Genomic DNA, 47633 nt, shown 5'->3' on the forward strand with positions numbered 1-47633 from the left:
GAGTGCTATTAGAGAATATATTGACTGGTATAATAACAAGAGAATAAAGACAAAATTACACGGCCTGTCACCTGTTGAGTACAGGTTACAAGCCGTGTAGTAAACGCGGTTATTTTGTCCGGGTTTGTGGGTGCATGTCAAAGGGTGCTCTTTTACATAAAAACACCCTTCTTCCGTTTGATTGGAACAAGGGTGTTTGAAACTAATAAATTTAATTTTTAAATGCGTTTTCGTATGCGGCGCCGATAATACATCCGCCTATTATATTGCCGATTGTAACCGGGACAAACGAATTTAGAACAGTCGTTAATATCGGAACGCTTCCGCCCGAGAGATATCCGGTCGTAATATAAAACATATTTGCCACAACGTGCTCGTAGCCCAAAAGTACAAATGTAAAAACGGGAAATGCCGAAAGAAGAAACTTGCCCGGACCTTCGGACGACGCAAAGGACATCCAAACGCTTAAGCAAACTAAAATATTACAAAGAATGCCCGAAACCAACGCGTGGAAAAAACCGAGTGAAGTCTTCTTTACGAGAATATTTTGGAAAAATTCAATCTCTTTCGGGTCATTTTTTATAATGACATAAGTTAAGAGTGAGAAAAAAATCGCTCCGACAAAATTCCAAAACCAAACTCGAGCCCAATTTATAAGAAGCTGTTTTAAACTAATCCTCTTATTTAGAAAACCGACGGAAATCAAAATATTTCCCGTAAAAAGCTCCCCTCCGGCAATCAGAACCAAAATAATCCCAATTGTAAAAGAAAGAGCCACGGCAATCGACTTCAAAGGCGAGTCCGCCATCAAAATATTTATCTTTGAACTTGCGGCGCCGCCGATTGCGATAAACATGCCGGCAAAACTTGCAAGAATACGTGTTGTCGCCGGCCTATAAGTTGCCTTCTTTACACTTAAATCTGAAACAAAATCAGTTATCTCAGCAGGTGTTCTTAAATCTTTCATACCTTACCTCCTAAAACAATTATATTTTATTAAAACAAAAAAGTCAAAAAAGCAAAAAATGATTTTTTGGAGCAAATATTATATTTATATTACATTTGTATAAAGAATATCGTCTGTTAAAACTGAAATTAAAAAAACTTTTAATAAAAATAATATAAATTCTATTTAATTGTTGATTTCCTGATAAAAATAGGGTATAATATAAATAATAAATAAAAAACTAAATTAAAAATATATAATAACGTATTGCCGCGGATTATTTTAATTGACATATTACATTAAATAATAATTCTCGGCATTATAAATAAAAGGAGATCATTTTTATGGCAGTAATAGATTTTAATAAAAAACATTTGACACCACATCGAAGAAATATTATAACATCATTTGTAGATTGTGCAAGAAGAATAATAGATGAAGAAGGAATCGAAGCGGTAACGATTAAAAAACTCGGAGAATGTACCGACCTTAACCCTGCTACAATTTATAACTACTTCGACAACGTTGACCACCTTCTCTACTTTGCGAAACTAAACATCTTCGACGACTTCAACAACGACCTCGCAAACTGGGTAAAAGAAGGGGACGACCCTCTAATGGTATACAAAAAAGTTTGGAGAGCATTTGCAAAACACGCATTCGACAACGCTGCAAAATATAGAGAAGCGCTATTCTCGCCGATTGCAAAAGAACATCCGGACTACCTATATCAATATCGCAAAATATTCCCGATTGAAAACAACGGCTTCCCTGCATATCTCGAAAAAGTACTCTTGAGTAAAACCATGGAAGAAAAATTGAAAGTACTAATTGAAGTTGCGAAATACGTCGGATACTTTGACGAAAAATCCGTAAAACAAACAAATGCCATGTCACTCTACATCTTCGAAGGCCTCCTCGACCGAGTCGCCGACGAAAAAATTGACAAATATGAAGCATATGATGACTTTTGCGATTATTTGGAAATTATTGTGGAGTCATTAAAACTTAGATAGGATATTCAGGAACCGGCTTTCGCCGGTTCTTTTTTATTTGCGGTCCTTTTCGCGATAAACGCTTGATTCATATTTTAGTCGCTGCGACATATTTATCAATATGCCTCACTCCTAAAATATTTCATCGTAAGCGTTTCTCATCGAAAATTCCACGCAAATCACTTTTTTGCGTGTATTATATATGTAAAATATCTCAATGTGAAAATAAATTACTGTAAATGAATTATTGTTGTATGCGGTTACGTTGTTTGTAGCGTCGGGCTACGTCCCGACGCATGAGATATAGATAAACATACGCGTATAAGCAATAAGGTAATACAAATTTTACACGCCGTCTGTAACGGCGGGCACTGTGTGTCCCGCCGCCCATTTTTGTGTACATATAATATGTATTATTACCAACAACGCTGTCCCCATAAAACATCGAACCAAAACTCCGTAAATATCTGTTAAAAACATATCCCCAAATATTTCCAATCGCCTATAACTATACAACATATTGATGCAATATTGCCTAAAAACAAAGTTCTTATATACCAAAACCTATCGCAATGCCGCAATTTTTCCCATAATATACATAAAACACTCAAAATCTTTAATCATAATAAAAACAATTCTACAATTTTCAAATACCGGATTATTATTCTCATTATATTTTTATAAATTTTTTTAAAAGCTGAAAAACTTTTGTAATACAATTGAAATATATTTCATAATATGGTACAATATATATGATGTGACCAAGGTCACAATTATAAATAGGGAGGATCATATGAATAGAAAATTACTTTCAATTTTATTAGCGGTTTTCATGGTGTTTGGAATGATTCCATTCACGTCACAGGCAAGTGACAGCAAAGGTTATACCGAAGCTTATGAAACGCTTACAAAAGAAATGGACAATAAACTGGAGGATGGAAAAGAGTACGAATTTATCGTTGAAATCTTTGAAAACAATCGTCCGGTTTCAAGCCAAACAAGAGATTTGACAGCGCAAACATTCAGTTCAGCTGTCAGAAGAGGAAGAGAACTAAGCTTGATTGAAAAGAGAATAAATGACCAAAATGAAGTTTTGGCAGATATTTTCGGCGAAAGACAACTAAGAAGAAACTCTGATGAAATTTCATACTCAACAATGAGCAAAGCTTCATCATTCAGAGCAAGAAACAATTCTCGCCCTATTATCAAAGACATGGAACAACTAAAGACAATGCCACGTTATAAAGCATTGTTGAACGGTTTTGCATTGAAGATGACTTATGCAGAGGCAAAAGAAGTTGCAATGCTTCCTAATGTTAAGGCAGTTACAAAGGCTGTTGAATACAAGATGCCTGAAAAGCCAAGCATGGGAACAAGTAAAAATATTATAAATGCTAACGTTTCTACTAAGAGAGGATATGATGGTAAAGGCAGAATTGTTGCTATATTAGATACAGGGGCAGATGTTAATCATCCTGATTTTAGGCTTTCAGAAGAAGGATTAAAAGCTGCAAAATATACTAAGCAATCAATTAATGATAAGATTAATGAACTTCATTTATGGGGAGAATACAAAACAGAGAAAATTCCTTATGCATATAACTATGCAGATAGAAGTAATGATTTATTAGATAATGCTGATCATGGTCAACATATTGCTGGTACTATTGCAGGTAACGCTTTAGACCCAAACAATGGAGTTGTCGGAGTTGTTCCTGAAGCTCAGCTTATGGTTATGAGAGTTTTCTCTATCGGTCAACCAACAACAAATACAGCTATTTACGCTGAAGCTATTGATGACGCAGTATTACTAGGCGCAGACTCGATCAATATGAGTTTAGGAAGCTTTGCCGGTTCTGAAGATGCTGATAAAATTATGACTAAGGTTGTTAACAATGCTAATGAACATGGTACTATTGTTTGTATAGCTGGAGGTAATGATGGATATCAATTTAGCAACTTTAACTATCAACCATCAGATATACTTGATTTTGCAACAGTTGGAAGCCCTGCTACAATGAAAGAATCATTAGCTGTTGCTTCTTATAACAACAGTAAAATTTCTTATAAAAGAGGTTTATTTACTTTTGAAGGAAAAGAACTTAATACTGCCATAGGAGACTACACTAAAGCTCAGCCTAAAACAGGCTTAGAAGCTAAAGAATATGATTTAGTTTTTGTTGGCAAAGGCAACCTTGATACAGATTATGATGGTAAAGATGTAGAAGGTAAGATTGTTATAGCGGAACGTGGTGCTGTTGGAATGGAACCTGCTACATTTGGAGTTAAATCAGCGATGGCATATGCCCATGGCGCGGCTGCATGTATCATTGGTTATACAATTAATCATGATCAAAATTATGAACAATTATATTTTCTAACAGTTGAAAATGAGGCGCCAGTTGTTCCGACATATTCTGTTTCAAACAAAGATTATGATGAAATCAAGAAACAACTAGTTAACGAAGAAGGAAAAATAACATTCGTAAAACATGATATGAGCGGTTATGATTCTCCGGTAAAAAATACTATGAGTGTTTTCAATAGCTGGGGACCAACTCCAGGTCTTGGAATCAAGCCTGAAATTACTGCTCCTGGTGGAGATATATGGTCAACTGCTAATAACAATGGTTACCAATCAATGAGCGGTACATCTATGGCAACACCACACGTTGCGGCAGGAATTGCAGCAGTACGTGGAAAGCTTGCTGAAATGAAGAGTTTGGGATTAGAAGATGACCAAATTGCAATGTTCGTTAAGAAGGTTTTAATGAATACAGCAAATCCGGCTAAAACATTAACAGGAAATTCATATTTTTCTGTTAGAAGTCAGGGCGCCGGAATTATGGATTTAGACGATGCTACAAGTGGAAATTATGTTACAGTTGAAGATAACAGAGCTGGTGCAAGTTCGTTTGGAGAAGCTAAAGTTGAATTCAAGCAAATTGACGAAGCAAAATTAAATGTTAATTTGAAGCTTACAAGTTATTTAGAACAAGATGTTAAGTATGATGTTTCATATGTTTTACAAACTGATAAAGTTGAAGACGGCTCTGTTGTGTTGAACCCTGACAAATATGAAGCTATAACATTAGGAAGCGGCGATTTAGGGACGATTAATTTAAGTTCAAAAGGCAATTCGGAATTTGTCAATGAAATTACTTGGGAAGAAAACGAAACTTTAGCAAATGATTATCCAAAGGGATACTTCGTTGACGGATATATATTCTTTAAGCCTCAAATAGACGGAATACCTACATTATCAATTCCGATGCTCGCATTTAAGGGGGATTGGGATATTCTTCCTGTTATAGAAGATTTTATTCACGATTATGATTTGGATGCAGGGGAAAGACCGTTTTGGCTTGACGGTGCTGAAGTAGGAAAAATTTACAAAACTCCAGCTACAGGAATCGATGCCACAATGCTTATGTCAAACTTCTTCTATATAGACAATGGCGAATCGTTTAAAGATGCACTTGGTAGAACAGAAGATGGAAGATTTACGAACCATTTTGCAATAAGTCCCGGCGTTAAAGATAAATCTCAAGACTACTTGCAATTTAAAGGAGTATTTCTTAGAAACTGGGATGATTTTTATATGTTGGTTTCAAAGAATGGCGAAGAAATAAATAAAATTGAAAACCCATATAGAAAGAGCGGTAGAAAATCAGGTTTTACTGTAAATGGAACAGAAATATACTCTATATCAGAAGCGCCATGGATGTGGGACGGAACTGATGCTGATGGCAATCAACTTTCCGAAGGAGAGTATGATTTAACCATTCATGCAGAGATGCAAAATAATCCTAACGCTAAAGCAGATGAAAAGACGGTAAAAGTTATTGTAGATAATACAAAGCCGGAAATAGAGGAAGCTCCGCAATATGATGCGGATAATAAGACTATCACACTTAAAGCGAGCGACAGCTTGTCAGGAATAAAAGCAGTTTACTATATGTATGAAACAGATGATAAAGAAAATCCTATTAAAGTTGAGTGGACCGATAAAGAAACAGATGGATCTTACAAGATAGAAAACTGTGAAAAAGACGGAGGAATTGTTTTTGTATTAGACTGGGCCGGAAATCTTACTAAACTTGATTTAAGCGCAAAAGGTTCAAATGTTATCGAAATCGTTAGAGATTCTGAAGATTATGCAAATGTAGAAATAGCTGTATTTGACAAAGATCATAAGAAAATGACAAATCTTAATGCTCTAGAAGATGGAAAATATACAATTGAAGCTTTAAATGTTCCGGAAGGTGTTAATGTGGAAATAAATCCTACAGAAATAACTTTTGGAGAAGGTGGAGTTACATCGCCTGCGACTGTAAATGTTAAGTTTAGTGAAATTTCACAAGATGAAATTGATCAATACGGAACATTAAAAGTTAATGTAGTGGATAGCAACACAGTTTGGTCTGGCTTTACTATTTATGCCGTTGATGAAAATGGTAAAAAATATGAATTGTATACAAAATTTGACTGGGGCGCCGAAACATACGGAGCAAAAATGCCGGCTGGTGAATATACAATTTTAGTTTTGAATTCAAATGGTGAAGAAATAAATTATTCAGGAGATAAAACTGTTGTAGTAAATAAACAAGATACTACATGGTCTAAGATTAGATTCTTACGTTCTGGAGATTTAGAAGTAAGCATCTGGTCAGAAGCGTCTGAAGTAATTAATAGTATCAAAGATTTAGGTGTTGAAACCCCATCTGAAAATGAATATTCTTTTAATGCAAAGGAAATATTCAGGGTAGTTGACACCGAAACTGGTAAAGACTTATTTGAAGGTAAAGATTATTATGAAGCTTATTTTAAGCCTTGGGATAATGGAGAACAAATAGATTTCTGGATTCCTGCAGATGGCAATTACACAGTTGAATTTATTAATGATAACAGAGAGTATTTAGTTGAGCCTACAAGAGTTGATGCAAAGCTTTACACATATCAAAAAGACGAAGAGCATAAATGGGTTTATATAGATGTGTACTATCCAAAAACGGATACAGCTAATCTTACAATAAAAGAAGAACTAGTTTCCGGCGAAACTTCAACAGAAAAAATCAATGCTAAATATCACTTATATGATGATTATGGCAATGAAATACCTTCAACAACATCAACTACTTGGGAAGGTCTTCAAGCTAAATTCTACACATTAGTAGTTGAAAATCTAAGTGATAAGTTGATTCCTGAAAGAAAAACTTACAAGATAGATGCGTTTAATAACTTAAATGTTGAACAAGTTGTTAGATGGAAGGATGTTACTACTGATCCGGTTAAGAGATACACTTCATTAGTAGTTGGTATCTACGGAGAATATGATAGTACAAACAGAGACATTCAAGTTTTATTAAAGAATGTTTACACTCAAGAAGAGATTGTAATTAATGCTGAAGCGGGTAGTAAAGTTAGTGAAGAATTAGTACCTTTAGGAACTTATGAAGCAACATTGACACTACCTGATGGTATAATTATAGATGAAATCTTCTTGTCAGTAAATGAGTATGATGGGTCGAAAGACGAATTAGTTGCACTTGGAACTAAGTTTAAAGCAACATTTACTACTGCATTTAATGAAATCGAAATCAACTTGAAAAAACAAAAGAGAGATTTCGGTGAGGTAGACGTTATAGCTAATGGCTTACAAGGTGAAACAGTTAATTACAGATTAACCGGACAAGATATTCAAATTGAAGCAATAGACGGAATTTTCAAAAATCTTGAACCTGGTAAATACACATTAAGCTTTGATGTACCTGAAGGATACGAAGTAGATTCAAATGAAATTGAAGTTAATGTTGAAGAAGGAAAAGTAAATACGGTTTACGTTAACTTTAACAAGAAGCTTGATGATACTGTCGCAACCCACAAAGCAAGTATTAAAACTACTGAAGTAAATGAAAAAGGCGAAGTGCTACGTGATTTAGACTTAAAATTCGTTGCAATAGCTGAAGATGGATCACAATATAGCATCGATAAGATTCCTGCAGATACAAAAGTTAAACTTGTAGAAGTTGGTTTGCCGGATGGCTTCGAAAGAAAAGATGCAAGTGATGAATTTATTACTTTTGATGCAGATAAAGAATTTAGCTTTGAATATGTAAATAAAAAAGTTATACCGGCAAATGAAAATGATACAAAAGAAGGATATGTAAATATTACTTTTGACGCGGCTGACAATGGAGTTTTAAATGCTCCAGGATTTAACGATGTTAAAAAACTTTCTTATCTAGTTAAAGAAGCTTACCAAGTTAGTGACTTTAAATTCTATATACCGGAAGTAACACCGGATAAAGACTATGAATTTAAAGACTGGGACAAGCAATTACCTTCAAAGAGATTTGCAAAATCAGAAACATTAGTGGCTCAATACGAATATCATGAACCGATTGTTCCACCAACACCGGACGAACCGAGTGTTCCTGACTATCCGATTATCCCGGACTACCCGGTAATTCCACACAGACCACACAGACCGACGACACCTACAAAAGACATTGTAAAAGACACAACAAAACCGGTTGAAAAACCTGTCGAAGAAAAGAAAGACTACGGAATTGTTGAAACAATGCCTACAATTGCAGCAACATTCTCAGACCTACCTGAAAATGAAGCAGCAGGTTCGATCATGAACATGGTTGCACGCGGAATCCTCAAGGGAATGGACAACGGAAAATTTGAAGGAGAACTCCCGATTACAAGAGCAATGGTTGCAACAGTATTAAAGAGACTTTCAAAAGACCAAACAATCAACAACGTTTCGAACTTCAAAGACGTAAAAGATACAGACTGGTTTGCAGAAGCAGTTAAATGGGCACAATCACAAGGCCTCATCAAAGGCTACGAAGACGGCACATTTAAAGCAAACAACCTCGTAACACGTCAAGAACTCGCGGTTATTATTGAAAGATTCCTGAAAATCCATGGAATTACAATGGAAGAAATAAAAGAACTTTCATACAAAGACCTCGACACATTGCCTGCATGGAGCAAAGATGCTATCATCGCAATGGCAAAAATCGGACTTGTTGAAGGACAAACTGAAGAAATGTACAACCCTGCAAGCGAATTTACAAGAGAAGAACTCGCAGTAATGCTGGAAAAAATTATCATCTGGGTTGAAAAACATTAGAGAAAATATAAAAGACGCCTTTTTTGAGGCGTCTTTTTCTTATTTGCGGTCTATTTTGCGACCTGCTTGCAAACTTCAATTGTTTGATTGCTCGGAGTGCACTTAGCACACCTGCGCAATCAAAAATTGAGTTTACGGCGCATCTCATCAAAATATCCTCGCAAATAACGGCGGGGGTTGGCTGAAATTTGTCAAATGGTTCTTGTTTCGATATTTTATTTACACAGCGTTGTTGGTGGGGTTGTAAATTGTACGGGCGTTATATATGGCGCGAGGATTCAAAGAACCGTCGCGCTACGGCTGTGTTTGCTAATGTATATAATTCGAAAACGTCTCGGTGTGGGGAATATTTGCCGGTGATATTTTTGGTTCGATATTTTATTGGCACAGCGTTGTTGGTGGGGTTGTAAATTGTACGGGCGTTATATATGGCGTGAGGACATCGTTGTTCCTTACGTCACAACGTATGCCGTCCCGCTACGTTGTGTACAGATGCATATACAATTATAAAAATATAATAATTTTATGGATGTTAAGTTGAAAATTTATATATAAATACATAAACGCCGTCCGTAGCGGCGACCAGTTTTTTTATCCATCGAGCAGAAATTTTAATTTCGTCGCGAGATGAGATAAAAAGGTGTATCGCCGCCAAAAGGATGAATTTGGAATGTGCTAAAAAGTTTGGTTCGATATTTTATGGGCACAGCGTTTTCAATTTCTCACAATTTATACACGCTGTTATTTGCGAGGATATTTTGATGAGAAACGGCTCGATGGAGTGTTTTTGGAGTGAGGCATATTGATAAATATGTCGCAACGACTAAAACACGAGATCAGTCGTTTATCGCAAAATATCCCGCAAATAAAAAAGAACCCACAAAAAAACTCCATAATACATAAGTATTACAGAGCACAAATTATTTCTCATTTGTTTTCTTTTCAATTTTTGCGTTCACAAGACGGCAAAGGGGCATCGGGATGTCTTCGACCGTATAGCTTTCGAGTGTTCCGGTCACGACGATTTCGTCGCCGTCGTCGGGGTACTTTTCGTCGCTGTTACTCGAGATGAATTCGAGCCCTTGCGCGCAACACGCGAGCGCATCTTTTATGAGACAGTAGTGGGTCATGCTTTTTCCTTCGGTGGTCGGGAAGGTGTACGAGTTTCCGTAAATTTTAAAAGTTTTCCCGGCGTAACTCTCCGGGTCCTGCACAACCATAAAGACGGTCGCATAAATCATGTCGGAGTTCATTTCGGTCAAGTCGTAGTCGATGTCTTTTTTATTTTCTTCGCCTACATTTTCCGCTTTTTTATTTTCTTCATTTTTATCTTCATTTATTTCCTTAACATCTTCTTCGGTCGCCTGAAAATCATTTTTAAGTGCTTTTTCATTTTCGGCATTTTCCTTTTTCTCTTGTTCCTTTTTCATTTCTTCTTCAATCGTATCTTTCACACTTTTTGTCGTTGAAAACATCTGATTTTTGTTTTGTCTTTTTTTACCGCATCCGGCAATTGCAACAAAAATTATAAATATAATAAAGAATTTTATAAATCTATTTTTCATTTATTCACCTCGCACGATGTTAAAAATTTTACAAATTGCAAAGATTAAAACATTTGCACCGACGATTGTGGAGCCGACGGGAGTGCCGACAAGAATTGCAAAGACAATTCCCAAAACTGCACAAAACACCGAAAAGAGAACAGACAATATGCATACACTTTTAAATGAGTGAGTTATTTTCATTGCTGAAATTGTCGGAAAGACGATGAGTGCGGAAACGAGAAGCGAACCCACAAGTTTCATTGCAAGAGATATTACAATTGCAATGATTATTGATAACAAGAGATTTGTAAGTTCGATATTTACGCCGGTTGCCTTTGCGTATTCTCCGTCAAATGTTACGGCAAAGATGTTTTTATAGTTTGTGAGAAAAAATATTAAAACCAAAATCGAGAGCGCTATGCAGCTGTAAACGTCGGAGAGCTTCAGCGTCAAAATCGAGGTCGAGCCGAAAAGAGTTGTGCAGACGTCGACTGCGACGTTCGGTCCTGTTTTAAACACGTTCATGACGAGATATCCGAGCGCAAGAGCGGATACTGCAATCATTGCAATTGCCGCGTCGGATGTAAGGCTCATTTTCTTTCCCGAGTTTAAGAGAAGAATCGCCGTCAAAATTGTGACGGGAAGAATCAGGTACATTTTGTTTGTAAGGCCCACAACTGTCGCAACGCTCATAGAGCCGAATGCAACATTTGAGAGGCTGTTTCCGATGTAACTGTATCTTTTTAAAACGAGCACAACGCCCAAGATTGAAGAAGCGAGCGCAATCAAAACACCTGTGATGAGAGCATATCTCACAAAAGGGTATTCCATATACATAAAAAATTTATTAAAGAGTTCCATTTTCGTAGTCCTCCTTTTTCCCGAAATAAAAATTTGCTCCGAGTTTTAAAACATGGCTTGCGTATTTTAGCGCATCCGTCGTGTCGTGGCTGATCATGATTATGGTTGTGCCGGATTTATTTAAATCGTTTATGAGTTTATACATATTTTCGCGCGCGGAGTCGTCGAGTCCCGTGACCGGTTCGTCCAATATCAAAACTTTTTTATTGCTTACAAAAGCGCGGGCGAGCAAAACTTTCTCCTGTTGTCCTCCCGAAAGTTTCGAAAATGCTCTCTCTTTCAAATCGAGAATCCCGAAATTTTGAAGTGCCTCCAAACATTTTTTCTTTTCAGATTTGGTGTAGAAACATAAAAAGTTTGGGCGGTTTCCCGAGATTACAACTTCATAAACAGTTGCCGGAAAATCGGGAGCGAGCGAGAAAAGTTGTGGAAGATAGCCTATGTCCTCCTTTTTAAGACCATTAAGCACAACCTCGCCGCCAAGCGGTTTTAAAAGTCCCAAAAGCGTTTTTATGAGGGTGGATTTTCCGGTGCCGTTTTCACCCAAAACGAGAATATAATCGCCGGAGTGGATTTTTAAATTTAAAGAATCGGAAAGGATTTGACGCTTGTAGCCAAACGCCAAATCCTTAACATCAATTGAGTACATTAATTTAGACCCGCCTTAAGCGCGCTGAGATTTTCTTCCATAATTTCGAGATAGCTCGTGTTGTCGCTTGAAGAAACCGATTCGAGAGAATTTAAAACACGGATTTCCTGTGTTTTAGTTTTTGTATTTTCTTTAATCGTTTCGGCGATTTTATGGTCCGAGTCGGAAAGAGTGAAAATAGAATTTAAACCGAGCTCGTCGACTTTATTTGCCAAAAATACAATTGTTTCAAAACTTGCTTCGGATTCTTGCGAACATCCTACAAACGCAGCATAGTATTTCAAATTGTAGTCGTCGACCAAATATCTGAACGGGAATCTGTCGCCGAAAAGCACGGTGTCGAACTTTTGATTCGAAAGTTCTTCGGAGTATTTTTTGTCCAAAGCGTCCAACTTTTCAACATATGCTTTTAAATTTTCGTCGAACTTGTCAGCGTATTTCGGGCTTAACTTCTTTAGATTTTCGCAGATTTCATTACAAACGAGTTTTGCATTCTTTAAAGAAAGCCAAACATGTTCGTCCATTTCGACTTCGTCGTGGTGGTGATGATGATGCTCATCATGTTCGTCTTCATCGTGGTCGTCTTCATCATCATGTTCATCTTCATCTTCATCATGTTCATGTTCATCTTCATCGTGGTCATGGTCGTGGTCTTCGTCTTCCATTCCTTCGACAACTTCTTCCGGTTTGATATTGTCCTTTAAAACTTCCATCATATTTATCGCCGTCACATTCGGACTTTCCTTGATTGCGTCCGGCGCCCATTCGTCGGACTCTCCGCCGACATAAACAAAAAGATTTGCATTTTTTATGCTTGTAATATCTTCGGCGCTCGGCTCGAAATTGTGCAAATTGATTCCCTTGTCGGTCAAATTTTTCACAGTTACATTTGTGTCCTTTGCGATTTCTTTGACCCAGTCGTAGGACGGATAAATATTTGTGACGACGCTTATTTCATCGTCTTTGTTTTCGTCTTTTTCTACATTTTCTTCTACATTTTTTGTGTTTTCTTTTTCTTCTTTAACGGCGCCGTCTTTTTTTGCGCAGCCGCCGACAAATAGCACTGCTACGAGTGCAAAAATAATTAATTTAATTTTACCTTTCATATTAACCTCCAATAATTAGAATAAATTTTTGATGAGATTTTAAATCTAATCGTTTATTCTAACCTTGAGGTCAATCGGAGTTTCTTTTATTTTTATTTCAAAATTATAATTTTTGTAAATCGAAATAAATGCTCTAAAAAAGAGAGCGAAAAATAAAATAGAGACGGTGATTCTATTTCTTTCATTTACATTCACAGCTTCTATGTAGCTGCAGATGGAGCAATTGTGGTGTGTGCAAATATGGTTCGCACAAAAAAGCGCCGTGCATGTAAAGAGAATTGTGAGCACGAGAAATATAAGTGCAAAAGCAAAAACAATTTTTTTATTCATAGAATCACCTCCTCAATATGAAATCTATTATCATTTTCATTATAGGATTTTCGAATTCGGTTGTCAAATAAATGAAAATAATAAGAAAAATAAAAATTACAGTAACAACAAATTTACACAAATGTGTTTAAAACAGATTTAATGGGTATATATAAAAATGCACGATTATATGGGGAATATAAAATTTATTATGGAGGTATTAAAATGGAATTAAAAGGTTCAAAAACAGCAACAAACCTTATGACTGCATTTGCAGGCGAATGCCAAGCAGTTATGAGATACAAAATGTATGCAAGTCAAGCAAAGAAAGAAGGCTTGGAAGTAATTCAAGCGGTTTTCGAAGAAACTGCAGAAAATGAAAGAGCACACGCAAACAGACTCTACAAATACTTAAAAGAAGAATTGAACGATGAAGGCATCACAATCAATGCCGAATATCCTGTTCACTTGGGAGACACTCTCACAAACTTAAGAGCAGCTGCTGAAGGTGAAGAATACGAACATTCAGATATGTATCCTACATTTGCTGAAATTGCAAAAGAAGAAGGATTCAAAGCAATCGCTGCAACATTGAAAGAAATCGGTGAAGTTGAAGAACACCACGACAAGAGATACACTGAACTTGCAGACAGACTTGAAAAAGATACACTCTTCGAAAGAGAAGAAGAAGTTTATTGGATTTGTCTAAACTGCGGATATGTACACAAGGGCAAAAAAGCTCCTAAGAAATGTCCGGCATGTGATCACCCACAAGGATTCTTCAAAGTTTTACTCGAAGATTATTAAAAACTATGCCGTCACTTTTGTGGCGGCTTTTTTTATTGAGACAAAATTCAAAATGTGATATAATATAAGTGTAAAGTTTCGAGAGGAGAAAATATGGCAAATCCTATTACTTCAAAAGAATCGATTTTAAAAGTTGCAAGAGAAATTGTTTCAAAAGAGGGACTGAAAGCTTTAAACATAAGAAAAATAGCAAGAGAATGTGACATTGCAATCGGCTCTGTTTATTACTACTTTCCGTCGAAGGACGAACTGATGATTGAAGTCATCGAAAGTGTTTGGGAAGACATCTTCAGAATTGAGGAGATGGACTCTCAAGATATATCCTTTGTCGACTTTATTGAAAAAATCTTCAACCACACCGAAGAGGGCATTAAAAAATATCCGAACTTTTTCTCAATCCACTCGCTTACTTTCAAAGCGCAAAATATGAACAAAGCAAAAGACTCAATGACGAAATTTATCGATAAATTCAAAGAAAATCTTTTGATTTCAATCGAGAGGGATGAGTCTATAAATCAAAATGCATTCAATTCGGACTTTACAAAAGAACAACTTATAGAATTTATATTATCGGCTTTGATGTCGCTTGTGCTTCAGAAAAACTACGACACAAAGACACTCACTTATATGATAAAAAAGACAATATATTAAGAATCTCACCTCGGGTGGGATTTTATTAGAGCATTTATTGAACATTGTTCAAACACTCTAACAAAATTGGTTAAAATCATTTGCCGAAATGAGTGACAAATGCTTTTAAATAAAATCGAAAGGAGAAGCAAATGACAAAAAAATACGTAAACCTCTCATTTATCTACGCGATAATCGGACTTGTTGCCGGTGCGTTCTATCGTGAATTCACAAAATACATCGGCTACACGGCAAGGACGAGAATGGCGCTTGCGCACCCACACTTTTTATTTTTGGGCGCATTTATGTTTTTGATTATCGCGCTGTTTTCAATGAATTTGAAGCTCGAAAATGAGAAGACATTCAAAACATTCTTTTTAAGCTACAACATCGGAGTTGTAATCACAGCGGCGATGCTATTTCTTCGCGGACTCACGGAAGTGATGGATTGGGGTGACAATAAAGCACTCGACGCGTCGATTTCGGGTATCGCGGGCGTTGGGCACATCGTCCTTACGGTAGGATTTGTGTTTATGTATATCACGCTCAAAAGAGCGATTGATAATAGAGCGAGAAACTAGAGTTTCAAACCCGAGACAAGATTTTCTCTTTAAACGGAAATCATAACTCCTTGGAAATAAAGGACTGTAAGCGGTCCTTTATTTTTTTGGGATAAAATTATTTTTCCATTATTCAAGAAAGTGTGGTATAATGTAATTAGAAATTACAACAAAGAGGAGAGTTATATTTTGGAATTAATAGATCTTAAATCAAGCATAATAAACGATAATATTAATACATTATTAAAAGATAGAACTACAAACAAAAATATAATTTTCGCAACAAGTGATTATGAAGGTTTCTCTTTTAGTGATGAAATAACAAAAAATATAATAGAGAATGAAAAAGTTGATTTTAGACCTAGAGTACAAAAAAGTTTAGAAGAACAAAATATTCGGACAAAAAATAAGGCTGAAGTTTTTACTCCGAGCTGGATTTGTAATAAAATGAATAACTTTCTTGATGAAGAATGGTTTGGTAAAAAAAATGTATTTAACACAGAAAGTGAAGATAAGAAGTGGACTTCTACATATGATAAAAAAATAGAATTTGACAGTAAAGATGATTGGAAAAAATATGTTTTGTCAAAAAGGATGGAAATCACATGCGGAGAGGCACCTTTTCTTGTTTCGAGATATGACACTGCGACAGGCGGCATGATTTCTATTGAAGAAAGAATCGGTCTTTTAGACAGAAAACTTAGAATTGTAAGTGAAAATGTAGAAACGGAAAGAGAGTGGAACAAGTGGGCTTATAGAGCTTATGAAAGTACTTTCGGGTATGAGTTTCAAGGAGACAGTTTACTTATTGCAAGGATAAATCTGTTGGAGACTTTTTATGAATATTATGTTTATAAATGGAATAAAAAACCAAACAAAACATCCGTAAAAAGAATTGCAGACATTATAAGTCGAAATATTTGGCAGATGGATGGTATACACGAAGTTTTACCATATCCTGGTGGGTTTATAGAAGACGGATTTTCGGAAGATCCAAACCAAATTAACTTTTTTGATAAAATGGTCGATACTGAACAAACACAAAATGAGATCAAAGAAATAGAAACAGTAGATTGCAAGATATTTGATTGGAAAGAAAAAGAAGAAGTGTTATACAAACAAATAAAGGAGTGTGAAGATATGAAATTTGATTATATAGTTGGAAATCCACCATTTCAAGAAGATAATAGCGATAGAAATAGAGATGATTCAATATATCAATATTTTTACGATGCTTCTTTTGAGATGAGCAAAGTAACTTGTTTAATAACTATAGCAAGATTTTTATTCGAAATTGGCTCAACTAGTCAAGAATGGAATAATAAGATGCTTAGCGATGAACATTTATGTGTAAAATATTATACTCCTAAATCTGACGATATTTTTCAGGATAAAAAAATTAAAGGCGGAGTTACTATTACACTTAGAGATAGTGATAGAATATTAGGTCCAATTGGAGAATTTTACGCATATGAAGAATTAAGACAAATTTACGAAAAGGTTGCTAAAATTTCGAAAACAAATGTATTTGGAGATATGATGTACACTCAGTTAAAATTCAATCTCGAGACATTATTTGAAGATTTCCCTGAATACAAAAATAGAATGGGTAAAAATACACAAGAAAGAAGATTAACATCATCTATTTTCAATAAATTTCATGAAATATTTAAGGATAGAAAAGCTAAAGACGATATTGCTGTTCTTGGTCGAAAAGGACAGAAAAGAATTTATAAGTATATAGATAAGAAGTATATTGAAGACAATGGGAACCTATATGCATACAAGGTAATTCTGCCCGCAGCTAACGGCTCAGGGGCTATAGGAGAGGTTATACAGACACCCCTAATCGGGCATACGCAAACTTTTATTAGCATAGGAAACTTTGAAACTTTGTATCAAGCTGAAGCGTTATTAAAATACATCAAATCAAAATTTTTAAGAACGTTATTAGGAATAAAAAAAGTTACTCAAAATAATAAAACTCCAATTACCTGGTCAAAAATTCCACTTCAAAATTTCACGGAAGATTCTGACATTGATTGGACAAAATCAGTATCTGAAATCGACATGCAACTCTATAAAAAATATAATCTTTCTGAGGAAGAGATTGACTTTATTGAAAAAAATGTTAAGGAGATGGAGTAAATGGATAGACCCGACTTAAGCACTACTAAGAATGTTGTGCCTATGATTTATGCTTACACAACTCCTGAAATAAAAAGGCATGATGGATGGACAAAGATCGGATATACGGAACAGGAAGTTGAAAAGAGAATCAATCAGCAAACCCAAACTGCCGATGTTTTATACAATTTGGAGTGGAAAGGTAATGCCTCATATGACGATGGAACGGCAGAAATTTTTACAGACAAGGACTTTCATTCTTATTTAAGAAAAAAAGGTATAAACCAAGAACCCGGAAAAAACAATGAATGGTTTCATATTTCAGCCTCGGATTCAAATCGTGAATTTAATCTATTCAGACAAAACAGAGGAGTGATAGAAGATATGCCTAGCGTTCTTTCCTATACTCTTCGAGAAGAACAAGAAAGAGCGGTAAATCAAACTTTAGAATATTTTAACACACATAAAGAAGCAGAATTTTTATGGAATGCAAAACCACGTTTTGGAAAAACTCTTGCTGTTTATGATTTGATTAAAAGAATGAAAGCTACAAACGTTTTGGTAGTAACGAATAGACCTGCAATTGCAAATAGTTGGTACGATGATTATGTGAAGTTTTTGGGGCGTGAATCGGGATATCTTTTTGTAAGCTCAACAGATTCGTTAAAAGACAAAAAATATGTTCTTACAAGAGAACAGTATTTAAATGAGATAAATATGAATGATGATGAGGACTTCGGTAACTGTATAACATTTTTAAGTTTGCAAGATTTAAAAGGCTCAAAGTATTTTTCGAGTTCCGGGATAGATAAGCTAAAAGAGATAAGGGATATGCATTGGGATATTTTAGTTGTCGACGAGGCTCACGAAGGAGTAGACACTTTAAAGACTGATGTTACTTTTGAAAAGATCACTAGGGATGCTACTCTACATTTGTCCGGGACACCTTTTAAAGCTTTACAAAATGCAACATTTTCAGATGATGCTATTTTCAATTGGACTTATGCAGATGAGCAAAATGCCAAAAGAGATTGGTACAAGGAAAATGATTCACACAATCCATATGAGTCATTGCCGAAACTTAATATGTACACTTATCAAATGTCTGAGATTATAAAAGATGAAATTGAACAGGGACTGAAAATAGACGATGAAGTCGAAGAATATGCATTTGATTTAAATGAGTTTTTTAGTACGGTTAACGGTAAGTTTAAGTACGATAGCTCAGTTAATAAATTTTTGGATGCTCTTACTACACAAAAGAAATTCCCTTTTTCGACGGAAGAGTTAAGAGATGAAATTAAACACTCTTTTTGGATTCTAAACAGAGTTGAAAGCGCAAAGCTTCTTGCTAAAAAATTGGAAGAGCACCCTGTATTTCATAATTATAAGATAGTGCTTGCGGCAGGAGATGGAAAGCTGGACGACGATGATGAAATAAAAAAATCATTTGATAAGGTCACAGAAGCAATAAAAGAGAACGAAAAGACTATAACCATATCAGTTGGTCAACTTACCACGGGGGTTACGATTCCGGAATGGACAGCAGTTTTGATGCTTAGTAATATGAAAAGTCCGGCACTTTATATGCAGGCTGCATTTCGTGCGCAAAATCCATGGCTCAAAAGGGAATACAAAGACGGTAAAATGGTTTGGAAAAGAAAAGAAAATGCTTATGTTTTTGATTTCGATCCCGCAAGAACGTTGATTATTTATGAAGAATTTGCAAATGATTTATCAAAGAACACTTTTGGTGGACGAGGAAATACAGACGAAAGAAAGAAAAATATAAAGGAACTTTTAAATTTTTTCCCTGTAATAGGAGAGGATGAAGGTGGAGAACTTGTTGAATTGGATTCTGAAAAGGTTCTCTCAATTCCAAGAAGAATCCGTTCAGTCGAAGTTGTAAGAAAAGGGTTTATGAGCAATTTTCTATTCCAAAATATATCAAATATTTTCAGTGCGCCGAAACTCGTAAGAGATCTTTTAAATCAATTTGATCCCTATAAGGAGCCAAACACAAAGAAGGATATACCGACCGATGAATATGCGGAAGTGGATGAAAATGGAAATATTCTTGTTCCTACGGAAAAAATTATAGGAAAATATACAAATTTATTTGGAGAAAAGCTTTGTGTGGAAAATGAAGAAGTAGCAGAAGAACTTAATAAGCTTTCAAAAAGTGATGATGAAGATGATGATAAAAATTCGTATCAAAAAAGAATTAATGATGTTAAAGAAAAATGCAAAGAAAAGCTTTTAGATTCGATATTTAATGAGGCAACAACCGGTCCGGATAAGTACGAATTCAAAATTAGAGAAGAGAAGAATTTTAGAAAAATTTTAGAAAAGCAATTTGACAAGAAGTTTGATAAAAAGTTTGAATCGTATGTAATTGACAGAAAAGAGATTGAAGAGAAAAAGAAAGAGGAACTTCAAAACAGAAATAAAACAGGTGAAACGGTTGAAGAAATTGAAGAAAAATATAAAAAGATATTTAAAGAAGACGATGAAAAGAAATATAATGAAATTTTAGAAGATTTAAAAAATCACGAGAAGGAAGCCAAAGAAACTCTCATTATAGAAGCTGAAACTAAAAAAGGAGAAGAAAAGAATAAGAAGATAGAAGATACAATAAGAGAACATTTAAGAGGGTTTTCGAGAACGATTCCATCTTTTCTCATGGCATATGGAAATGATGATGTCACACTTGAAAATTTTGATCAAATTATTCCATCAGACGTTTTTAAGGAAGTTACAAGTATTTCAATTGAAGATTTTGTATTTTTAAGAGATGGAGGAACGAGAAAAAATCCGGAAACAGGCGAGGACGTACATTTCGAAGGCAAACTTTTTGAACCGGTAGTATTCAATGATTCTGTCAAGGAATTTATGAATTTAAGGGAAAAGCTTTCTAATTATTTTGAAGAGGATACGAAGGAAGATATTTTCGATTATATTCCACCACAAAAAACTAATCAGATTTTTACCCCGAAAAAAATTGTTGTAACGATGGTTGATATGTTGGAAGTAGAAAATCCTGGATGTTTTGATGATCCGACTAAAACATTTGCTGATTTATATATGAAGTCAGGTTTATATATTGCGGAAATTGTTAAGCGTCTTTACAAAAGTGAGGGGATGAAGAAAAGCTTTCCGGATGAGAAAGAAAGACTACGCCATATATTTGAAAAACAAGTGTATGGACTTGCACCAACTGAGATAATCTATAATATTGCAAAGAACTTCATTCTTGGATTTGATGATTCAGCGAATGACTTCAAACACAATTTAAAGATGCTTGATACGCTACCATTTGCAAAAGAAGGAACATTGAGTAGCAAACTTGATGAAATATACGACAACTAAATCTTTACCAAACAAAAAAGAAGCTACAATAAATAGCTTCTTTTAGTTTATGCCTCAACTTTTACAGTTTTATCGAAGACGACGTAGCCGATTATAAAGAGGATCACAAGCGCCATTATGCCGTAATTTTGTTTTCCGGTTATGTCGGTCACGACTGCAATAAGAAGTGTGCCGAACATGCTTGCGCCTTTTCCGAAGATGTCGAAAACTCCGAAATATTCGCCGCTTTTTTCAGGCGGAATGATTTTTGCAAAGTAGCTTCTTGAGAGCGCTTGTATTGCTCCTTGAAACATTCCGACGAGAATTGCGAGTATCCAAAATTGTGTGAGATTATTCAGGAATGTCGCATAGAGCGTGATGAGTCCGTATGCGACGATTGTAATTTTTAGAAGGGTTTCGGTTTTATATTTTTTTGAAATGCGACCGAAGTAGATTGCGCACGGGAATGCGACGATTTGTGTTGCGAGTAGTGCGAGGACAAGACCCGCCGAGTCGAGACCCAAGCTTTCTCCGTATGCCGTTGCCATGCCGATTATCGTGTAGACTCCGTCGATGTAGAAAAAGAATGAGAGCAGGAAGTATTTTATTTTTTTATTTTCCCAAATTTCTTTTATAGTTTTTAGAAGTCTTTTAAAAACAACTTTCGGAGTTGTGTTTTGGTTTTCGATGTAGTATTTTTGCTCGTATGTCTTCATCAGAGGCACTGAGAATAAGAGCCACCATGCGGCGTTTAGCGCACATATGATTATCATCGAGGTCGAAAGAGAAAGTCCGAAAAGGTCGCCGCCTTTTGTCGCAAGGATTATACTTATAATAAACGGAACACAGCTTCCGATGTAGCCCCATGCGTAGCCCAAAGAGCTTACTTCGTCCATTCTTTCGTTTGTCGTGACGTCGGGGAGCATGCTGTCGTAGAAGACGAGCGAGCCGTTAAATCCGATTTTTGTTATGATGAATATTATTAGAAATATAATCCAGTTCGTTGTGAGCGGTTGAACGACGAGTCCTGCGATTCCGAGAAAGAGAAATATTTGAAACATCGGTTTTCTTTTTCCGCGGCCGTCGCTTATTGCGCCGAGAATCGGACTTAAAACCGCAATCACAAGTGTCGAGATTGTCATTGCATAGCCCCAACTTGCGAGGTAGTCCGCACTCGAGAGCGAGTTTTCGCCGATCGATTTAAATAGTATCGGAATTATTGTGGTTGCAAGAAGTATATAGGCGCTGTTTCCAACGTCATATTTTATCCAGTTTTTTTCAAGTTGTGTTAATTTTATTTTAGACACCGTTAAAATCCTTTCTGTAATTTTCAAGTTCCTTGCCGTCTTCAAACATATACTCCAAAGTTTTGTCCAAAAATTCAGGCGCGGCTTTTAGAGTTTCGTCGTACATTTTGGACAGAATTTTGCTTGAATCTTCGGCATATGGAAACGGTTTATGAGTTATGAGTTGCCCGCCGAAAGTATATTTATGTCCTATAAGTCCAAGAGTTCCCAAAATAAATTTCTCTTTCAGCCTTGAGTCGTTGTGAAAAAAGTTTTTCACAAAAACCATATTTGAAATTGATTTTTCTACATTTTTCATGTCCACGCGTTCAAAATTTTTGTAAATCGGATAGATGTGTTTCGCATAAGCTTTGTCGGGAATGAGATTCGACTGTATAAATTTAAACTCGTTTTCGCCGTCGAGATTTAAATAGTACCTGTCGAGTTCGCTCTCGATATTTAAGTGGCCGTAGTCTTTTCTTTTGAGCGCTTCGACAGTCGGGTGAAGCGAGCTGTCCAAAAGAAAATGGAGCACAAGCCCCAAGAAATAGCTTCCCGTTTTTGTCTCGAGGTCTTCGGCGTCGAAATCTTTTTTTATAGTCGCGAGAACTTCCGAAAATTTTTTGTTGTGAATATCCGTGCCGGGATTCTTACCTTTGAGTGCATTTTTTATGTTGAAGAAAAAGAAATCCGGGCCCTGGTTTCCAAACAAAAAAAGTTCTTTGTCGAGATTTATAATTCTCTTTATTCGCTCGGGCGCAATCTTCATAAAGTCGCGACCGAAGTGATAGTGTGTGTAAAAACTTGGCATATTACTCCTTTCATTTCATTATTTTCTTATATTTATTATATAATAATTTAAATTTATATTCAATTTAAAAACATTTAGCGGGTGTAATAATTGTGCAAAAAATATGGAAGCTTTTTCAACTTTTTTAATAAAATTTAAACATATAAATAAATTCGATTATATATTTAAAATCTCGCAAAAAATGTGTATTTACTTTGACAAATGTGTTATTTTCGTGTTATAATATTCGTGAAAGAATAGTAGACATTTTTTCGGCTTACAGAGAGTATCCGGTCGGTGAAAGGATATGGCGGAAGATGTTGAACCGGTCTTTTTATTTTGTATTTATACACGGTTTGACGCGTTATAGTTTTTCGAGTATTAATTTTGAGTGGTACCGCGATTTATTCGCCTCAATTCGTTGGGGTGTTTTTTTATATTATTTTTTGGGAGGAAATTATGAGATTATCACAGCTTTATATGCCGACTCTAAGAGAAGCGCCGGCTGATGCGGAAATTATAAGTCACAAGCTCATGCTCCGTTCGGGCATGATTAGAAAGTCGTGTTCGGGGATTTATTCATATTTGCCGCTTGGTTTTAGAGTTTTAAGAAATATTGAAGAGATTGTAAGACGAAACATGGACGAGTTCGGTGGACAAGAAATCAGAATGAGCGTTGTTCAACCTGCAGAAATTTGGCAAGAGTCCGGTCGTTGGGAAAAATATGGTCCGGAAATGTTTAAGGTCAAGGACAGAAACGGACGTGATTTTTGTCTCGGACCTACGGCGGAAGAATATTTTACAAGTCTTGTTAAAGATGAACTCACAAGCTACAAGTCGCTGCCTTTAAATATTTATCAAATTCAAATCAAATATAGAGACGAAAAGAGACCGAGATTCGGTTTGAATCGTTCGCGTGAATTTTTAATGAAGGATGCATATTCATTCGACAGAGATCCGGAAGGAATGGCAAAGAGTTACCACAATATGGAAAATTGCTACGACAGCATTTTCACGGAACTCGGACTTGAGTATGTAAAGGTCGACTCCGACTCGGGACAAATGGGCGGAAATATGACAATTGAGTTCCAAGCTCTTTCGGAAACGGGGGAAGGTGAACTCTTCTACACCGAAAATTATAAATTCGCAGCAACGGATGAAAAGTGCGAAGTAAATTACGAAGTTAAGTCGAAAAACGACGCGGAACTTCCAAAGGAAAAGAAGGAAACGCCGGGCTCTAAAACAATTGAAGACGTCGCAAAGTATTTAAACAAAACGACGGATGAATGCGTAAAGGCGATTGCAATAAAAGTTAAGGACGAAAAGTTTTTCGTTTTCATTCCGGGCGACAGGGAGCTCAATATGACGAAGTTCCAAAATTTTGCAGGTGTAAATGACTATGACATCGAAATGATGTCCGACGAAGACATCGTTTCTGCGGGAAGTGTGCCGGGGTATATGGGACCGTTTAATCTAGACGGACGTGTAATTTTGGACAAGCGCATAAAGGAAATGAAGAATGTTGTCGTCGGTGCAAATGAAGAAGGTATGCATTTTGTCAATGTAAACTTCGGTCGCGACTTCGACGGAGAAGACGGCGGAGATCTTTTGATGGCAAGAGAGGGAGATATGGCTCCTGACGGAAGCGGAGAGCTCAAAGTTCGCCGCGGAATTGAAGTCGGACAAATTTTCGGACTCGGCACGAAATATTCCGAATCTTTGGGCGCAGGATTTTTGGATGAAGACGGCGTAAAGAAGCCTTTCTGGATGGGAAGCTACGGCGTCGGAATTTCAAGAACAATAACCGCAATCATCGAGCAAAATCACGACGATTTCGGAATCATTTGGCCGATAAATGTTGCGCCATATGAAGTTATCATAAGCGTCATGAATGTAAATGATGAAGAACAAGGGAAAGTTTCGGAAGAACTTTACAAAAATTTAAGCAAAAAATACACAGTTTTGATTGACGACAGAAGCGAAAGAGCAGGAGTTAAATTCAACGACCGCGACCTTATCGGGATTCCTTTAAGAATCACAGTCGGCAAGGGTGTCGCAGACGGAGTGGTTGAATTTTCAAAGAGAGTAACTCCGAAAGATAGAGTTGATGTAAAAATTGAAGATATAGAAAATGTTATTGAAGAAGAAAGGAGAAATTTATGTCGGTAAGATTACGTTTTGCGCCATCACCAACGGGTTGGCTTCACATAGGGGGACTAAGAACCGCGCTTTTCAACTATTTATACGCAAAGAAAATGGGCGGACAATTTATTTTGAGAATTGAGGACACGGACAGAACAAGATATGTCGAAGGGGCTGTCGAAAATCTTTTGGATGCATTGAATTGGAGCGGCATTGAAAATGACGAAGGTCCGAAATATGTAGACGGCGAACTCAAAGAAGTCGGAGAATATGGACCATATGTCCAATCAAACAGACTCCCGCTCTACAGAAAATATGTCGACGAACTCATCGACAAGGGCTACGCATATTACTGCTTCTGCGACAAGGAAAGACTCGACGCAATAAGAGCCGAAAGGGAAGCAAAGGGTTTGATTCCGAGATATGACGGTTTCTGTCGCTCAATTCCTATTGAAGAAGCAAAGAAACGCGTTGCAAACGGTGAACCTTATGTTGTTAGACTTAAATTAAACAAAAACGAAGACGTAACGTTTACGGATTTGGTTCGCGGAAAAATTACTATAAACACAGACGATATGGACGACCAAGTTCTTTTAAAGAGCGACGGTTTCCCGACATACCACATGGCGGTTGTCGTTGACGACCATTTGATGGGCGTGACGCACATTGTTCGCGGTGAAGAATGGCTTCCTTCAACTCCGAAACACGTTCTTCTTTATCGCGCACTCGGTTGGGAAGAACCGACTTACGTTCACCTTCCGACAGTTTTGAACAAATCGAGAAAGAAACTTTCGAAAAGGGAAGGAGATGTTGCAGTCGGCGACTTCAGAAAAGCGGGATATCTTCCGGATGCTTTGATAAACTTCCTCGCTCTTATCGGATGGAGTCCTGACACTGAAGACGAAATTATGTCGATGGATGAAATGATTGAGGAATTTTCATTCGAAAGAGTATCAAAGACGGGCGGAATTTTTGACGTCGACAAACTCAATTGGATGAATGCGCACTATATCAGAAACAAGGAAAATGCGGAACTGCTTGACCTTGCAGCACCTTTTATGGAAGAAGTTTTAGGAATTTCCGAAGAAGAAATCATGAACAATCGTGAATACTACGAAATTATGATGGAAGCTGTCAAGGAAGACTGCGACACGCTCAAAGTGGTCGCTGAAAAATGTAAGATGTTCACCGAAAGCGAAGTGCATTACGATGAAGACACGAAAGAATGGCTCGAAAGCGAAGACCTTCCTGTTTTAAAAGACGGCATCAGAAAACTTCTCGAAGACAAGGAAATGACTTTGGAATATGCTGAAGAATTTATGAAACTTCTAAAAAAAGAAACCGGAGTCAAGGGCAAAAATTTATTTATGCCGGTCAGATGTCTTCTCACCGGAAAGGCAAAGGGACCTGATTTCGTTCACGTGCTCTACCTTTTGGGCAAGGATAAAATTTTAGAGAGGATAGATAAATAATGAAAAAGGTTTTGCCTTTAATTCTTTTAATTCTCGCTCTCGTTTTCACGTCGTGCACGATGAAAAAGAGTGAGAAGCTTTATCCGGTTTTAAAATACACGGATAACGACGCGAGTTATGTTTTTATAAACAAAGACAACGAGCTCAAAATTGACAAACATTTCGAAGATGTTTTGAAAGCATTTGAAGATGACTATGCTGTTGTTATTGAAAACGGAAAGGTCGCAATAATAAATCGCGAAGGCGAAGATGTGCTTTCGGGCATCGAAAATGTCTATCAAATAAAAGACGGGCTGGTCACGGTTAAAAACAAGGACAAGACCGAGCTCGTTGATTTGGAAACAAAAGAAGTGCTTTTAAAGTATGACTACATTTTGATTGGCGAAAACAAAGTGCTCTCATATCTTGAAGGCGACAAGTGGGGATACAGAACTCTTGACGGCGAAAAGACTCTCGCCGCACAATTTGAGGAGGCATATCCTTTCGGAAAGAATTCGGGCGTTGCAGTTAAAGACGGAAAAGTTGTGATTGTCGACGGTGAGATGAATGTCAAGGAAACAAATTACACCGAAAGCTACAAGATTAACGACGAGACGATTCTTGCAAGAGAGGGCGACAAGCAACTCCTTCTCGATTTGAACGGTGACGTTGTAAATCCGGGAGTTAAGGGCGACTTGACAGAAGTTTACGGCGGCATGTATACAGTTTTCGACAGAAAGAACGGCGAACTCGTTAAAAAAGTCTACACTTTGAAGGGCGAGCCGGTTTCCGACGAGGTGTTCACAGACGTAAGACTTCTTGGAAACGGTTTCTTTGCAGCAAACAACGGCGAACTTTTTGCTCTTTACAGCGAAAAGGAAGGTCGAGTCACGGATTATAAATACGACTTTTTGAGCGCCGAATCTTTTGACGTTAACGGGGGATTTGTTACGGGCGTTTCGAAAGGCGTCGGAGAACTTCTCGACAAAAGCGGAAATATAAAGAAGACAATCGGAAAAAATATCGAATCGTTTATGAAGGATGAAAATCTTTTCATCACGTCCGACTACGGCAAGATAACATATTTTGACCTAGACGGAAATGCAATCGAGAAAAGTCCGAAGATAAATCCGCTTGGAACTGTAAAAGTTTTGATTGATGAAAAAGACGGGAAAAATTATTTATTCATTGTTTCGAAAGACACAAATGAAAAATTGAACGCATCTTTGAAATCAATCGCCGACAGAATTACAACAGAAAAGAATGTGACATATGACTACAGACTTGAAGGGGACATTTTGTATGCGACATTAAAGACGCACGACAAGAGTTATCCGTTCATGGTCGACATATACACCGGTGAAGTTGTGGATGCAAAGGACATCTTTATCGATGAAGCGGCAATAGAAACGCTTGTTAATCAAAAGAAGACGGAAGAAAATATGCAAGGCGATGTGGAACTTGTGTGCTTCTCTTTTGACAGCGATTTAAAAATGGTTTTAAGAAGCGACAAGGAATATTTTGTGGACATTCCGAGAGAAGAAATTGAGAACTATCTCGATTTGACGGGGGGAGAATTTTTCAAAAGCTTGCTCGCTCCAAAGATAAATAAGTAGGTGATTTTTTGGAAGGCGTAATTAAGGAACTTCAATTCAACAAAAAAGTTCTGATTGAGTCGGAAGGAAAAGTTTATGAATCAAAGGGCGGTTTCCCGGGGGAAACTGTCCTATTTAAAAATAAGCGAAGAAAAAAAGCGAATATTTTGGAAATTTTAAAATCGCCTTATGTAAAAAACACGAGCTGTGACGTTTCCGAAAGATGCGGCGGGTGCAGATTTCGAGAAATTTCTTATGAAGACGAGCTTAAAATAAAAAATGACGAAATGAAAAGACTTTTCTCACCGCTCGAAAAAAGAGACGGCACGGAAATTTTGGAAATTCATTCGCCGGAAAAAGTTTTGAGATATAGAAACAAAATGGAATACAGCTTCGGCAACGAAGAAAAGGACGGACCGTTGAAACTGGGACTTCACGAAAAGAGCATGTTCTACAATATTGTCGAAGGGGCGGATTGCTTGATTGTGCCTAAAGATATGGACACTATAAGACGCGAGGTGAAGGAGTTTTTTATCGAACGCGGTGAAACTTTTTACCACAAGATGACGAAAGACGGATTTTTGAGACACTTAATTGTGAGACACTCCGTTTTTTATGACGAATATATGGTAAATCTCGTGACGACAAGCGCTCATCCGCTTGACGGAGAGTTCAAGGAGTTTTTGCTTTCGCTAAATGATAATCTCGAGGGCAAAATCACAACGATTTATCACACCATAAACGATTCGCTGAGCGATGCGGTTGTGCCGGAAAAACTCATACTTTTATATGGACCGGGATTTTTAAGGGAAAGACTTTTTGATTTGGACTTTAATGTGGGTCCTTTTTCGTTTTTTCAAACAAATTCAACTGCAGCCGAAGAACTTTATTCGTATGTAAAGGAGCACCTGAAAAAGACCGGCGTGCTTTGGGATTTGTATGCGGGAAGCGCAGTCATCGGACAAGTTTTGAGCGATATGGCAAGCGAGGCCATAAGCGTTGAAATCAATCCGGAAAATGTGAAGGACGGCGAGGAGACGATCGAGGAAAACGGAATTAAAAACGTTAAGATGGTTCTTGCCGACTGCAAAGAATTCGTAAAAACTACAGAGACGAAGGCTGATACAATTATTATAGATCCGCCGAGAGCCGGCATCCACAAAGATGTGCTTCAGGCGATTGACGAAAGCGGAGTCGATCAAGTTATTTATGTGAGCTGCAATCCGGTGACACTAAAAAATGATTTGATGGAAATGAAAAATTATAAAGTTTTGAGTGTAAAAGGATTTAACAATTTTGCCGGCACTTTGAATATTGAGAGTGTCGCAATTTTAGAAAAAAGATAAAATTCAGAAAGGAGAAATTATGTCTGAAAATTATTATGTAACAACGCCTATATATTATCCGAGCGGAAATCTGCACATCGGTCACACATACACGACCATTGTCGCCGATGTTATAAAGAGATTTAAAAAGTTAGAGGGTAATGACGTTTTCTTTGTCACGGGCACGGACGAACACGGACAAAAGATTGCAGAAGCTGCAAAAAAAGCGGGTGTGACACCGCTTGAATTTACAGATGCAATTGTCGATACTTCAAAAAAACTTTGGGAATCTCTAAACATCGACTACGACGTTTTCGAAAGAACCACGTCGGAAAAGCACGAAGCGCTCGTGCAAAAAGTATTTAAAAAGCTATTTGACCAAGGCGACATCTACAAGGCGAACTACAGCGGACTATACTGTGTGCCTTGCGAAGCATATTTCACGGAAGCACAGGCAACCGACGGACACATTTGTCCGGACTGCGGAAGAGAGCTCACAAAGAGAGACGAAGAAAGCTATTTCTTCAGACTTTCGAAGTACAAGGACCAAGTTGCCGAATATATAAAAAATGCGGACATTGAGCCGGAATATATAAAGGATGAAATTTTAAACGGTTTTATGAAAGACGGACTCGAAGATTTGTCCGCTTCGAGAACCGCAATCGATTGGGGTGTAAAAGTTCCGTTTGACGAAAAACACGTCGTCTATGTTTGGGTTGACGCACTTCTTTGCTATCTTTCAGGAATCGGCTATATGGAAGATGACGAACTCTTTAACAAGTTCTGGCCGTGCGACTTGCACCTTGTGGGCCGTGAAATTGTAAGATTTCACATTGTAATTTGGCCAGCGATTTTGATGGCGCTCGGTCTTCCACTCCCGAAGAAAGTTTTCGCACACGGATGGATTTTGTTTGACAACGACAAGATGAGTAAATCAAAGGGCAATGTCTATTATCCGGAACCGATCATTGAAACACTCGGTGCGGACACATTGAGATATTTCATTTTGAGAGAATTCAGCTTCGGCAGCGACGGCAATTTTACAATTGACAAAATTGTTCAAAGATACAATTCGGACCTCGTAAACGACCTTGGAAATCTCGTTTCAAGAACTCTTGCGATGATTGAAAAATATTTTGACGGAGTAATTCCGGAGCCGGGAACAAAAGAAGAAATCGACGGAGAAATTTTCGAAGAAATCGAAAGAGCAAAGGACGCATTCTATAAAGAAATGAATGATTTGAAATTCAACTTTGCACTCGAAGACGTTTTCAAACTCATTCGCCGCGCAAACAGATATATCGACGAAACCGAGCCGTGGAAACTCGCAAAGGAAGACGTCGAAAGATTAAAGACAGTGCTCTATAATCTCTCCGTTTCAATTGTGGAAGCGGCAAAGATGCTCACGCCGATTATGCCTTCGACAACCGAAAAGATTTTTGAAAAATTCGGAATCGATGGAATCGAGGGCGAAATAAAAGCGGGTCTTAAAGTTACAAAGGGTGAAAACTTGTTCAACCGTGCCGACGATGACACCGCCGAAAATATCACAAAGAAAAATACGGAACTTTTTGATGAAAGACAGAAAAAAATCGGAAATAAAAAAGAACTTTCCGAAAAACTTGTGGAAAATAAAGCGGAAATCGAATTTGAAGATTTCGAAAAATGCGATTTGAGAGTCGGAAAAATCATCGACGTTAAGCCACATAAAAACGCAGACAGACTCTATGTTCTTACAGTTGACGTCGGAGGCGAAGAAAGAACTGTCGTTTCGGGAATAAAGGAACATTTTAAACCGGAAGAACTTTTAGGCAAGGAAGCTGTGTTCATTTTAAACATCAAACCTGTAAACTTGCGCGGAGTAAAGAGCGACGGCATGATTCTTGCTGCTGAAAAAGACGGCAAGCTCACACTCATGAAACCGTGGAGTGATGGATTTACGGGAGCGGGGCTCAGATAATGTATTCATTTATTGATGCGCACGCGCACTATGATGACGAAAAATATGACGAGGACAGAGACGAGATTATAAATTCGCAGTTTCAAAACGGCGTCATTGCAATTGTAAATGCGTCAAGCGATCTCGAAAGCTCGAAAGCGTCGTTTGAACTTGCCCAAAAATACGACAAAATTTATGCGGTTGTGGGTTGTCATCCACACGAAGCCGACGGATTTTCCGAAGACGACATTGAAGTTTATAAGGAAATGCTTAAAAATGACAAAGTTGTCGGAGTGGGCGAGTGCGGACTCGATTACTACTACGATTTGTCGGACAGAGATGTGCAAAAACGCGTTTTTCACAGAATGATTGAATTTGCCGACGAAAACAATGAACCGCTCGTCATCCACTCGAGAGATGCGGTCGAAGACACGCTCACAATGCTCCGCTCGCTGAGACACGGCGAGAAGACATTGATTCATTGTTTCACGGGGGCAAAAGAAGTTGCAAGGGAATATTTGAATCTCGGATATTTTCTCTCGATCGGCGGCGCCGTCACTTTTAAAAATGCGAGACATGTTGTCGAGTCGGTCGAATATGCGCCGCTCGACAGGCTCCTTCTTGAAACCGATGCGCCATATATGACTCCGGTTCCGTACAGGGGCAAGAGAAATCTTTCGATTTATATCGAAAATGTTGTGAAAAAAATCGCCGAAATAAAAAATGTGACGCCGGAAGAAGTCGCTGAAATAACTACAAAGAATGCAAGGTTCTTCTATGGAATCGAAGAGAATTAAAGAAGTTATAGTTGTCGAGGGCAAAGACGACATCACAAGAGTTTCGGAAGCGCTCGACGCAACTATAATCGCAACGGGCGGCATTCATATAAATCGAAAAAAACTCGATGAAATTGTAGAAATCACGAAGGATCGCGGCGCAATAATTTTGACCGACCCGGATCATGCGGGGAACATCATTCGAGAAAAGCTTGTGAAAAATTTGAAATGTCCGGTGAAAATTGCATATTTCAAACAAAGCCTCGCGATAAAAGACGGGGACATCGGGATTGAAAATGCAAAAAAAGAGGACATAATTGAAGCGATAAATAAAGCGAGACCGACATATGTTTCAAAGACGGAAAATTTCTCGGCGGAGTTTTTGTTTGAACAAAGGCTCACCGGTTTTGACGATTCAAAGAAAAGACGGGAATATTTGAGCGACAGATTAAATCTTGGAAACCCGAACGCAAAGACACTTTTAAAAAGGCTCAACAACTTCGGCATAGATAAAGAAGAAGTTATAAAAATTCTGGAGGAGTATAGTGAAGGGAAGAATCTATAATATAAAAAACACCAGAAAAATCATGGAGATGCACGACATTACGATGAAAAAAAGTCTCGGGCAAAATTTTTTGGTTGACGGAAATATACTCCGAAAAATTGTCGACAGCGCGGATTTGAAAGAAAATGACGTTGTGCTCGAAGTGGGACCGGGCATAGGCTCGCTCTCCGAGGAAATTCTCCTTCGAGGAAACAAACTCACGTCGATTGAAATTGACGACAGATTTATAGACATCCTTCACGAGAACTTTGAAGACATGGACAATTTTAAACTCGTGCACGGCGATGCGCTCGACGATGAAATTTGGAAAAGTGCAAATGAAAATCCGACTCCGAATGTTTTTATCGGGAATCTTCCTTATGTAATCACGACTCCGATTTTGGAAAAGATTTTTAAAAATGAAAATAAATTCGACAAAATTGTGGTCATGGTGCAAAAAGAAGTTGCGGAGAGAATGACTGCGAAACCGGGAAGCAAGACATACGGAAGTCTGTCCGTTTTCGTTTCGTATTTTTCAAATGCGAAAATTTTGTTTGACGTGAGCGAAGGCTCCTTTATTCCAAGACCGAAAGTTAAAAGTTCGGTGGTTCTTTTGGAAACTGTCCGGAGGGAAGAAAGACCCGACGAATTTATGGACTTTGTCCACAAGGCGTTCGGCATGAGAAGAAAAACTCTTTTAAACTCGCTCTCGATGGGACTTGACATGGACAAGGCGGAAGTTCAACAACGGATTGAAAATGCGGGAATCGATCCGAAAGTGAGAGCGGAAAATTTAACTCTTGAGGACTTTTTGAATTTATATTCAAGTTTCAACAAAAAATAACTTTTGTGGTTAAAATATATATTTAGTGGGTATAAAGAAATTAGTGATGAAAGCATGAAAAATGCAGATATTATAAATGGAGGGATATTATGACAGACAAAAATGATAAAAAATGTGAAGGCACAAAAGGCTATTGCGACACACAAAAGAAATACGAAGACACAATCGAAGAAAGAGATAACAAAAAAGACGCTCTTTCAGTAGAAGAACAAGCAAAAGTTAAGACAGGCGAAGATGATATGTGTCTTGGCGAAGGCGTCTACGGCGAAGAAGTAGAAGGAAAAGAAAAAGACTGTAAAAAAGACAAATAAAATTTTATTGATATAGTGATGGAGGGACTATAATGAAAGATGTAACAATTTATACAAGCGAGACTTGCCACTTTTGTCACTTGGCAAAGGAATATTTTGAAAAACACGACATTAAATACACAGAAAAGAACATAAGCAAAGACAAAGAAGCTATGATGGAACTTAGACAAAAAGGTTTCACAGGCGTACCACTCATCATCGTCGGCGATGAAACAATCTACGGCTTTGATCAAGAAAAATTAGAAAAGGCATTGGGACTCTAATGGAAGATATTAAAATCAACAAAGATATGTATCTCGGGGAACTCATGGAAATCAAACCTGAAGCTGCATATCTATTAATGAGCTACGGAATGGGATGCATCGGATGCCCGGCAAGCCAAATGGAAACAATCGAAGAAGCTTGCATGGTGCACGGAGTAAATCTCGATAAACTTATGAGTGATTTGGAAAGACTATAAAAAACACCCGGATTTTCCGGGGTACATATATCTCGCACACTCACTTAAAATAAATATATATATGTATAAGAACTCGTAACAAGTAGACTCAGGTTGATTTTAGCCCAATAGTGCAGTACCGAATGCGAACATATATTTGAAAATCTACAAATGGATTCCTTATCGACAATGATAGGGAATTTTTTGTAGGGATTTTTGTAAAGAGAGATTGGGATTTAGTCGATGATGGGAAACACTTGGATTGGGATAGTGACACCAAATAAATAAGTAGCGTTCAATCAGGAGTTAATCTCTGGGAAGGTCATCGTTCAGGAGTAATTAGACCTGACTCAATTTTCGTTGTACAGGATGTTTTTATTAGTGATTATTATGAAGTATCAACTACTATGGGTTACACAAGTTCTAATGGTACAATAAAATTCAATGATTATCATTTTGAAGACATGACATCTGTTCAGCGAATAAAAACTGCAACTCACGAATTGGGTCATGCACTCGGATTAGACCATACTAATGGTACAAATGATATTATGAAACAAGGAAAGTTAAGCATAACAAGCTTGTCATCAACTGATAAATCCTCGTATGACGAAGCTTATAACAACTATTAGAAAGGAGATGTAGAGGGATGAATAGAATATCAAAGAAATCCACGATTTGTGCAATTCTGTGCATTTTGTGCTGTGTTATCGTTTTTGCTGGATGTAGAAAGTCTAATGAGAACGCCAAAAATCAAGATTCAATTAGTTATTTACATGCCGACTTTGCTATAGATATGAATAATCCAAAGGAGGTCATCGGTTTTTCAGATCATTATTTTATAGCTCAGGTGATTAAAGAAGAAAAGGTTGAGTATAGAGATCCAGTAGTTGTGGAAACTAAAAGCGGAACTAAGGAAGTTAGTATTCCGTATACTCATTACACTATTCGTGTTATCAAAAATATAAAAGGAGAGTTGCCAACTGAGGAGAATATACTTTTAATAAAGTGTGGAGGAAGGTCAAAAGATGGGCAAATGATTCTTTACGAGAATGATCAACTCTTGGTTGAAAACTCGACATATATTTTTGCGGCATGTGTACAGCCGGATGGTTCTTTGTTGATTTCGGGACCGAATTTATCCGAAATAATTGATGAGTCTAAATTATCTTCAAAAGAAGTAAAAGAGGAGACCTTAGGCAAATATGTAGAAATGTACAAGCAAGAAGTAAAATATGACAGAGAACGATTTGAATATAAAAAGTAAGATTCTGTTTCTTCATTTTTACTTAAACTAAAATTTTGAGGCTCTATAATATCTATGAGGGAGTAACGAAACAGAATAACTAGAAAGTAGCATTTATGGAGAAAGAAAAAACAAATGGTATTGGAAATTGGCAGGACTTGTTATACAGTAAATTTAATATTAAAAGAAAGTGGTAAAAAAACTTATAAAGACAATGTGTTTCGGTTATTAGAACAAGATATTGAGAATAAGCAAGAGAAAAATTTTGAAGAAATTTGGATTATGACCTGGACAAATCTTCCCAAATGTGAACATATAGCAGTACCGAATGAGAACATATATTTGAAAAAATCTGCAAATGGATTCCTTATCGATAATGATAGGGGTGGGGATTTGGACTTCGAATACGGAAATAGAATTGAGGAGAAAACATGAAAAAAGAGAAGAAAAAAACGGGAATCTATAATTGGGTTTCTATAATAACCTCGCTCATTGTTCTTTTGATGAGCGTATATGCAATAGCTGTAAAATACTTGGACGAAAAATATCACTATGAATATTTTGCGGATAAAACTTTGATTGATTTTCCGCTCATATTAATTAGCATATATTTAATTGCGGCGATTTTACTTATTATATCGATTTTTCAAAATAAAGGCGCGTCGAAAACAACGCTCGCACTCAAAATCCTTGTTGTTGTATTTATAATTTTTTCAACGCCGACAGTTATTAAACATTCAAGTAGAGTTTATCATATAAAAGCTGGAATAAAACTCTTTGTCGACCCGGATTATCCTTTTGAAAGATGATGCAGTTAACTGAAAAAATTGAAATTTATTCAAATAAAAAGCCTAACGAACGATGTTAGACTTTTTTTATTGCATATTTATTTTAGCTCCGTATTAAACACGGTGAAACTTCGCGCCTTTTTTATGCCGACGCCATATTTTGATTTATAGATTTTGTAGACTTTTAAACTTTTTCCGTCTTTATCAAAAAATTCGAAGTCGCCGATTTTGTCGCCGATTTCAAGATCTTTATCTGATGTTTTATAACAGGAAAGAGATGAGAACGGCTTTTCAAATCTTTCGTTCGTCTCGCGATTTACGATGTATTCGGTTCTTCCTATTGTATTGATAACATTTCTCGCCGGAACGTCGTATGTATAACGCTTGTAGATTGAAATGCATGAAAAAAAGATGTATATATAAAATATGACTTTTTTAACGGTTTCTTTTTTTATGAGTTCGGGCTCTTCAATTTTGTAATTTTGTTCCATGGTTTTCTCCTTTGTTTTATAAGTGTGGTTTTTACTCTCGTCTATATATTATATACCCAATATGATAACCCAAGAAAACAAAAAAGTCTAACACTGCGCTAGACTTTTTATTTGAATTAAACCTATTTCAAAAACGAGAGATACCACTCGTCAAATTCGGCTCTTGATTTTGTATGATATAGTTGGTTTAGGATAAATAAAATCGAGTCGGTGTCGGAGCTTTCGTTTTCTTTAAGCTCGATGATTTTGATTTCGTTTTCGTAAACTCTGTAGAGTGTGAGAGCGGCGCTCGTGTGCTTGTTGGCTTCGATGCCTTGAAGTTCGTTGTACATTTCCTTGATGTCCGAAGTGTTGTCTTTTACGATGTAGACGAAATTTTGGTCGAACAGGAGTTTTGTTTTGTTGTCCTTTTTAAATCTGTCGATCGTGGTTTGGTCGAGAGATATGACATTGTATTTGCTGGAGTCAAATTTGCCGTTGTAGAAGTCGTTCGGTTGTATTGTGTCCGGCTCGAGTTCTTTAAAGGCATCTTTTTTCCCCGCCATATTCAGAACTTTGAGATTCAGATTTTTCAAAAGGCTTTTGTCTGTCGATTTTTGATCTGTGTTGTTTGAGCAGCCCACAGCAAAAATACATATTGTTATTAGGAAATATTTTAAAAATTTTTTCATTTTATTCCTCTTTTAAAATTAGAGTCGTAGCAAAAAGCTACGACTTTGTTGTTCTATAATCGCTCTTGACTAATCGCGAAATTTATAGATTGTTATTTAAGTGGTTTACGAAGTCCTGTATATTTGTGACCATCGTTTTTACTTCGAGAGTTCCTCTGTCCGAGAGTTTGTTTACGCTGAACTCTTGAAGGTCGATTGAGTAGATGAATACAGGTCTGATTTCTCCGTCAAATTCGTTGTATGAAGGAGTCATATTTCCGGATGCGATTGTGTGAAGAACGGTTGAAAGGCAAATAAGCATTCCCGTTTTTCTCGTGTGTTTACGCATTTTGTCCTGCGCTTCATAGACGTTGTCTACTGTGTCAGGAAGTGTGTACGGGTCTCTTATAGAGCCTGCGAGCACATAGTCTTTGTTTTCTTTTACGAGTGCGTGCATGATGCCGCCTTCTTTAACAATGCCTTGTTCAACAGCTTCTTTTATTGAGCCGGCTTCTCTGATTATTGAAATCAAATCGTATTTTTGCATGTCAAACGATCTTTCGCTTGTTTCGTCAAATGCGTCCATTGCCATATCGATTGATGCAAATGAATCACCTACCAAAATAGCGTCGACATATCCTTTTCTTACGAGACTTGCAAAAGCTCTTTTTGCTTCAGGGTCTGTAACAAGACTCGGCCCGATTACCCATGTGATTTTTTCGCCGACACTCTTTACATATTTCATTATTTCATAGAGTTCGTCGTAGTCTTTTGAGAAAGCTGTTTCACGTGAACGACCGGTTCTGAAAGCGAATGTGTCTCCGGATGCACCCGCTTGAGCAAATCCGTGTGTGTACATATAGATTCCTTCACTTGCATCTTCGGTTCTTCCGACAACAACTTTGTCGCCTTTCTTAAGATTTCTGAATTCTACAATTTCAACTTTTGTAGGAGATTTTATTACAGGAACTGTGTCCATTCTGCTTTCAACAGCAAGAACCCAATTTCCGTCTATTTTGAAGTATTCAGGATAAATTGAAAGAGCATGATAATTTCTTGGTGCAACTCCGTCAAGAGGAGCTTCTTCCCATTTACAATCCGGCGCATTTTTTAGAAAGTCTTGATTAAAATCCGGTTCGACGTATTTGTTTAGTGTGAAACTCATTATCTTGTCCTCCCTTCACCATCAAATTTTATTAAATTATTTCTTGCGTTTACGCAGAAGTCTTGAACATTTGTAACGATTGAATCCACGAGGAATCCTTGTCTTTCGTCAATGACCGAGTTTGTTGCATAGTCCGTGATGTCGATTGAGAAAACAGGTGTTCCGTAGATTTTTCCTTCTTTCACACGATAGCTTGGAGCAACTTGTGTTGCACTGACCGAGTGGAGAAGCGTTGCAAGTGTGATTATCAAATCGAAATCTTCGAGTGACTCTCTCATTTTGTGTAGCCCTTCGTGAACGTTGTGGAAAACTTCAGGAAGCGGTCCGTCGTCTCTGATTGAGCCGCAAAGCACTATTGGAATATCGTTTTCGATAAGATTTTTTATAAAGCCGTCTTTTACTTTGCCCGTTTCGACAAATTCTTTAAGGCTGCCGTAGTGTCTGGCTTCGTTTATAAGGTCCAAATGGTTGTAGTGACCGTTTGGAACACTTTCTTGTGTGTAGATGTTTTGACCGAGTGCGGTGTTTAAGAATCCGCCTTCAAGGTCGTGGGTTGTCATTGCATTTCCTGCGAGCAACAGTTGAACATATCCCGCATTAACCAAATCTGAAAGAGCAAGTCTTGTGTCGTAGTCGAAAACAACTGCAGGTCCGAGCACCCAAGCGATTTTTCCGCCTTTTTCTTTAACTTCACTCATAAGGCTGAACAATTTTTTGTATGTTTCAGCGGATGAAGCGTACATCGGATTTTTGTGTTTCAAATTAAAAGCATCAAAAATTTCCGTGTCTCTAAAAATTCCGTATTTTTGATCGCTCTTGTCGGCAATCAAAACTTGGTCGCCTTTTTTAATATAATTCGGATCTCTAACAATTAAATCGCCATCGCATTTAACAATGACACCTTTGATTTCGTGGTTTTTCGGTAATATCATTTTGCCGTCAACTTTAATATATTCAACAAACGGTGTTGAAAGATATGCACCGACAGGCATAATAGAATCTTCTTTAGCCTCAGCAAATTTTGCTTCATTGATATTTTTGATTTCATCTTCTGTGAATTCTCTTATGTCTGAAATAGGAAAATTATATTTCAATTCAATCCCTCCTTACTTTATATTGTACATTATTTTATCGAAAAAATCTACCCCAAAGCGGGGGACTTATATATAAAAAACAAATGTGATATAATATATTTATTAATTGTTTTGGAGGAAGTATGGACACAGCGCTTTTACTTATTTTAATTATAAATATATTCACTTTTGCGGTTTATGCATGGGACAAGTATGCAGCGATAAGGGGAATGTACAGAGTGAGTGAAAAAAATCTTTTGAGTCTTGCGTTTTTCTTCGGCGCTGCCGGGGCGCTCCTTTCGATGAAAATTTTTCACCACAAAACGCAAAAGCCGGTCTTTGTACTTCTCGTACCGATTGTGTTTGTATTTCAACTTGTTATTGTACTCGTTTATATGTACAAAGTTGGTTATGGATATTAAAAACTGATTTTATAGAGGGGGTTCTATGGGAAAGAACAACTACGAAAATGCTAAATATTGGGCGATGCTCGTGAGCGTTTTTCTGATGATTTCAAAAGTGATGGGATTTTTCAGAGATGTTTTGACGGCGCGTTCTTTCGGTGCGGGTCATGAATCCGACGCATATTTCACGGCGATGAGCGGAATCATCATTGTCATCGGCGCACTCGGCGCGGGTCTTCAAACCACACTTGTGCCGATTTTTTCGGATATAAAGAAAAACCACGGTCGCGAAGGAAAAAATAAATATTTCAGCACTATTTTAAGCGTCACACTTCTTGTGATGACGATAATAACTGTCTTGATGTTTGCACTTGCGGGACCGTTTGCAAGGATTCTTGCAATCGGCTACGAAGGCGAGATGCACGATTTGATTGTGTTTTTAATAAGGCAGGGTCTCCCGATAGGGATTTTTTTGGGCATCACATATGTTTCAAATGCATATCTTCAAAGCGACGAGGTCTACGGACCGCACGCTTTGATGGGGATACCGTACAATCTTATTTTTATAACCTATCTTTTGGTTGCAAAAAAACCGACGGTTATCGGACTTATGAATGTGACGATGCTCGCATCGGCATCGCAATTTTTGATACAGCTTCCGGCGCTTCGAAGCAGAAAACTGCGCTTTAAATTCGAATTAAATTTTCGCGATGAATATTTAAAACGCACATTGATTTTGGTTGTGCCTATAATTATTTCAAGCACAGTTAGCCAAATAAATATTATGATCGACAAAACTCTCGCGTCAACTTTGACCGAAGGGGCGATTTCCGCGCTCAACTATGCAAACAAGGTGAACACTCTTGTTGTTAGCGTATTTGTCGTTGCAATCACGACGGTTGTCTTCCCGAAACTCACAAATGCGGTTTTAAAAAGGGATGTAAAGGAAACGGGCGCGCTTTTTTCATCGAGTGTAAATCTTGTGCAGCTTGTGACGATTCCTGCGGCAATCGGACTCATTGTTTTAAATCGCCCGATTATAAGCATACTCTTTCAAAGGGGAGCGTTCGACGAAAAGGCGACAATCCTCACGAGCGGTGCGCTGCTTTTTTATGCGCCGGGTCTTATCGGACAGTCCCTAAGAATGTGTTTTGAAAATATGTTCTATTCATATCAACAGACGAAAATTCCGATGTACACCGGTTTTCTCACCGTTATATTGAATGTTATTTTCAATTTCATTTTAATTAAACCGATGGGACACCGTGGTCTTGCGCTTGCGACGTCGCTTTCGATGCTCATAACAAGTATAATAATGTATTTTATTATAAGAAAAATGGTCAAGTTCAACGAAAAGGAAACCATAATAACATTTTTAAAAATTCTTCTTAGCGGAATTTTGATGGGCGTTGCAACACACTTTATGTGGAAGGCGTTCACGCCTTTAATGACGTCGAGAATGAAAGAAGTTTTGTTTTTATTTGTGACGATTTTTATTGCGATTGTAATTTATCTTCTTGCAACAATGCTTTTCGGAATTAAAGACACGAGAACTCTCGTTCAGACAGTAAAAAGGAAATTCGGTAGAAAAAATGCGTAGAATATTTATATATATAATTGCCGCTTTCGTCGTTGTTTTTTCTCTCTTTTTAATTTTCAGAGAAAAAGAAGAGCCGGCTTACAAGCCGATTGTTTTGGACAGCGATAGAGGCGTAGAAAAAGAAATAAACAATCCGATGGATTATAAACTTGACGGAGTGAGCATTGACGACAGATTTGACGGTGAGTACGAAATGCAAAACAGTCTCGACGGCTATGTGAAAAATTTGGGCGAGTCTTCGAAGATAAATGAAAACGCGAAAAAGCTCCTCGAAAATCGCGCGCATGTCGAAGACACTATGCTAAAACTTGCGTCGAACAGAGTTGATGCAATAAATTTTGTCTTCTACAAAGACGAATACAAGGACAGATATGTCGAAAGCCACACCGAAAGCTATCCGCTCGCTCGAAAAGTGCCGCTTTTTATACAGTGGGACCCGAGATGGGGCTACAAAATGTACGAGGACTATTTTGCAATCATCGGTTGCGGACCGACTTCGGTTGCGATGATTTTAAACGCATACGGCGAAAAGAAAACGCCGATTGATATGATGGAAGAAATGGTTGCAAACGGTGCATACTTGAAAGATTTGGGCACAAGTTGGGACGGAATCAAGAAAACTCTTCGAGATCATGGCATGAATGTTTCGGAAATTCCTTTGGGCGAGAGAAAATTTATAAATGTTTTAAATGAGGGAAACCAAATTCTCCTTTCGATGAGAGAGGGGAAATTCACAACCGGCGGCCACTATATGGTCTTGGTCGGCGTGACGGAGGACGGAAAGTTTTTATTAAACGACCCGAACTCCGTGAGATACTCCGTGAAAACTTGGGACTATAGCGAACTTCAAAACGAAATAAAGGGTTGTTGGAGCGTCGGAAAATAATTTGATTTAATCCGCAGGGGGGATACACTTCTGCGGATTTTTTGTGCGAGTTTTGGGCGCAGCTCTGTGAGTATGTATGTGTATGAATGCGTGTGAATATGTGTACGCATATGTGTGTATGCGTGTGAATGCATGCGAATATGTGTATATAAAGTTTTGTGTGAATAGCTATATAAAACAAAATGCAATTTTCCAATTTTAAACAAAAAAATAAGGAGCAAAGCCCCTTATTTATAAACTATGCGTCGCTTCTTGCAAAACCGTTTTTCATCTTGCAACTTGCGGTGTATAAAACTTTTGCCAAAAGATCGTCGGTTTCAACTTTAAGTTTGTCGGCGATTTTTTGATTTGCTTTTTCGAGGAATTCTTGAACATCAGCCGGCTTCTTTTCGAGGAAAGCTTCGTCGGTTTCAGTCAAAATTCTTGCGGTAACGCTGCCCGCTTTTTGTTGATAGCGTTCGATGTGCGAACTTGTGTCGGCATAGTGTGCATCTGCAAGTGCTGCAACGATACGATTTGTCCAATAGAAATCATCAGTTGTCGGCTCGCCCGTCGTGTTCTTCAAATATGCCGGCGTGTCGTTTACATTTGAATAGAACGGAACAACCGCATTAAACACATTGCAGCCGAGGCTCAACCATTCAACGGACTTGATTTCGTCAGGCATATAAGGTCTGATTTGAACAAGACCCATAACATTGTTTCTGTTAATGCCGATAGGTCTGAATTTATTTCTTTGACGTTCGTCGCCATGTTTTCCATAGCAATCGTAATCGGTTCCTTGATAGTGGTGTGAAAGTGCATACTTGATGTCTTCGACAGTAATCTTCTTTTCCGGGACAAGCATCCAAGGGATGTCGTCGCTTTCAGGTCTGAAGTCAGCGTCAATTCCGTCCCAATAATATGAATTCGGATTGAAATATCTCATCAAAATCCATGCGCGCGGAGTATTGTATGTGTGGTCGGAGTCGGAGTGTGAACCGTATGCATCGCGAGGATTGATTTGTCCGTCAATGCTCAAATCGAGGTGATACTTTTCGGTGAAATCCTTCAAAGCCTTCGAGCACATAAACTCATTTTGTTCGCCGTAAGCGTCTTCGAAATCGAAGTGGTCGAGACCGAGTTGGTTCGGCATAATTACATAGTGATCGTCCGGCACTCTTCTTGCCATCCAATTGTGTCCGCCGATAGTTTCGAGCCACCAAATTTCATTTTCATCTTGAAAAGCAATTCCGTTCATTTCATAAGTTCCGTACTTTTCAAGAAGTGCGCCGAGTCTTTCAACACCTTCTCTTGCGGAGTTGATGTATGGAAGAGTGATTGTAACCATATCTTCTTCGCCGATTCCACCGAAAGCTTCTTCGACATAACCGTCTTCGCCCGGTTTTCCGACAGCCTTTACATATTCTACAAGCGGATCCGCCGCAAGCACTCTTTCATTTGTTGTGAGCGTTTCGGTTGCAGTCATCGAAACATTCTTTTCGTTGACGCCGAAAGCACCCCAAATTCCTTCGTCCTTTACCGCATTCGGCATACATGTATATCTCATCGGATTGTCCGGCAAATCAATTTCAACTTTTGAAATCACTGATTTATATTTCTTCGGTTGTTCGTCAGGTTTAACAACCACGAACTTCTTCGGAGTGAATTGACCGCTCGGTGAATCTTCATTTCTTGCTACGAGAGTTGAACCGTCGTAGCTTGCATTTTTACCTACTAAAATTGTTGTACAAGCCATAATAATCTTCCTTTCTTTTATTCATTCATATTTTATTATACCCAAATTGGAAAAAGATATTTAAATATATTGCATGATAAAAATTAAATTTATGATTAATTATTAAAAAATTCTTGACAATAAATACATTTGTGTTATAATTAGATTATACGATAAAGTCGAGTATAAGATAAAGCCGATTGTAAAAAAAATTTTTATTAAAATGTTTTTACGTTAAATTACAATTGGTATTAATATCTATATAATATTTTTAGATTTCGGGAGGGAAAAATATGAAAGTATTGAGAAGTGGAAGAAAAATTAGCGGAGGCAGACTCTTTGGATGCAGATATGTAGACCCAATTGATTATTGCCCAAAATGGCAAGGGGGAGATTGTACTTTAGGATGCAGAACCTATCTTTTTTGTGACACAACGCATATATCTTATTCACCGTGTCCGGAAGTTGTGAATAATTTCAAAAAAAGAAATGGTGAATAAAAAGGATGGATTGAAGAAATTATATACTAACTTTAAATTTGTAAAAAATATATTAGATATAAATTATAAGTATGTATATATAATTCAAATATATAAAATAATTGAATCATTATTTGTTCTTTTAAATTTGTTTTTTATTAAGTTCATTATAAGCTTTATTATGCAAAAAAATTTTAATAAGATAATAGTGCTTCTAATATTTTATTTTATAATAGATTGGCTCCATGACTTTATTTTGAGCTATTGTTATGAAGTTTTGTTTCCAAAATATAACTCAAAAATAAAGTTAGATTTTAATATTTCTATTTATAAAAAACATAAGAATAATAAAATTGAAAAAGTACAGAGTAATGAATATATGGATGAGTATTACTTTTGTTTATTTAAAGGTCCAGATTCAATAGTATTCTTTATTGACGCTATAACAGAGTGGATTTCATCATTTATTAAATTGTTGAATTTATCTATTATTTTAGTCAATTATAAGTTTGTATATATATTATTTCCATTGATAACAAATATATTGTTCTATATTTCCAATAAAAAGAATAGTATATTGGATTTTGACATGATGAATGCTACAATTCCAGAATATAGGGATATTGAGTATTATAATAGGATATTTTATAATAAAGAATATAATAGAGATATTAGATTTTATAATACTAACAAAATATTTAAAAAAATAAAAGAGTCATTGAATGAATTGGTAAGTAAAATAAGAATATACGGAATTAGAAAAGTTTCGATAAAGAATCTGTATTCTTTTTTTATAAATTGTTCTAATTATATTTTTCTAGGAATGTTATGTTTCCATACATTACATTCTAGTAATATTTCCGATTTTTATATTGTTTTTTCTTCTGTAAACATGCTAAATGATGAATTTAGATTACTATCATCTAATATTGTTAATTTATATAGAAATAGCATGGAAATAGATAAAATAAAAAATTTTATTAGTGAATCAGAAAAATCTTGTTCAGATAAAAGAAACAATACTGAACATAATATAAAATCTAATTATTTGATTGATTCAAAAGATTTAAAGGTTGGATATAAGAATGGATTCTGCAATAAAATATCAAATTTAAAAATTGGCTTAGATGAAAAGATTGTTTTATTTAAAGGTAAAAATGGAGTGGGAAAGACAACTCTATTAGATACATTATGTGGAATTAATGATTCCTTAGAGGGAGAAATATTTATTTTTGGGAAAAGTATAAACTCATATTCAAAGGATGATATTAGGGATTTAATCAGTATTTTTCTACAAGATTCAAAAATGTATGAAATTTCATTATTAGAGAATATTACTGTTTCTTCAAATAGTGATGTAACTGATTTAAATAGAATACGAAACTTATTTAAAATATTTAAAATGGATAAAATAATTGATCTAGATAAAGACTTAGATAGAAAATTTAATTATTCATATAATGGTAACAGTTTTAACTTTTCAAATGGTGAGTTGCAGAAAATATTATTAATAAGGACTTTTTATTGTAATTCAAAAATATATATACTTGACGAACCTTGTAATCATTTAGATACTAATACCAGATTTATTCTAAAAGATTATATAATAGAATTATCTAAAAATAGCTATATATTTTTGGTTTCTCATGATGAGTTTTTTGACGATATTGCAAATAAAATTATATATTTGGGGGAATAAGCATGAAAGAAAGCTTTTATAATTTTGAATTTGAGAATAATGGAAAATATTTAATTTATAATTCAATTTCGGGAGGAGTAATTGAGCTAAACAAGAGTGAATATGATATATTTAAAAATCAACTAAATGAACCAGAGAACAAAGATTTTAAGAATTCATTGTACGAACAGGGAATAGTAGTTGAAAATAATATAGATGAAAAAGATAGATTTATGTCTCTTTTGAAATTAAGTAAATATTCTATGGATCAAGTTTCAATAGTCATAGCACCATATTTAGGGTGTAATTTTTCTTGCGTATATTGCTATGAAAAGGGAAACATGAATAATCATAAAATTAGTATAGAAACACTTAACAAAATATATGAATATATAGATTATTTAAGTGATAATTCTAAAAAATTGTATATTGCATGGACTGGTGGAGAACCACTTATGGCATACAATGAAGTACTATACTTATCAGGTAAAATTTACGAATTGTGTCGCACAAAAAAAGTAGACTATAACGGTTATATAGTAACCAACGGTTCACTTTTAAATAAAACAATTGCAAAAAGCTTAAGTAACGTTGGGGTTAATTCTGTACAAATAACAATTGATGGCTTAGAAGAAACTCATAATAAGAATCGACCATTTAATTCTGGAGAAGGGTCATTTGCTACTATTATAGAAAATATTAAGTCTGTTTATGATGATTTTGAGAGAATAGATATACGTGTTAATATTGACAAATCTCACGAATCAGATATAATGGAATTAAAGGATATTTTTAAAGAATTTGATAGAGAAAATAAAATAAAAATTTATATTAGTAAAATTGAAAATGTAAATAATGTTAAATACAATGATAGAGTATACTCTAATGAAGAGTTTAAAGAATTGCAGTTAAATTCTGTTAAAAAAGGAGATTTTAATTTATTAAATCTAATATTTCCGGATACTAAGATTAGGTATTGTAT

42 protein-coding genes are annotated in these 47633 nt (G+C 36.6%); 29 read left to right on the forward strand and 13 right to left on the reverse strand.

What is annotated here, in order from left to right:
• Positions 1 to 100, forward strand: a 100-nt coding sequence (locus SPI61_RS07355; RefSeq protein WP_321136885.1) for an IS3 family transposase, incomplete at its 5' end; no start/stop codon positions are given.
• 111 nt (positions 101 to 211) lie between these two features.
• On the opposite strand, the gene SPI61_RS07360 is transcribed toward SPI61_RS07355, so the two are convergent.
• Positions 212 to 967 (reverse strand): formate/nitrite transporter family protein, encoded by a 756-nt coding sequence (locus SPI61_RS07360; RefSeq protein ID WP_321137475.1) that lies wholly within the window; start codon positions 965 to 967, stop codon positions 212 to 214.
• 323 nt (positions 968 to 1290) lie between these two features.
• On the opposite strand from SPI61_RS07360, the gene SPI61_RS07365 reads away from it, so the two are divergent.
• Together SPI61_RS07365 and SPI61_RS07370 are read left to right on the forward strand one after the other, a co-directional pair.
• Positions 1291 to 1962, forward strand: a complete 672-nt coding sequence (locus SPI61_RS07365) for a TetR/AcrR family transcriptional regulator (RefSeq protein ID WP_321137476.1) — start codon at positions 1291 to 1293, stop codon at positions 1960 to 1962.
• Positions 1963 to 2734: 772 nt separating this feature from the next.
• Positions 2735 to 9088, forward strand: coding sequence for a S8 family serine peptidase (locus SPI61_RS07370; protein WP_321137477.1), 6354 nt, complete (start codon positions 2735 to 2737; stop codon positions 9086 to 9088).
• A 920-nt stretch (positions 9089 to 10008) separates the two neighbouring features.
• On the opposite strand, the gene SPI61_RS07375 is transcribed toward SPI61_RS07370, so the two are convergent.
• Genes SPI61_RS07375 through SPI61_RS07395 form a run of 5 tightly spaced genes read right to left on the reverse strand, consistent with a single transcriptional unit; the run spans position 10009 to position 13581 of the window.
• The gene (locus tag SPI61_RS07375; RefSeq protein ID WP_321137478.1) at positions 10009 to 10653 is read right to left on the reverse strand and encodes a hypothetical protein; all 645 of its coding nucleotides are present in this window, start codon (positions 10651 to 10653) and stop codon (positions 10009 to 10011) included.
• On the reverse strand, positions 10654 to 11496 hold the full coding sequence (locus SPI61_RS07380) for a metal ABC transporter permease (protein WP_321137479.1): 843 nt from the start codon (positions 11494 to 11496) through the stop codon (positions 10654 to 10656).
• A complete protein-coding gene (locus SPI61_RS07385) occupies positions 11483 to 12145 on the reverse strand; it encodes a metal ABC transporter ATP-binding protein (RefSeq protein WP_321137480.1) in 663 nt (220 codons plus the stop codon). The genes SPI61_RS07380 and SPI61_RS07385 overlap by 14 nt, the downstream gene beginning before the upstream one ends.
• Positions 12145 to 13251, reverse strand: a complete 1107-nt coding sequence (locus SPI61_RS07390; RefSeq protein WP_321137481.1) for a metal ABC transporter substrate-binding protein — start codon at positions 13249 to 13251, stop codon at positions 12145 to 12147. The genes SPI61_RS07385 and SPI61_RS07390 overlap by 1 nt, the downstream gene beginning before the upstream one ends.
• 45 nt (positions 13252 to 13296) lie before the next feature.
• Positions 13297 to 13581: a hypothetical protein gene (locus tag SPI61_RS07395; RefSeq protein WP_321137482.1), complete on the reverse strand. Its 285-nt coding sequence runs from the start codon at positions 13579 to 13581 to the stop codon at positions 13297 to 13299.
• Between the two features lie 204 nt (positions 13582 to 13785).
• On the opposite strand from SPI61_RS07395, the gene rbr reads away from it, so the two are divergent.
• The 5 genes from rbr (at position 13786) to SPI61_RS07420 (ending at position 21053) form a co-directional block, all read left to right on the forward strand.
• Entirely contained in the window at positions 13786 to 14367 is a 582-nt protein-coding gene (gene rbr / locus SPI61_RS07400) for a rubrerythrin (protein ID WP_321137483.1), read from the forward strand.
• A gap of 93 nt (positions 14368 to 14460) precedes the next feature.
• Positions 14461 to 15018, forward strand: coding sequence for a TetR/AcrR family transcriptional regulator (locus SPI61_RS07405; RefSeq protein WP_321137484.1), 558 nt, complete (start codon positions 14461 to 14463; stop codon positions 15016 to 15018).
• Positions 15019 to 15149: 131 nt separating this feature from the next.
• Positions 15150 to 15578 carry a DUF2871 domain-containing protein gene (locus SPI61_RS07410; protein WP_321137485.1) on the forward strand — a complete coding sequence of 143 codons (429 nt, stop codon included), beginning with the start codon at positions 15150 to 15152 and terminating at the stop codon, positions 15576 to 15578.
• A gap of 168 nt (positions 15579 to 15746) precedes the next feature.
• On the forward strand, positions 15747 to 17705 hold the full coding sequence (locus SPI61_RS07415) for an Eco57I restriction-modification methylase domain-containing protein (RefSeq protein WP_321137486.1): 1959 nt from the start codon (positions 15747 to 15749) through the stop codon (positions 17703 to 17705).
• Positions 17706 to 21053 carry a DEAD/DEAH box helicase family protein gene (locus tag SPI61_RS07420; RefSeq protein WP_321137487.1) on the forward strand — a complete coding sequence of 1116 codons (3348 nt, stop codon included), beginning with the start codon at positions 17706 to 17708 and terminating at the stop codon, positions 21051 to 21053. It abuts the gene before it with no gap.
• A gap of 47 nt (positions 21054 to 21100) precedes the next feature.
• Here the strand turns inward: SPI61_RS07420 and SPI61_RS07425 are convergent, their stop codons facing one another.
• Positions 21101 to 22384 carry an MFS transporter gene (locus SPI61_RS07425; RefSeq protein WP_321137488.1) on the reverse strand — a complete coding sequence of 428 codons (1284 nt, stop codon included), beginning with the start codon at positions 22382 to 22384 and terminating at the stop codon, positions 21101 to 21103.
• Positions 22332 to 23129, reverse strand: coding sequence for a zinc dependent phospholipase C family protein (locus SPI61_RS07430; protein ID WP_321137489.1), 798 nt, complete (start codon positions 23127 to 23129; stop codon positions 22332 to 22334). Before SPI61_RS07430 ends, SPI61_RS07425 begins: the two co-directional genes overlap by 53 nt.
• Positions 23130 to 23567: 438 nt before the next feature.
• Between SPI61_RS07430 and SPI61_RS07435 the strand changes: the two genes are divergently transcribed.
• The 15 genes from SPI61_RS07435 (at position 23568) to SPI61_RS07505 (ending at position 36529) form a co-directional block, all read left to right on the forward strand.
• Positions 23568 to 25277, forward strand: coding sequence for a proline--tRNA ligase (locus SPI61_RS07435; RefSeq protein ID WP_321137490.1), 1710 nt, complete (start codon positions 23568 to 23570; stop codon positions 25275 to 25277).
• A complete protein-coding gene (gene gltX / locus SPI61_RS07440) occupies positions 25268 to 26722 on the forward strand; it encodes a glutamate--tRNA ligase (protein WP_321137491.1) in 1455 nt (484 codons plus the stop codon). Before SPI61_RS07435 ends, gltX begins: the two co-directional genes overlap by 10 nt.
• Positions 26722 to 28317, forward strand: a complete 1596-nt coding sequence (locus SPI61_RS07445; RefSeq protein ID WP_321137492.1) for a WG repeat-containing protein — start codon at positions 26722 to 26724, stop codon at positions 28315 to 28317. Before gltX ends, SPI61_RS07445 begins: the two co-directional genes overlap by 1 nt.
• An 8-nt stretch (positions 28318 to 28325) precedes the next feature.
• Positions 28326 to 29642 carry a 23S rRNA (uracil(1939)-C(5))-methyltransferase RlmD gene (gene rlmD, locus SPI61_RS07450; protein WP_321137493.1) on the forward strand — a complete coding sequence of 439 codons (1317 nt, stop codon included), beginning with the start codon at positions 28326 to 28328 and terminating at the stop codon, positions 29640 to 29642.
• A gap of 19 nt (positions 29643 to 29661) precedes the next feature.
• A complete protein-coding gene (metG, locus tag SPI61_RS07455; RefSeq protein ID WP_321137494.1) occupies positions 29662 to 31581 on the forward strand; it encodes a methionine--tRNA ligase in 1920 nt (639 codons plus the stop codon).
• Positions 31581 to 32357, forward strand: coding sequence for a TatD family hydrolase (locus SPI61_RS07460; RefSeq protein WP_321137495.1), 777 nt, complete (start codon positions 31581 to 31583; stop codon positions 32355 to 32357). The genes metG and SPI61_RS07460 overlap by 1 nt, the downstream gene beginning before the upstream one ends.
• Positions 32338 to 32901, forward strand: a complete 564-nt coding sequence (gene rnmV / locus SPI61_RS07465; RefSeq protein ID WP_321137496.1) for a ribonuclease M5 — start codon at positions 32338 to 32340, stop codon at positions 32899 to 32901. The genes SPI61_RS07460 and rnmV overlap by 20 nt, the downstream gene beginning before the upstream one ends.
• Positions 32882 to 33724: a 16S rRNA (adenine(1518)-N(6)/adenine(1519)-N(6))-dimethyltransferase RsmA gene (rsmA, locus tag SPI61_RS07470; RefSeq protein ID WP_321137497.1), complete on the forward strand. Its 843-nt coding sequence runs from the start codon at positions 32882 to 32884 to the stop codon at positions 33722 to 33724. Before rnmV ends, rsmA begins: the two co-directional genes overlap by 20 nt.
• 89 nt (positions 33725 to 33813) lie before the next feature.
• The gene (locus SPI61_RS07475) at positions 33814 to 34035 is read left to right on the forward strand and encodes a hypothetical protein (RefSeq protein WP_321137498.1); all 222 of its coding nucleotides are present in this window, start codon (positions 33814 to 33816) and stop codon (positions 34033 to 34035) included.
• Positions 34036 to 34067: 32 nt separating this feature from the next.
• Positions 34068 to 34298, forward strand: a complete 231-nt coding sequence (locus SPI61_RS07480; RefSeq protein WP_321137499.1) for a glutaredoxin family protein — start codon at positions 34068 to 34070, stop codon at positions 34296 to 34298.
• Entirely contained in the window at positions 34298 to 34495 is a 198-nt protein-coding gene (locus SPI61_RS07485) for a DUF1858 domain-containing protein (protein WP_414601522.1), read from the forward strand. The genes SPI61_RS07480 and SPI61_RS07485 overlap by 1 nt, the downstream gene beginning before the upstream one ends.
• Positions 34496 to 34881: 386 nt before the next feature.
• Positions 34882 to 35106: a matrixin family metalloprotease gene (locus tag SPI61_RS07490; protein WP_321137500.1), complete on the forward strand. Its 225-nt coding sequence runs from the start codon at positions 34882 to 34884 to the stop codon at positions 35104 to 35106.
• Positions 35107 to 35123: 17 nt separating this feature from the next.
• Positions 35124 to 35741: a hypothetical protein gene (locus SPI61_RS07495; protein WP_321137501.1), complete on the forward strand. Its 618-nt coding sequence runs from the start codon at positions 35124 to 35126 to the stop codon at positions 35739 to 35741.
• Positions 35742 to 35855: 114 nt separating this feature from the next.
• Positions 35856 to 36155 carry a hypothetical protein gene (locus SPI61_RS07500; RefSeq protein WP_321137502.1) on the forward strand — a complete coding sequence of 100 codons (300 nt, stop codon included), beginning with the start codon at positions 35856 to 35858 and terminating at the stop codon, positions 36153 to 36155.
• Entirely contained in the window at positions 36152 to 36529 is a 378-nt protein-coding gene (locus tag SPI61_RS07505; RefSeq protein ID WP_321137503.1) for a hypothetical protein, read from the forward strand. The genes SPI61_RS07500 and SPI61_RS07505 overlap by 4 nt, the downstream gene beginning before the upstream one ends.
• 77 nt (positions 36530 to 36606) lie before the next feature.
• Here SPI61_RS07505 and SPI61_RS07510 read toward each other — a convergent pair whose 3' ends face one another.
• From SPI61_RS07510 to SPI61_RS07525, 4 genes are all read right to left on the reverse strand, one after another.
• Complete coding sequence (locus SPI61_RS07510; RefSeq protein WP_321137504.1) at positions 36607 to 36999, reverse strand: hypothetical protein; 393 nt, start codon at positions 36997 to 36999, stop codon at positions 36607 to 36609.
• A gap of 122 nt (positions 37000 to 37121) precedes the next feature.
• The gene (locus SPI61_RS07515) at positions 37122 to 37670 is read right to left on the reverse strand and encodes a hypothetical protein (RefSeq protein ID WP_321137505.1); all 549 of its coding nucleotides are present in this window, start codon (positions 37668 to 37670) and stop codon (positions 37122 to 37124) included.
• A gap of 82 nt (positions 37671 to 37752) precedes the next feature.
• Positions 37753 to 38814: a hypothetical protein gene (locus SPI61_RS07520; RefSeq protein ID WP_321137506.1), complete on the reverse strand. Its 1062-nt coding sequence runs from the start codon at positions 38812 to 38814 to the stop codon at positions 37753 to 37755.
• A complete protein-coding gene (locus SPI61_RS07525; protein WP_321137507.1) occupies positions 38814 to 39908 on the reverse strand; it encodes a hypothetical protein in 1095 nt (364 codons plus the stop codon). Before SPI61_RS07525 ends, SPI61_RS07520 begins: the two co-directional genes overlap by 1 nt.
• 122 nt (positions 39909 to 40030) lie before the next feature.
• Here SPI61_RS07525 and SPI61_RS07530 point away from each other — a divergent pair, with 122 nt between their 5' ends.
• From SPI61_RS07530 to SPI61_RS07540, 3 genes are read left to right on the forward strand one after another with little or no spacing between them, the layout of a single operon-like run.
• Entirely contained in the window at positions 40031 to 40309 is a 279-nt protein-coding gene (locus SPI61_RS07530) for a DUF1294 domain-containing protein (protein WP_321137508.1), read from the forward strand.
• 25 nt (positions 40310 to 40334) lie between these two features.
• Positions 40335 to 41891, forward strand: coding sequence for a murein biosynthesis integral membrane protein MurJ (gene murJ / locus SPI61_RS07535; protein ID WP_321137509.1), 1557 nt, complete (start codon positions 40335 to 40337; stop codon positions 41889 to 41891).
• Entirely contained in the window at positions 41884 to 42777 is an 894-nt protein-coding gene (locus SPI61_RS07540) for a C39 family peptidase (protein ID WP_321137510.1), read from the forward strand. The genes murJ and SPI61_RS07540 overlap by 8 nt, the downstream gene beginning before the upstream one ends.
• A gap of 238 nt (positions 42778 to 43015) precedes the next feature.
• On the opposite strand, the gene SPI61_RS07545 is transcribed toward SPI61_RS07540, so the two are convergent.
• Entirely contained in the window at positions 43016 to 44515 is a 1500-nt protein-coding gene (locus SPI61_RS07545) for a C69 family dipeptidase (RefSeq protein WP_321137511.1), read from the reverse strand.
• Positions 44516 to 44787: 272 nt separating this feature from the next.
• Here SPI61_RS07545 and SPI61_RS07550 point away from each other — a divergent pair, with 272 nt between their 5' ends.
• From SPI61_RS07550 to SPI61_RS07560, 3 genes are all read left to right on the forward strand, one after another.
• Positions 44788 to 44994: a hypothetical protein gene (locus tag SPI61_RS07550; RefSeq protein WP_249239785.1), complete on the forward strand. Its 207-nt coding sequence runs from the start codon at positions 44788 to 44790 to the stop codon at positions 44992 to 44994.
• A complete protein-coding gene (locus SPI61_RS07555) occupies positions 44984 to 46672 on the forward strand; it encodes an ABC transporter ATP-binding protein (RefSeq protein ID WP_321137512.1) in 1689 nt (562 codons plus the stop codon). The genes SPI61_RS07550 and SPI61_RS07555 overlap by 11 nt, the downstream gene beginning before the upstream one ends.
• A gap of 2 nt (positions 46673 to 46674) precedes the next feature.
• The coding region (locus SPI61_RS07560) for a radical SAM protein (protein WP_321137513.1) at positions 46675 to 47633 on the forward strand (959 nt) is incomplete at its 3' end.

The organism is Ezakiella sp. (assembly GCF_034180565.1).
GTDB lineage: Bacteria > Bacillota > Clostridia > Tissierellales > Peptoniphilaceae > Ezakiella.

Coding starts and splice junctions, on each gene's coding strand:
- SPI61_RS07490 (WP_321137500.1), top strand. CDS start 34,882: ATGGGTTACACAAGTTCTAATGGTACAATAAAATTCAATGATTATCAT.
- murJ (WP_321137509.1), top strand. CDS start 40,335: ATGGGAAAGAACAACTACGAAAATGCTAAATATTGGGCGATGCTCGTG.
- SPI61_RS07375 (WP_321137478.1), bottom strand. CDS start 10,653: ATGAAAAATAGATTTATAAAATTCTTTATTATATTTATAATTTTTGTT.
- SPI61_RS07515 (WP_321137505.1), bottom strand. CDS start 37,670: ATGAAAAAATTTTTAAAATATTTCCTAATAACAATATGTATTTTTGCT.
- SPI61_RS07530 (WP_321137508.1), top strand. CDS start 40,031: ATGGACACAGCGCTTTTACTTATTTTAATTATAAATATATTCACTTTT.
- SPI61_RS07390 (WP_321137481.1), bottom strand. CDS start 13,251: ATGAAAGGTAAAATTAAATTAATTATTTTTGCACTCGTAGCAGTGCTA.
- SPI61_RS07395 (WP_321137482.1), bottom strand. CDS start 13,581: ATGAATAAAAAAATTGTTTTTGCTTTTGCACTTATATTTCTCGTGCTC.
- SPI61_RS07540 (WP_321137510.1), top strand. CDS start 41,884: ATGCGTAGAATATTTATATATATAATTGCCGCTTTCGTCGTTGTTTTT.
- SPI61_RS07460 (WP_321137495.1), top strand. CDS start 31,581: ATGTATTCATTTATTGATGCGCACGCGCACTATGATGACGAAAAATAT.
- SPI61_RS07505 (WP_321137503.1), top strand. CDS start 36,152: ATGAAAAAAGAGAAGAAAAAAACGGGAATCTATAATTGGGTTTCTATA.
- SPI61_RS07370 (WP_321137477.1), top strand. CDS start 2,735: ATGAATAGAAAATTACTTTCAATTTTATTAGCGGTTTTCATGGTGTTT.
- SPI61_RS07445 (WP_321137492.1), top strand. CDS start 26,722: ATGAAAAAGGTTTTGCCTTTAATTCTTTTAATTCTCGCTCTCGTTTTC.
- SPI61_RS07555 (WP_321137512.1), top strand. CDS start 44,984: ATGGTGAATAAAAAGGATGGATTGAAGAAATTATATACTAACTTTAAA.
- SPI61_RS07360 (WP_321137475.1), bottom strand. CDS start 967: ATGAAAGATTTAAGAACACCTGCTGAGATAACTGATTTTGTTTCAGAT.
- SPI61_RS07510 (WP_321137504.1), bottom strand. CDS start 36,999: ATGGAACAAAATTACAAAATTGAAGAGCCCGAACTCATAAAAAAAGAA.
- SPI61_RS07550 (WP_249239785.1), top strand. CDS start 44,788: ATGAAAGTATTGAGAAGTGGAAGAAAAATTAGCGGAGGCAGACTCTTT.
- SPI61_RS07480 (WP_321137499.1), top strand. CDS start 34,068: ATGAAAGATGTAACAATTTATACAAGCGAGACTTGCCACTTTTGTCAC.
- SPI61_RS07380 (WP_321137479.1), bottom strand. CDS start 11,496: ATGGAACTCTTTAATAAATTTTTTATGTATATGGAATACCCTTTTGTG.
- SPI61_RS07520 (WP_321137506.1), bottom strand. CDS start 38,814: ATGAGTTTCACACTAAACAAATACGTCGAACCGGATTTTAATCAAGAC.
- SPI61_RS07365 (WP_321137476.1), top strand. CDS start 1,291: ATGGCAGTAATAGATTTTAATAAAAAACATTTGACACCACATCGAAGA.
- SPI61_RS07405 (WP_321137484.1), top strand. CDS start 14,461: ATGGCAAATCCTATTACTTCAAAAGAATCGATTTTAAAAGTTGCAAGA.
- SPI61_RS07500 (WP_321137502.1), top strand. CDS start 35,856: ATGGTATTGGAAATTGGCAGGACTTGTTATACAGTAAATTTAATATTA.
- SPI61_RS07485 (WP_414601522.1), top strand. CDS start 34,298: ATGGAAGATATTAAAATCAACAAAGATATGTATCTCGGGGAACTCATG.
- SPI61_RS07495 (WP_321137501.1), top strand. CDS start 35,124: ATGAATAGAATATCAAAGAAATCCACGATTTGTGCAATTCTGTGCATT.
- rnmV (WP_321137496.1), top strand. CDS start 32,338: ATGGAATCGAAGAGAATTAAAGAAGTTATAGTTGTCGAGGGCAAAGAC.
- SPI61_RS07420 (WP_321137487.1), top strand. CDS start 17,706: ATGGATAGACCCGACTTAAGCACTACTAAGAATGTTGTGCCTATGATT.
- metG (WP_321137494.1), top strand. CDS start 29,662: ATGTCTGAAAATTATTATGTAACAACGCCTATATATTATCCGAGCGGA.
- SPI61_RS07385 (WP_321137480.1), bottom strand. CDS start 12,145: ATGTACTCAATTGATGTTAAGGATTTGGCGTTTGGCTACAAGCGTCAA.
- SPI61_RS07475 (WP_321137498.1), top strand. CDS start 33,814: ATGACAGACAAAAATGATAAAAAATGTGAAGGCACAAAAGGCTATTGC.
- gltX (WP_321137491.1), top strand. CDS start 25,268: ATGTCGGTAAGATTACGTTTTGCGCCATCACCAACGGGTTGGCTTCAC.
- SPI61_RS07410 (WP_321137485.1), top strand. CDS start 15,150: ATGACAAAAAAATACGTAAACCTCTCATTTATCTACGCGATAATCGGA.
- SPI61_RS07430 (WP_321137489.1), bottom strand. CDS start 23,129: ATGCCAAGTTTTTACACACACTATCACTTCGGTCGCGACTTTATGAAG.
- SPI61_RS07545 (WP_321137511.1), bottom strand. CDS start 44,515: ATGGCTTGTACAACAATTTTAGTAGGTAAAAATGCAAGCTACGACGGT.
- rbr (WP_321137483.1), top strand. CDS start 13,786: ATGGAATTAAAAGGTTCAAAAACAGCAACAAACCTTATGACTGCATTT.
- SPI61_RS07435 (WP_321137490.1), top strand. CDS start 23,568: ATGAGATTATCACAGCTTTATATGCCGACTCTAAGAGAAGCGCCGGCT.